44 protein-coding genes (1 of these 44 running past the window's edge) are annotated in these 57671 nt (G+C 60.5%); 26 read left to right on the top strand and 18 right to left on the bottom strand.

Annotated elements, in window-relative coordinates:
* Positions 1-85, top strand: partial view of a DUF1553 domain-containing protein gene (locus tag FJ404_04150; GenBank protein ID MBM3822078.1) — the final stretch only. It extends 2378 nt beyond the left edge of the window; the window shows 85 of its 2463 coding nt (coding positions 2379-2463); the start codon falls outside the window, past its left edge; its stop codon occupies positions 83-85.
* On the top strand, positions 75-1559 hold the full coding sequence (locus FJ404_04145; protein MBM3822077.1) for a DUF1501 domain-containing protein: 1485 nt from the start codon (positions 75-77) through the stop codon (positions 1557-1559). The genes FJ404_04150 and FJ404_04145 overlap by 11 nt, the downstream gene beginning before the upstream one ends.
* A 26-nt stretch (positions 1560-1585) precedes the next feature.
* Here FJ404_04145 and FJ404_04140 read toward each other — a convergent pair whose 3' ends face one another.
* Positions 1586-2383: a prepilin-type N-terminal cleavage/methylation domain-containing protein gene (locus FJ404_04140; GenBank protein MBM3822076.1), complete on the bottom strand. Its 798-nt coding sequence runs from the start codon at positions 2381-2383 to the stop codon at positions 1586-1588.
* 246 nt (positions 2384-2629) lie between these two features.
* On the opposite strand from FJ404_04140, the gene FJ404_04135 reads away from it, so the two are divergent.
* The 7 genes from FJ404_04135 to rpoD all read left to right on the top strand — a co-directional run bounded on the left by FJ404_04135 (position 2630) and on the right by rpoD (position 12456).
* Positions 2630-3514 (top strand): hypothetical protein, encoded by an 885-nt coding sequence (locus FJ404_04135; GenBank protein MBM3822075.1) that lies wholly within the window; start codon positions 2630-2632, stop codon positions 3512-3514.
* 347 nt (positions 3515-3861) lie between these two features.
* A complete protein-coding gene (locus FJ404_04130) occupies positions 3862-5211 on the top strand; it encodes a homoserine dehydrogenase (GenBank protein MBM3822074.1) in 1350 nt (449 codons plus the stop codon).
* On the top strand, positions 5208-6290 hold the full coding sequence (locus FJ404_04125; GenBank protein ID MBM3822073.1) for a threonine synthase: 1083 nt from the start codon (positions 5208-5210) through the stop codon (positions 6288-6290). The genes FJ404_04130 and FJ404_04125 overlap by 4 nt, the downstream gene beginning before the upstream one ends.
* A 20-nt stretch (positions 6291-6310) precedes the next feature.
* Positions 6311-7528, top strand: a complete 1218-nt coding sequence (locus FJ404_04120) for an aspartate kinase (protein MBM3822072.1) — start codon at positions 6311-6313, stop codon at positions 7526-7528.
* 173 nt (positions 7529-7701) lie between these two features.
* Positions 7702-8988 (top strand): glutamate-5-semialdehyde dehydrogenase, encoded by a 1287-nt coding sequence (locus FJ404_04115; GenBank protein MBM3822071.1) that lies wholly within the window; start codon positions 7702-7704, stop codon positions 8986-8988.
* Positions 8989-9018: 30 nt separating this feature from the next.
* The gene (locus FJ404_04110; protein ID MBM3822070.1) at positions 9019-10359 is read left to right on the top strand and encodes a hypothetical protein; all 1341 of its coding nucleotides are present in this window, start codon (positions 9019-9021) and stop codon (positions 10357-10359) included.
* Positions 10360-10569: 210 nt separating this feature from the next.
* Complete coding sequence (gene rpoD, locus FJ404_04105) at positions 10570-12456, top strand: RNA polymerase sigma factor RpoD (GenBank protein MBM3822069.1); 1887 nt, start codon at positions 10570-10572, stop codon at positions 12454-12456.
* A gap of 361 nt (positions 12457-12817) precedes the next feature.
* On the opposite strand, the gene FJ404_04100 is transcribed toward rpoD, so the two are convergent.
* Positions 12818-13684, bottom strand: a complete 867-nt coding sequence (locus FJ404_04100) for a sugar phosphate isomerase/epimerase (protein MBM3822068.1) — start codon at positions 13682-13684, stop codon at positions 12818-12820.
* A 130-nt stretch (positions 13685-13814) separates the two neighbouring features.
* On the opposite strand from FJ404_04100, the gene ppk1 reads away from it, so the two are divergent.
* Positions 13815-15992 (top strand): polyphosphate kinase 1, encoded by a 2178-nt coding sequence (gene ppk1 / locus FJ404_04095; GenBank protein MBM3822067.1) that lies wholly within the window; start codon positions 13815-13817, stop codon positions 15990-15992.
* Between the two features lie 9 nt (positions 15993-16001).
* Here the strand turns inward: ppk1 and FJ404_04090 are convergent, their stop codons facing one another.
* The 7 genes from FJ404_04090 to FJ404_04060 form a co-directional block, all read right to left on the bottom strand.
* On the bottom strand, positions 16002-18533 hold the full coding sequence (locus FJ404_04090; GenBank protein ID MBM3822066.1) for a dehydrogenase: 2532 nt from the start codon (positions 18531-18533) through the stop codon (positions 16002-16004).
* A gap of 90 nt (positions 18534-18623) precedes the next feature.
* Complete coding sequence (locus FJ404_04085; protein MBM3822065.1) at positions 18624-19388, bottom strand: hypothetical protein; 765 nt, start codon at positions 19386-19388, stop codon at positions 18624-18626.
* 575 nt (positions 19389-19963) lie between these two features.
* On the bottom strand, positions 19964-21418 hold the full coding sequence (locus FJ404_04080; GenBank protein MBM3822064.1) for a DUF1501 domain-containing protein: 1455 nt from the start codon (positions 21416-21418) through the stop codon (positions 19964-19966).
* 1 nt (position 21419) lies between these two features.
* Entirely contained in the window at positions 21420-24095 is a 2676-nt protein-coding gene (locus tag FJ404_04075; GenBank protein MBM3822063.1) for a DUF1553 domain-containing protein, read from the bottom strand.
* A gap of 454 nt (positions 24096-24549) precedes the next feature.
* Entirely contained in the window at positions 24550-25473 is a 924-nt protein-coding gene (locus FJ404_04070) for a hypothetical protein (GenBank protein MBM3822062.1), read from the bottom strand.
* Between the two features lie 13 nt (positions 25474-25486).
* A complete protein-coding gene (locus tag FJ404_04065; GenBank protein ID MBM3822061.1) occupies positions 25487-26200 on the bottom strand; it encodes a DUF1080 domain-containing protein in 714 nt (237 codons plus the stop codon).
* 11 nt (positions 26201-26211) lie between these two features.
* Positions 26212-27054, bottom strand: a complete 843-nt coding sequence (locus tag FJ404_04060) for a sugar phosphate isomerase/epimerase (GenBank protein MBM3822060.1) — start codon at positions 27052-27054, stop codon at positions 26212-26214.
* Positions 27055-27205: 151 nt separating this feature from the next.
* Here FJ404_04060 and FJ404_04055 point away from each other — a divergent pair, with 151 nt between their 5' ends.
* A complete protein-coding gene (locus FJ404_04055; GenBank protein ID MBM3822059.1) occupies positions 27206-27469 on the top strand; it encodes a 30S ribosomal protein S20 in 264 nt (87 codons plus the stop codon).
* A gap of 64 nt (positions 27470-27533) precedes the next feature.
* Here FJ404_04055 and FJ404_04050 read toward each other — a convergent pair whose 3' ends face one another.
* The 6 genes from FJ404_04050 to rplM form a co-directional block, all read right to left on the bottom strand.
* Entirely contained in the window at positions 27534-28163 is a 630-nt protein-coding gene (locus FJ404_04050; GenBank protein ID MBM3822058.1) for a methyltransferase, read from the bottom strand.
* Between the two features lie 13 nt (positions 28164-28176).
* The gene (locus FJ404_04045) at positions 28177-28389 is read right to left on the bottom strand and encodes a hypothetical protein (GenBank protein ID MBM3822057.1); all 213 of its coding nucleotides are present in this window, start codon (positions 28387-28389) and stop codon (positions 28177-28179) included.
* 609 nt (positions 28390-28998) lie between these two features.
* Positions 28999-31044, bottom strand: coding sequence for a tetratricopeptide repeat protein (locus FJ404_04040; protein MBM3822056.1), 2046 nt, complete (start codon positions 31042-31044; stop codon positions 28999-29001).
* Between the two features lie 448 nt (positions 31045-31492).
* The gene (locus FJ404_04035) at positions 31493-32569 is read right to left on the bottom strand and encodes an N-acetyl-gamma-glutamyl-phosphate reductase (protein MBM3822055.1); all 1077 of its coding nucleotides are present in this window, start codon (positions 32567-32569) and stop codon (positions 31493-31495) included.
* Positions 32570-32701: 132 nt separating this feature from the next.
* Positions 32702-33103: a 30S ribosomal protein S9 gene (gene rpsI, locus FJ404_04030; GenBank protein ID MBM3822054.1), complete on the bottom strand. Its 402-nt coding sequence runs from the start codon at positions 33101-33103 to the stop codon at positions 32702-32704.
* Between the two features lie 27 nt (positions 33104-33130).
* Positions 33131-33565, bottom strand: coding sequence for a 50S ribosomal protein L13 (gene rplM / locus FJ404_04025; GenBank protein MBM3822053.1), 435 nt, complete (start codon positions 33563-33565; stop codon positions 33131-33133).
* A gap of 96 nt (positions 33566-33661) precedes the next feature.
* On the opposite strand from rplM, the gene FJ404_04020 reads away from it, so the two are divergent.
* The 6 genes from FJ404_04020 (at position 33662) to FJ404_03995 (ending at position 39906) form a co-directional block, all read left to right on the top strand.
* Positions 33662-34948: a competence/damage-inducible protein A gene (locus FJ404_04020; protein ID MBM3822052.1), complete on the top strand. Its 1287-nt coding sequence runs from the start codon at positions 33662-33664 to the stop codon at positions 34946-34948.
* Between the two features lie 93 nt (positions 34949-35041).
* Entirely contained in the window at positions 35042-35899 is an 858-nt protein-coding gene (locus FJ404_04015) for a fumarylacetoacetate hydrolase (GenBank protein ID MBM3822051.1), read from the top strand.
* Between the two features lie 12 nt (positions 35900-35911).
* Entirely contained in the window at positions 35912-36607 is a 696-nt protein-coding gene (locus tag FJ404_04010; protein MBM3822050.1) for a class I SAM-dependent methyltransferase, read from the top strand.
* Positions 36608-37099: 492 nt separating this feature from the next.
* Positions 37100-37966 (top strand): S-methyl-5'-thioadenosine phosphorylase, encoded by an 867-nt coding sequence (mtnP, locus tag FJ404_04005; protein MBM3822049.1) that lies wholly within the window; start codon positions 37100-37102, stop codon positions 37964-37966.
* Positions 37967-37969: 3 nt separating this feature from the next.
* Positions 37970-39148, top strand: coding sequence for a hypothetical protein (locus FJ404_04000; GenBank protein ID MBM3822048.1), 1179 nt, complete (start codon positions 37970-37972; stop codon positions 39146-39148).
* Entirely contained in the window at positions 39145-39906 is a 762-nt protein-coding gene (locus tag FJ404_03995; GenBank protein ID MBM3822047.1) for a response regulator transcription factor, read from the top strand. Before FJ404_04000 ends, FJ404_03995 begins: the two co-directional genes overlap by 4 nt.
* On the opposite strand, the gene FJ404_03990 is transcribed toward FJ404_03995, so the two are convergent.
* From FJ404_03990 to FJ404_03980, 3 genes are all read right to left on the bottom strand, one after another.
* A complete protein-coding gene (locus FJ404_03990) occupies positions 39901-41445 on the bottom strand; it encodes a B12-binding domain-containing radical SAM protein (protein MBM3822046.1) in 1545 nt (514 codons plus the stop codon). The two genes, FJ404_03995 and FJ404_03990, sit on opposite strands and share 6 nt — an antisense overlap.
* Positions 41446-41456: 11 nt before the next feature.
* Positions 41457-42629 (bottom strand): hypothetical protein, encoded by a 1173-nt coding sequence (locus tag FJ404_03985; GenBank protein MBM3822045.1) that lies wholly within the window; start codon positions 42627-42629, stop codon positions 41457-41459.
* Between the two features lie 398 nt (positions 42630-43027).
* Positions 43028-44671 carry a DNRLRE domain-containing protein gene (locus FJ404_03980; GenBank protein MBM3822044.1) on the bottom strand — a complete coding sequence of 548 codons (1644 nt, stop codon included), beginning with the start codon at positions 44669-44671 and terminating at the stop codon, positions 43028-43030.
* 568 nt (positions 44672-45239) lie between these two features.
* Here FJ404_03980 and FJ404_03975 point away from each other — a divergent pair.
* From FJ404_03975 to FJ404_03935, 9 genes are all read left to right on the top strand, one after another.
* The gene (locus FJ404_03975) at positions 45240-46118 is read left to right on the top strand and encodes a peptidylprolyl isomerase (protein ID MBM3822043.1); all 879 of its coding nucleotides are present in this window, start codon (positions 45240-45242) and stop codon (positions 46116-46118) included.
* A gap of 167 nt (positions 46119-46285) precedes the next feature.
* Positions 46286-48028, top strand: coding sequence for an arylsulfatase (locus FJ404_03970; protein ID MBM3822042.1), 1743 nt, complete (start codon positions 46286-46288; stop codon positions 48026-48028).
* Positions 48025-49461, top strand: a complete 1437-nt coding sequence (locus tag FJ404_03965; GenBank protein ID MBM3822041.1) for a sulfatase — start codon at positions 48025-48027, stop codon at positions 49459-49461. Before FJ404_03970 ends, FJ404_03965 begins: the two co-directional genes overlap by 4 nt.
* 323 nt (positions 49462-49784) lie before the next feature.
* The gene (locus FJ404_03960; GenBank protein MBM3822040.1) at positions 49785-51017 is read left to right on the top strand and encodes an ABC transporter substrate-binding protein; all 1233 of its coding nucleotides are present in this window, start codon (positions 49785-49787) and stop codon (positions 51015-51017) included.
* Between the two features lie 72 nt (positions 51018-51089).
* Positions 51090-51989, top strand: coding sequence for a branched-chain amino acid ABC transporter permease (locus FJ404_03955; protein ID MBM3822039.1), 900 nt, complete (start codon positions 51090-51092; stop codon positions 51987-51989).
* Positions 51990-52027: 38 nt separating this feature from the next.
* Positions 52028-52972 carry a branched-chain amino acid ABC transporter permease gene (locus tag FJ404_03950; protein ID MBM3822038.1) on the top strand — a complete coding sequence of 315 codons (945 nt, stop codon included), beginning with the start codon at positions 52028-52030 and terminating at the stop codon, positions 52970-52972.
* A gap of 23 nt (positions 52973-52995) precedes the next feature.
* Entirely contained in the window at positions 52996-53796 is an 801-nt protein-coding gene (locus FJ404_03945; GenBank protein MBM3822037.1) for an ABC transporter ATP-binding protein, read from the top strand.
* Positions 53797-53812: 16 nt separating this feature from the next.
* The gene (locus FJ404_03940; GenBank protein MBM3822036.1) at positions 53813-54523 is read left to right on the top strand and encodes an ABC transporter ATP-binding protein; all 711 of its coding nucleotides are present in this window, start codon (positions 53813-53815) and stop codon (positions 54521-54523) included.
* 125 nt (positions 54524-54648) lie between these two features.
* Positions 54649-57180 carry a DUF3516 domain-containing protein gene (locus tag FJ404_03935; protein MBM3822035.1) on the top strand — a complete coding sequence of 844 codons (2532 nt, stop codon included), beginning with the start codon at positions 54649-54651 and terminating at the stop codon, positions 57178-57180.
* The last annotated feature ends 491 nt before the right edge of the window (positions 57181-57671 follow it).

The following is a 57671-nucleotide window of genomic DNA, read 5'->3' as shown; positions in this document are numbered from 1 at the left end:
ACACCCGGCGGAAGCCGAAGCCATGGCCTGGCAGGCGTTCTGCGTGGCTTTGTTCAATTTGAATGAGTTCGTTTATGTCGACTAGATTTCGTCCAGGATGCTTCGGTACTCGACGGCAGTTCCTGTGGGAAGCCGGAGCGGGATTTACCGGGCTTGCGCTTTCCAGTCTGTTGAGTGAGGACGGGTTCTTTTCGCGTCTTCAGGCGTCCGGGAGCCCAGCCCCTTCCTGGCCGCTGCCTCAACTTCCGTTCAAGGCAAAGTCCTGCATTTTTTTGTTCATGTTTGGAGGGCCGTCTCAGGTCGATTTGTTCGATTACAAACCGGAGTTGCAGCGCCGGGACGGCCAGACGATTGACAACGAGTTTCGTCGCCGGACCAAGACGAAGGCCGTCTTGCAAGCCAGCCGTCGAGTGTTCCGCCAGCATGGCCAATCCGGTCTTTGGTGTTCGGACGCTTTTCCCCACCTTTCCCGCCACATGGACAAGCTGGCCTTGGTAAAATCGTTGCAAAGCGACTCCTTCGCCCATGGTTCGGCGGTGCTGCAGATGAACACCGGGCGCATCATTCAGGGTCATCCTTCGATTGGGGCTTGGATGACGTATGGGTTGGGCGCCCTGAACTCCAATCTGCCCGCCCATGTCGTGATGTTGGATCCGCGCGGAGGACCGACCACGGGGGCTCCGAACTGGTCGAGCGGTTACATGCCCGCCGCCTTTCAAGGCTCCGTGCTTCGAAACGGCGGATCTCCGATCTTAAACCTCAATCCACCCGAGGGGGTCAGCCGTTCCATGCAACGACACCAGATCGGCTGGATCAATCAACAAAACCAAGCCCACTCGCTGACGCGGCCTGGACAATCCGAGCTGGAGGCCCGGATCGCCAGCTACGAACTCGCGTTTCAACTCCAGACTTCAGCACCGGAAGCGATGGACATCGCATCGGAGTCGGAGGCGACTCGCGGCCTTTATGGCATCCACGATCCCAAGGGGGCGCATCCGTTGACGGTGGGATCGGCGACGTTCGGGACGCAATGTCTGATCGCGCGCAGGCTGGTGGAACGTGGTGTGCGTTTTGTGCAGATTTATTCGGGCGGCGGCCCCGCGGGCGGGCAAAACACCTGGGATGGACACCACGGGATCGAGGAGAACCTTCAGATTCACGCGCCGGAGGTGGACAAGCCCATGGCGGGGCTGCTGGCGGACTTGGAACGTCGAGGGTTGTTGGAGGAAACGCTGGTGGTTTGGGGGGGCGAGTTTGGACGGATGCCGGTCAGCGAGACGTTCAACACGGGTGGGAAGACGGGAGGGCGGGATCACAATCCCAAAGGATTCACCTATTGGCTCGCGGGTGGGGGTGTGCGAGCCGGCACCAGCTTTGGGGAGACGGACGAACTCGGGCAGGAAGCCGCATTGAACAAGGTTCATTTGCGCGACTTGCATGCCACGATTCTCCATCTGATGGGGTTGGACCACCGTAAACTGACTTATTTTTACGGAGGTCTTGAGAATCGACTTACGGGCGTGGTGGAAGCCGAGGTGATTCGCGATATCCTGGCTTGAGAGCGGATGGGTAACGGGGCGGTCGCTTAATTGCCGCCGCCGATTTCGGGTTTGAGCCACGGCGTGTCGGACCAGAACCAGGTTTGGGCTTTGATGGTTTCCACGTGGGAATCGGCCATGAGCACGTTGCTTCGTTGATTGTGCCGCTGGTGGGGTCCGCCCCAATTCGGATCGTCCGACGTCACACAGCCATCGCAGGGGGCACTGTTGGCCGGATCGTGGAGAACCCAGGCGCCGGGTTTTTCCGTGGATTTGGGGGTGATCGCTTTTAAGGGTTCCTTGGAGTTGGTGGGTTTCACGCCGCCGTCGGTGAGGTGCACGGTTTTGGCGGGGCTGACCACGGTGCCGATCTTCTTCGCCGGCCATTGTTTGACGTCCCAGACCCCTTCCCAGTCGCAACCGCCCAATCGGAAGTTCATCTGATAATTGGAGATGGCCTTGTCTTGTTGATCGCTGGGGTAGAGGGCGACGACTTCCTTGAATTTCTTGGACTTATTGGGGCAGAGCAGAAGGTTCGTGGTGCCCTGGTAGGGTTGGAGCGCGTTGAACCAGCCTTTGCGCAGCGCATTATTGCCGCGCACGAAGAAGGTGTAGCAAAACCGGTCGTCAAAATCGCCAGAGTAAACGGCTTGGGCGATGCCGAACTGCCGTAAATTATTGATGCAGCTGGTGGTTTTCGCCTTCTCCTTTGCTTTCGAGAGGGCGGGGAGCAGCATGCCGGCCAGGATGGCGATGATGGCGATCACGACGAGCAACTCGATCAACGTGAAGCCGCGACGGGTGTGGCGTTGGGAAGACCGGAATTTTGAGGGAGATGAGTGCATGGGATGTGGCTTGAATGGACCAGTTGGGGCAGTTCGCGTCAAGGTTGTGATACCCGGAAACTTTCCAGGTCTTCTCATTTTGACTGATCAAGGTAGGGCGCGCACTCCGCTACGCGCCGAAACCGGGTGTTTCCAAAGGCGGCGCGCACGGAGTGACGCGCCCTACCCACCCAAATTCGAACTGCTGGAAACTTTCGGGTTCGGCTGGTGTTTTCCTCTCCTGGTGCTACAAGTTACGATGTGTTTATGAGATCGGCCTGGACGAACGCCCGAAATTTTCGCGGGGTTATTGGCTCGCTGGCCTTGGGTTTGACGGGTTGGGCGGCTGCAGGCGAGCGCAACTATCAAGCCATCGTCGATCGCAATCCCTTCGCGTTGAAGCCGCCCGTGGTTGTTCCGCCGCCGGACCCTCAGGCCAACAACAAGCCGAATCCGGCCTCCAACATCAACCTGACAGGCATTACCACGGATCTTGAATCGAAGAAGGTTTGGCTGCGTGCCACCGTGAATGGGAAGACGCCCCCGACGGTTTTCTACAGTCTCGCCGAAGGCGAAAAGCAGGACGATATCGAAGTCATTTCCATCGACGAGATTTCCGACACCGTCAAAATCCTGAACGCAGGCGCGCCGGTGACCTTGACCTATGCGACGCATGGCGTGAAGGACAAGGGCGCTGCCGCCCCGATCAATACGGCTTCGGTGCCTCCTGTCCCCGCTGGAATGCCCTCCGCGATGCCGGTTCCGGGAGCTGCGGGCGGAGGTGGCGGCCCCGTGGTGATTGGCCGGGGAGGGGTGTTGGTCGATAACAATCCCAATCCGACGGGAGCCTCGACCTTCATCATGAATCCCCCCGGCGGAGTTAATAACAACTCCGCGGCGGGTGTCACGACGGGTGCCGCGCGGATCATCCCTTCGAGAGCTTTGCGCACTCAGGCCCAGAGTGATTATGTGCAGCCTGTGGGCGGTGAGCCTTCCATGCCGGTCGAACAGCAAGTCTTGAACATGGTGGCGCAGAAGTTGGATGCCAACAATCGCGGCGTAAAACTTCCTCCTCTGCCTCCCATCCCTGGCATCGAACCGATCCCTGGTGTGGTCGATGGTTTGCCGTCCCGGAATAATCCGAATCCCTGAGGGGGCGACGTCCCTCTCCTCCTTCGAACCGACCCGGAGCCCAGTCCGGCCTCGCGCAGGCTGATCTTCTTCATTCCACGACCGGGAGTGCCCCGGTGCATCCGCAAGTTGTGGGGGCGCGCCGTTCACGGCGCTTCCGCTCGCGCCAACCTGCCGCGGCGATCTCCTCCCGCTCCATGGCCCGCCGTGGGTGAATGCCTTCGCCCTGGCAGCACCCTTGCCCGTTGAATCTGTCATGCCCCTTTGAAGACACGCCCTGAAGCGGCGTGAACGCCCCGGCGCTGCCGCGCGCATCCCCGAAAACCTCTGGATGCACCGGGGCGTGAACCCAAAAAATGGGATTGTCCATGCCTGGGCTTGTCGGCAATCTGGCCGGCCTTATGCAGGTGGCTTTGGGATTGTTGGGCGTTGGCACGGTGGGCGGAGGGTTAATCCTCGGCCTGCGCCGGAATGGTCCCTTGCTGACCTCGCGTCTAGGCGTCGCGTTCAAAATTCAGTCGATGGCGGTCCGCAATCCGCGAAAGCGCCGGAAAGTCCCCCTCCCTGGAGGCACGGTAACCCGTGATTGGAGGAAGGTGGTTGATGACCCTCGCTGTCCAATCATTGTGGAGCTGATGGGAGGAACGCAGACGGCGCGGTTGGCCGTGCTCGCGGCGCTGCGGTCTGGCAAATCCGTCGTGACGGCCAACAAGGCCCTTCTTTCCGCCCATGGAGAGGAGCTTTTTGAAGCCTGCCGCAAGTATGACGCGAACCTTTACTACGAGGCCAGCGTGGCGGGTGGGATTCCGATCATCAAGGTCTTGCGCGAAAGCCTGGTCGGCAATCGGGTCACCCGTTTGCATGGCATTGTCAACGGCACCTGCAATTACATTTTGACCCGGATGAAGCTTGAGGGCGCCGATTTTGCCGCGGTGTTGGCTGACGCGCAGCGGCTCGGTTACGCGGAGGCTGAACCTTCGCTGGACATCGATGGTCACGATGCGGCCCACAAGACCGGGATCCTTGCCTCCCTGGCGCACGGATTTTGGGTGAGGCCCGGCGAGATTCATGTCGAGGGAATCCGCAGTGTCAGCGCCCTGGACATTCAGTATGCCCAGCAGCTTGGTTACACCATCAAGTTGCTCGGCGTGGTCAAGACGACGGGAAGTGGCCGCTCCTCGGGAACGGAAGACATCGAGGTTTCAGTGGGGCCCGTCCTCGTTCCCAACACTCATGTGCTTGCGAGTGTGAATCACGTCTACAACGCGATTTGCGTTCGCGGTGACGTGGTGGGCGATACCCTTTATTATGGGCGCGGGGCGGGACAGGATGCCACGGCCAGTTCGGTGTTGAGCGATCTGGCGGATGCCGCCCTGGATCTCAAGCACGGTTCTCAGCGCCGTGTGCCGCCTTTTGTGTGCCATGCCCGGGGTGGACGCGTGGTTCCCTACGAGGAAATCGTATCCCGTTTTTACCTTCGCCTGAGCGTCATTGACCGTCCTGGCACGCTGGCTAAGATCGCCACGCTGCTCGGGCGAGCCCGCATCGGGATTTCCTCGGTCATCCAGCCGGAAGGGCACGAAGGTGAAAGTGTTCCCTTGATCTTCATGATTCACGACGCCCCGGTGAAGGCCATGCGCCGAGCTTTGAAAGGCATTGCGGGACTTTCCGTTGTCAAAGGAGAGCCCGTGGTGTTCCGTGTGGAAGATTTTTCATGAACGCCGCTCCTCACAACCCCGCGCTTTGGAAGGGGGTCATTGACTGTTACGCTCGTTTTCTCCCCGTCGATGCCGGCATGCCCGTGGTGTCGCTCTCCGAAGGCAACACGCCGCTGGTCAAAGCGGATAACTTTGTGGCGGATCTGGGGGGATCCTTTTCCCTTTATCTTAAGTACGAGGGGCTTAATCCCACGTGTTCGTTCAAAGATCGCGGCATGACGATGGCCGTTTCCAAGGCCAAGCACCGAGGGGCGCAGGTGGTGATTTGCGCCAGCACGGGGAACACCTCGGCCTCGGCTGCAGCCTATGCCGCGAGGGCCAAGATGAAATGTGTGGTGGTGCTTCCCAAGGGCAAGATTGCCCAGGGCAAGCTGGCGCAAGCCTTGATGTACGGGGCCACCACGGTCGCGATTGAGGGCAATTTCGACGATGCGTTGCGGATGGTTCGTGAACTCGGTGAAACGGGGAAGGTTGAGGTGGTGAACAGCATCAACCCGGTTCGCATTGAGGGGCAAAAGACTGCTTCGTTCGAGATTTGCGATGCGCTTGGGCGGGCTCCTGATTTTCATGTGTTGCCGGTGGGGAATGCCGGGAACATCACGGCCTACTGGAAAGGCTTCAAGGAATACCACGACGCGGGCAAAATCGCCAGCCTCCCTCGAATGCTTGGCTTTCAGGCCGCCGGGGCTGCGCCCATCGTCCGGGGAACGCCCGTGACCGACCCCGAGACCCTGGCCAGTGCCATTCGGATTGGCAACCCTGCCAGTTGGGAGGGAGCGAAAAACGCATGGGCCGAATCCTCAGGGTTGATCGATTCCGTGACGGACGAGGAAATCCTGGAGGCATATCGCCGGATCGCGCGCACGGATGGCATTTTTGTCGAGCCGGCCTCGGCGGCGTGCCTGGCCGGCATTGTCAAAGCCCATCAACAGGGCCGCATCCCCCCGGGGAGCGTGCTGACCGCGGTGATGACCGGCCATGGGCTCAAAGATCCGGAAACGGCCATCGCCTCCGCGGGTTTTTCGCCGGTGGAAGTCCCCGCCGAGCTTTCCGCGGTGATGCGCGTCATCGGACTTTAAATCCGACTTCTGTCAACCCCATGGCCCTTATTGTTCAAAAGTACGGCGGCACCTCCGTCGGCAACACGGAGCGGATCAAGAACGTGGCGAACCGCGTGGCGAAGTATCGGCAACGCGGGGATCAGGTCGTTGTGGTGGTCTCCGCGATGAGCGGTGTGACCGACAATTTGATCAAGCTGTCCAAGGAAATCATGCCCCTTCCGAGCGAGCGTGAAATGGACGTGCTCCTGGCGACGGGCGAGCAGACGACCATTGCCCTGATGGCGATGGCGCTGCATGCGCTGAATGTACCGGCTGCGTCGTTGACGGGCGCCCAGGCTGGCATTGTGACGGATGGAGTGCACACCAAGGCCAAGATCAAGAATATTAGCCCGCGGATGGTCCACGCGTTGCTTGACGCGGGGCAGGTGGTGATTGTGGCGGGTTTTCAGGGCGAAACGTCGGAGGGCCAGATCACCACGCTGGGCCGGGGAGGATCCGACTTGACCGCCATCGCGCTGGCCGCGGCTTTGAAGGCCGATCTTTGTCAGATTTATACGGATGTGGACGGGGTTTATACTGCTGATCCCCGCGTGGTTTCCGGTGCGCGCAAACTTCAGGAGATCTCCTACGACGAGATGCTGGAGATTGCCAGTTTGGGGGCGAAAGTCATGCAGTCGAGGTCGGTTGAATTTGCCAAGAAATTCGGTGTGGTTTTTGAAGTGCGCTCGAGTTTGAACGACAACCCAGGAACGATTGTGAAAGAGGAAACCAAGAGCATGGAGGACGTCGTCATTCGCGGCGTGGCTTTCGACAAGAATCAAGCCAAAGTGACCCTGGCCGGAGTGCCGGACCAGCCCGGCATGGCATCCAAGGTATTCAAGGCCTTGGGTGAGGCTGCCATCAACGTGGACATGATCGTCCAGAACGCGAGCCATGGCTCCGGCAAGCCCTTGACGGACTTGTCGTTTACGGTCGAGAAGGCCGAACTCTTGAAGGCGAGTAAAGTGATCGACGGGTTGAAGAGCGAGATTGGCGTGCGAGAGGTTTTCGCCAGCGAACAAATCGGAAAACTCTCCATTGTTGGAGTGGGCATGAAAAGCCATTCCGGAGTGGCGGCGCGGATGTTTGAGGCGCTGGCCAAGGAAGGCATCAACATCGACATGATTTCGACCAGTGAAATCAAGATTTCCGTGATCGTGGATCTGGCCAAAGGCGATCTGGCGACCAAGGTCATCCACAAGGCTTTTCTTGGGTGACCTTCAAAAGGGGAAAAGAAAAGGCCCGGTGGCCCCAAAAAAGCAGTACCACCGGGCAGGAGGAACCGAGACTGTTAACCCCATTGACGTTATCATTCTATGCCCTCTGACAGCCATCGTCAAATCGAATCAAAGGCTTTCCTTCCGCCCCGGGGAATTAGGATGATGGAGCCATGAGTTTGATCGAGCAAATGACGAACCTGGCTCAGCGGGCGAAGGCTGCGGCACGCGCGCTGGCCCGGCTTACTCCGGCGGAGAAGAATCGATGCCTTCTCGCGATGGCGGACCGGCTTGAAAAGTCCGTTGATGCCTTGGTCCTCGCGAATGCCGAGGATTTGCGGGACGGGCAAGCGGTCGGGCTTTCGCAGGCCATGCTGGACCGTCTTCAATTAACTCCGGCCCGCATCTCGGCCATGGCCAAGGGTTTGCGGGAAGTTGCGGCTTTGCCCGATCCCACCGGGAGGGTTTTGGAGGAAAGAATTCGACCCAACGGCCTGCGGTTGCGCAAGGTTTCCACGCCCATTGGGGTGATCGCCATCATTTACGAATCGAGGCCCAATGTCACGGCGGATGCCGCCGCGCTTTGTTTTAAGTCCGGGAACGCCACGGTGTTGCGGGGGGGCAAGGAAGCGATTCGCTCGAATCAGTGCATCGCGAGATGTTTGATCGAAGCGGGCCGCGAAGCTTCCCCGGCGTTTCCTGAGGACGCCATTCAAGTCGTTTCCACCCCGGACCGGGAGGCGATTAAGGCGTTATTGAGTCTCACCGGGTTGGTGGATCTGTGCATGCCTCGAGGGGGTGAGGGTTTGATCCGGGCGGTGGCGGAATGCAGCCGCGTTCCGGTGATCAAGCACTTCAAGGGAGTTTGCCATGTTTTTGTGGATCGTGAGGCGGATTTGCCCATGGCCCTGCGGATCGTCGTGAACGCGAAAACGCATCGTCCCGCGGTGTGCAATGCGATGGAGACCTTACTGGTTCATCAGTCGGTTGCTGCCGAGTTCTTGCCTCAAGCCGCGAAAGCGTTGGCTGAGAAATCGGTCGAACTTCGCGCCGATTCCCATGCCTTGACCCTTCTCCAGGCCCAACCCAACGCCGCGACTTGGAAGCTGGCGGCTGCGTCGGAGCAGGACTTTCATACCGAGTACAACGATTACATCCTGAATGTTCGCGTGGTCGAGAACTGCTCCGCCGCGATCGACCATATTGGGCGCTACGGTTCCAGTCATTCGGACACGATTGTGACCGCCAACCGCGAAACCGCCGAGCGGTTTCTTGCCGAAGTCGATTCCGCCGCGGTTTATTGGAACGCCTCCACCCGTTTCACGGATGGGGGCGAGTACGGCATGGGCGCGGAGATCGGCATCAGCACGGATAAGATTGGCGCTCGAGGCCCGATGGGATTGGAGGAACTCACCACGTACAAATGGCTCGGGTACGGAACTGGTCAAGTTCGTGTCTAACCGCCGCGCTCCCCGCGCGCATTAGCAGTCATGCACGGTGATGTCGATCGAGCACGGGAAGCCCTTCGTCGGCTTCCTCCCGAGGGCTTGTTTGCGGGGTTGGGATGGCGGGTGGCGGGACGTCCTTTTCCAATTGGGCGGGCGCTTGCAGATCAATTCGAAAAACTCGGAAGGGTTTTGCTTAAATTCTATCAGGCGGCGGGTCTGCTTTATCGCCACAGTTGTGAAGGACGACAACCGGCCTGGGTGGCGCAGTGGCTGGAACGTGGCAAACCCAAGGCTTTGATCGAACTTCAGCGTGCGGCCGCCTTCAAACATGAGACGCCCCGTGTCATTCGTCCCGACATCCTGTTGACCGAAAAACATTGGGTTATCACCGAGCTTGACAGCGTGCCGGGAGGGATCGGCTTGACCGCGTGGCTCAATCAAACGTATGCGGCAATGCCTTGGTCTGGCGTGGAGTCGGAGCAGCAGTCGCCGCTGGGGGGCGCCTCCGGCATGGTCGAGGGCTTCCAGTCCATTTTCGGACCGCGTTCAAACGTCCATATCGTGATTTCGGATGAGTCGTCCACGTATCGACCTGAAATGGAATGGCTTTGCAGACAATTGCCGCCGGACCGGTTCCGGGTGACTTCGCCAGGGAGCCGCGACCTGGCTGGGGGGGACGCTGTTTACCGCTTTTTTGAACTCTTTGATTTGGACCACGTGCCTGGGGCGAAGGACTTGCTGGAGAGGGCGGCGTCCGGGTCGATTTTTCTGACCCCTCCGCCTTGCTCCTTGTTTGAGGAAAAGTTGCTTTTCGCCTTGTTGTGGAATCGCAAATTGAGGGCCTTTTGGCATCGGGAACTTGGGGAAGGGTTTCTTTCGACCCTCATGGCGGTGGTGCCTTACACTTGGTTGGTGGATCCGGAGCCGCTTCCACCGCAAGGGGCGATTCCAAGATTAAATGTGACGGATTGGAATCAGTTGGGGGCCCTTTCGCGGCGAGAACGCCAGTTAATTCTCAAGATCTCGGGGTTTTCTCCCATGGCATGGGGGGCGCGTGGAGTCTCCTTGGGAAGCGACCTCTCTTCGTCCGATTGGTCTGCGGCAGTTCGAAAGGCGATCCAGCAGGCGGGCGATCACCCCTATATTCTGCAAGAGTATCACAAACCTCGGCGGGTTGCGACGGCTTGGTATGACCCCGATGCCGGGTCCATGGTTCCCATGGAAGGCCGGACTCGCCTGTGTCCTTATTATTTTGTGGCCGGGGAGGGGGATGATCGTCGGGCGCGATTGGGGGGCGTGCTGGCCACCACTTGTCCGGGAGACAAGAAGATCATCCATGGCATGGGTGACGCGATCCTGGCGCCTGCCAGTGTTGGAGCATGAGGGTTGGAACCGCCACCCCGCCAATCCACGGTGACATTTGGCCGCTTGACTCGAACTTGATGATACACAATATTGACCGGCTATTTCGCGGCCGGGCGGCACAACGATCTTCTCTAGATCTATTCGAGTTCTGGAGTTTTGCTCCTTTGCCACTCTTGCCAGAATTGGAATAGACGAAAAATATGGCCAGAATTGGAATAGACGAAAAATATGGTCAAGTCGCCGAAGCCCAAGAAACACGCAACGAAAGTCGTCTCTCGAAAAAACATCAAACCGGCTGCCAAGCCGGAGGAGAAGACGGTAAAAGCGGTCGCAAAGGACAAGCAAAAGTCCCGTCCCGCGCCTGGCCCGAGGGCTTCCAAGCACCTCTCTGCTGTTTCGGCCCATTCTTCCTCCACCCCTGCTTCTGAATCCCACCCCCCTGCGGACGGCGTGGCGGGTGCGGTGATTCCTCCTATCAAGACCCAGTCGGGCCTGGATTTGACGGAAAAGATCAAGGAACTCGTCCGGCTGGCGCAGGAACAGGGCTACCTGACTTACGGGGATATCAACGACGCTTTGCCGGACAACATCGTCACGCCGGAGGAGCTTGATGAGATCTACATCAAGCTGCGCAATCTCGAGGTGGAGATTGTCGATCAGGCGGAGGTGGATCGCGTCAAGCAGCCTGAGCCTGAGGATGAGGAGGACAAGACGCGCCTCGACATTCTCGATGATCCGGTGCGCATGTATCTGAAGCAGATGGGCCAGGTCCCTTTGCTGACGCGCGAGCAGGAGGTGGAGATTTCGAAACGCATCGAGGATGCGGAGACCGAAGTGAAGCGGATCATATACGGATTCGGATTCGCGGGGAAGGAGCACATCGCGCTTGCGGAGAAGTTGATTTCGGAGCCGCCCAAGGAGCGATTCGACCGCGTCATCGTGGACAAGAAGATTGAGGGCCGGGAGAACCATCTCAAGGCCTTGCGCAAGCTCGTGAAGGAGGTGCGCACGATTGATCAAAACGTGGACGACAAGTACGCCGAGACGCACCACGTGCCGAACAAGGCCAAGCGTGACAAGGTTGCGGCGGAGTTCAAGAAGCTGGACGACAAGCTGCAGCGCACCTTCGCCAAGTTCTTCTACAAGCAGAAGGTCATCGAGGAGATGGCGCTGGTGGCGGACAACATTTACGAGAAGATTCAGGCCAGCTTGCGGGTGATTCACGAGATGGAGCACCAGCGCAAGTCGCCCCAATCGCAGGCCATCATTCAATCCGAGCAGCGCAAGATCAAAGCCCTCGAGGAATTCGTGCGGATGATGGCCACCGACTACCTGGCAGCCTACGAGCGGCTCCAGCATTTTTCGCGAAAGGCCCTCCAGGCCAAGACCGAGATGGTCGAGGCGAACCTCCGTCTGGTGATTTCGATTGCCAAAAAGTACACCAATCGCGGGCTCTCCTTTCTGGATCTGATTCAGGAGGGGAACATGGGGCTGATGAAGGCGGTCGAGAAGTTTGAGTACCGCCGTGGCTACAAGTTCTCCACCTACGCCACGTGGTGGATCCGCCAGGCCATTACTCGATCCATCGCCGACCAAGCCCGGACCATTCGCATTCCGGTCCACATGATCGAAACCATCAACAAGCTGATGCGGGTGCAGAAGCAGCTTGTGCAGGATTTCGGACGCGAAGCGACGCCGGAGGAGATCGCGGACGAAATGCAGATGCCCGTGGAGCGGGTGCGCGCCGTCCTCAAAATGGCGCAGCAGCCCATTTCCATGCAGTCCCCGGTCGGCGACAGTGAGGACACGAATTTCGGAGATTTTATCGAGGACAAGTCCGCGGAGAATCCGTCGGACATGACGAGCTACAGCCTGCTCAAGGACAAGTTGCAGGATGTGCTCGAGACGTTGACGGAACGGGAGCGAAAAGTCCTGGAGCTCAGGTTCGGCCTGGGGGATGGCTATTCACGAACGCTGGAGGAAGTGGGCAAGCAGTTCAAGGTGACGCGCGAACGCATCCGGCAGATCGAAGCGAAGGCGCTCCGCAAGATGCGCCATCCGACGCGCATTCGCCAGTTGCAGGGATTCCTCGAGGGCGAAGGAGTCGAAGCCTAGGCCTTCAAGCAAGGCGGAAGCCGCTCCGTGGCGGGAACCCGGTGCATCCGCAAGTTGTCGGGGCGCGCTGTTCACGGTGCTTCCGCTCGCGCTCATCGGCCGCGGCGATCTCCTCCCGCTTTATGGCCCGCCCTGGGTGGATGCCTTCGCCCCGGCAGCACCCTTGCCTGTTGAGCCTGACATGCCCTTGAAGACACGCCCTGCAGCGGCGTAAACGCCGCTGCCTCGGCGGTGCCGCGCGCATCACCGATACCTGTGGATGCACTGGCGGGAACCCCAAATTCAGCGCGCTTCCCGGGACGGGGAACGCGCGGATTCTTGCCTCATTTCTACCGGTGGGCGGAGCCGGGCAAGCCGAGCGCTATTTCCATCGGGCGGTGTGGCCTCGAATGAACCCGACGCACTGGGCAATGTCAGGGACGGAATGGTCCCAATTGAATTCATACTCGATGGAAATATTGCCCTGAAATCCCTGGGCTCGGAATTCATCCAGGACTTCGGCCACCCGCCCGATGCCGGTGCCGTAAGGCACATCGTGATGTCCCTGGCGGCCTTTCACATTGCGGTCCTTGAGGTGGCTGCTGATGACCCTTCCTTTCAGGATTCGCAGCGCTTCAACGGGGTCGAGTTCGGAGGCCAGCCAATGCCCCGTGTCCGCACACGCGCCGATGCGCGGATCGCGATCCTTGACCAAGTCCGCCACAAAGCGGGGATCCCAGACGCGATAGTTGGGGTTGTTGGGCTGTCGTGGATGATTGTGGAATGCGACCTTGATGTCGTATTCCTTCACCATCTTTTCGATGATGTCGATCGAGTCCACCGACTCGGTCGTCACGGCCACGAAGCCCATTTTCCTGGCGAAATCGAAAATTTTCCGGGCGCTGGCCTCCTCTTTGGGAATGCTCACCACCCCATAATTGACGGCCAGCAGTCCGAATTTGGACAACTGTTCCTTGACCTTGGCGATGACTTCGTCCGAGGCGTCATGGCTCCACTTGACGCCGGGTTCTTCGGGGCTGAGTTTCTGGCCGGGATAAAACTCGATCACTTTTCCGCCTGCGGCGGCGGTTTTATGAATGGCTTCAAAGACCGAAAAACGATTGAAGGTGTAGGCTTGAGTCCCCACGGCCAGTCCGCCGATCCGGTGGGAATCGGGAATGGCGGGGGCGGCCAGGGCCGGCAAGGTGCAAAGAAAAAGGAAGAGAGCGGAGAATCGAAGGGAGTTCATGTCCGGCAGGCTAACTTCCTCGAATTGGCAAAGGCAAGCGCCGGCCCGAGGGGAGCGTTGAACCTGATGGCTGTCACACAATTGTCGCTGGCCTGAACAGAGGGCCGGACCTTAGGCTGAGGGTTTGGGCATGAGGATAAGCAAGAAACTTGGCCGTGTCTCGCCGCCGTCCCTCTCGGGGGGGCGATATTTGCAGCGTGAGCTGAGCTGGTTGGAATTCAACCAGCGCGTGCTTGATGAGGCGCTGGATCCCTCGACTCCCCTTCTGGAGCGGTTGAAGTTTTTTTGCATCACGAGCACGAATCTCGACGAGTTTTTCGAGATTCGCGTGGCCGGATTAAAACAGCGGATTGAGAGCGGCGGGGGGGGCGCCGAGGAGGGGGAAATGGCGCCGTCCAGACTCCTGGCGGCGATCGAGAAGCGCATTCGAAGGCTCGTGCGCGTGCAGTATCAATGTTGGAAGAGACAATTGTTGCCGGGGCTGGCCAAGGCGGGCGTGGCCTTCATCCCGGTGGCGAACATGCCGGGAAGGGACTTGGCCTGGCTGGAGCAGTTTTATCGGGCGGAAATCCGCCAACTCTTGACTCCCATCGCCATTGATCCGGCTCATCCTTTTCCCCTGCTCATCAATAAATCGCTCAATTTGATCGTGCAACTGGCGAGGACAAACGCTCTGGGCGAGGGACGTCACAACGCCATCGTGCCGGTGCCGCGTCGTCTGCCCCGGCTGGTCCAGTTGCCTCGCGGCGACGGTTCCCGAGCCTACGTTTTTTTGGGGGAATTGATCCGGCACTTCCTGCCCGATTTGTTTCCGGGGATGGCCATCCAGGGCAGCTGGCTTTTTCGCGTGACCCGTAACAGCGAACTCTACATCGACGAGGAGGAAGCGGCCAACTTGCTGAAGGCGGTCGAGAACGAACTGCACAACCGGCGCCGGGGCGACGCGGTTCGTCTCGAGGTGGCTCACGATTGTCCGCCTTCCGTGGCGGGTTTCTTGCTGGAGCATCTCCGGCTTCGGCGGGAGGATCTCTATGTCATCGACGGCCCGATGCATCCTGCGAGATTGATGATGTTGTGTGATCGGGACGACGTTCCGGAATTGAAGGATCCTCCCTTTTCGCCGCAGCTTTCGCCGGTTGTGCGTGGAAAGACGGATCTGTTCGAGGTGATTCGCGAGGGTGACGTGCTCCTGCATCATCCGTACGAGAGCTTCTCGACCGTGCTCGAGCTCTTGACCCAGGCCGCCAGCGATCCGCGGGTGCTGGCGATCAAACAGACCCTTTATCGCACCGGCGGGGATGACCGGATCGTGGGGGCACTGATGCGGGCGGTGCATCACGGCAAGCAGGTGTCCGTGGTGGTGGAATTGCGCGCACGTTTCGACGAGGCCAACAATGTCGAATGGGCCAAGCGGCTGGAAGAGGCCGGGGTGCATGTGGTGTACGGTTTGGTGGGATTCAAGATTCACGCCAAGGCGTTGTTGATTGTGCGCCGGGACGACGACGGCCTGCGCCGATACCTGCACCTGGGAACGGGAAACTATAATCCGAACACCGCCCGGCTTTACACGGACATCAGCTTGCTGACCTGTGACGAAGATTTCGGGGAGGACGCCACCCGGTTATTCAATCTGTTGACTGGAATCTGCCAGTATCAACCGATGCGCCGGTTGGTGGTGGCGCCGTTTGAGCTCCATGCGAAAATACTGTCCTTGATCGAGAGGGAGGCCGAGCACGCTCGACGAGGATTGCCGACGAGGATTGTGGCCAAGATGAACGCCTTGGTGGACACGAAGGTGATTGACGCGCTTTATGCCGCGTCCGGGGCCGGGGTAAACATCCAGTTGATCGTTCGCGGGACTTGTTGTCTGCGTCCCGGTGTTCCCGGCCTGAGCGACCGGATCGAGGTGCGCAGCATCGTGGACCGTTTCCTGGAACACAGCCGGATTTACTATTTCGAAAACGCGTGCCGGCCCGAAGTTTTTGTGGGGAGCGCCGATTGGATGCCGCGCAATTTCTTTCGCCGCGTGGAGGTGGTGTTTCCGATCGTGGATGGACGTTTGCGGGATCGTTTGGTGGAGGAGGTGCTGGGACTTTCGTTGCGGGATCGTGTGAAGGCACGCATGCTCAAAGCGGATGGAAAGTCTGTGCTTTCCACTTCAGGTCACGGGAAAGCCCGCTTGCGCAGCCAGGTCGAATTCATCCGCCGCAGCCTGGGCGAGGAGGCGAAGGGGAATTCGAGCATGCATGGCCCGGCGGGACTCGCGGTGTCGCCGCCGCGGGTGCGGTTGGCGAAGCGGCCGTTTTGAGCGGACGGGTCAGGGAAGCTTGAGCAGTTCGGGTTCGGTCCACGCTTCGGCACGAGACTCGGTCTGCTGGCGGATGGTTTGAATCGTGGCGGGGGAGATGGGCGATGCGTTGTGGCCCCATTCGCGGCGCATGTAGGTGAGGATGGCAGCCACCTGCCGGTCGTCCAGAATGCTGAGCGGAGGCATCTCGAGGTTGTAGCTGACGCCTTTGACCGTGAGTTTGCCGCGCACCCCGTGGAGCACGATTCGAATCAGGCGATCGGGCGAGCCCAGCACCCATTCAGAATCGAGCACGGGCGGCGCCAAACCGTCCTGCCCGAGACCGGTGGGTTGGTGGCAGGCGCCGCAGATGGCTTGGTAGAGGGGTTTCCCCTCGTCAAAGAGGGCTTGATCCTCGGCGTTCAAGGGAATGACTTTCGGCTCCACGTATCCGGGTTTGCCCGGCCAGACGAGAACCGAGAGGAGGCTTTCCGCGGTTTTGGCCAGTTCCGAATTCGGTGAAGCCTTGAGCGAAACCAGTTCGGAGGGTTCACGATCGAGTTTCACCGGTCGCGGCGGTGCTGCGTTTTTCGTATTCGGCTTGGGGGCGGCGGCGTTCAGGCCTTGAAGGACGGCGAGGTATGGAGAGGAATCAGTGCCGCTGGCAGCGATGCGCTGCAGGATACGGCTCACCTTGGCGCCCTGACCCTCGTTCCAAACGCAACGCGCCAGGAGGCCCAAGGTCGGAAGGAGCGATGACTTCTGATCTGTCGGCATGGATAGGATGGCCTCGAGGAAATGCGCTTCTCGTCCCACCCAGCCGGAAACGACAGCTTCGCGGAGCAAAGTGTCCGTGGGCGCATGGACGATCATTTTGACCAAGGCGGTGTCGACGTCTTCTCGCGGGTAGCGGGCGAGGGAAAACGCCAATTGCAAGCGGATGGCGTGGCGTGGATCGGTGGAAAAACCGATCAGTTTCGGGAAGAGATCCATTTCATCACGGGCCAGGAAAGGTTCCGACAAACGGATGGCGGCGGCGGCCACGCGTTCGTGGGAATCGCCCAAAGCGGCCATCAGTGTGGGGCGATCCAACAGGGCGAGGCCTTCCAGGGTCCAGAGTGCGTGCAGTCGCGCCTTCGGATTGGCATGAGAGCGAGCGATTTGACGCAGGGGGGCGGCGGCGGAGCTTTCACTGCTTTCCACCAACAGTCGTTGCGCGGTGTCCCGATGCCAGCCATTGGGATGCGAGAGGTATTCGGCGAGTTGCGCCGGCGTCGCGGATCCGAGGCCGGGCCGGGTTTTCGGAGTGGGCGGGGCAGAGGTGCGCACCACGCGATAGATGCGACCGTGTTCCAGCCCTTTTTCGAGGCCTCGCGAAAGGGCTTGTTTGCGCAGGTAGCTGGTCAGGTAGATGCGGTGTTGGATGATGCCGCGATACATGTCCACGACATACAGGGCACCGTCGGGGCCGTTGGCCAGGCTCACCGGGCGGAAGCGTTCGTCGGTGGAGGTCAGGAATTCTGTGCGAGCGTGAGCGTTTTCGGCCGTGATGATGCCGGCTTGCTCCTTGAGCAGGCTGCGGCGGACGAAGTTGCCGGTCGGTTCACAAACGAAGGCATTGCCTTGATGCGATTCTGGAAATTGGTCTCCCCGGTAGATAAGCGGGGCGCAGGCACCGGTGAAGGTAGCCAGAGTGCCGTCTGCGCGGAGTTGTTGAGGCTGGTATCCCCGGTTCACTCCGGGGTTCATGCGTCCCGGCCAGACGGATTGATCTTTGGCGACGGCGAAGTTGAGTCCGGTGACACCGCGGAGGTGGCTGTTTCTGTGAAAATAGTGGGAAGGCACCAAGTCGGCCCTGAGATGATCGCTATTGGAATTGAAGAAGAGTCGGCCAAAGTCGTCCTGGCTGATGCCCCACTGGCCGCGGAACACGGTGGGTTCTTTTTTCCATTCCGCGTCCTGGAAACGGTACCGCGTCGTGTGATTGGCGCTATAGATCCAATTGTCGAGACCCACGATCAATCCGTTCGAGGTATGCTCCGGATTCTCGCGTCCGCCGTAATCCGTGGCGACTTCAATAAAATCGTCGGCCTTGAGGTCTCCGTCCGTGTCGCGCAAGAACCACAGTTTCGGGGGTTCGCCGACCAGAGCTCCGCCGCGGGTGAGGACCAAGGCGCGAGGCAGGACGAGGTTGTCCTGGAACGTGGTCCGCTTGTCCATGCGCCCGTCCTGATCCGTGTCTTCAAGAATGCTGACGCGTCCTGTTTTTGCGTCCTCTCCTTTCCCTTCGGGGTTGGGCATGTAGCCGCGCATTTCGAGGACCCAGAGCCGTCCGTCCGGATCGAACTGCATGAGCACGGGGGCTTCGACGAGCGGTTCGGCGGCGACGATTTCCACTTTGAATCCTTCCGGCACTTTGAAGGACTTGAGGGCTTCCTCGGGCGGGAGGACGGGAGCGGGTGGAATTTTGTCGGCGGGAATGCGTTCGGCCTGAGTTTCGCCGGGTCGATCGCCATTCTGGGCGAGCAGATTCGAGACAGCGAACCAGCCGGCGAGGAGCATGGAGCGGGATGGGGGAAGAATCATGGAGAATAACACTTGAGTAAGAGCTCCCCGAGAGGGCATCGCGGAAACTCGAAACCGGCCTTGGACTTAAGGCTGGCTTTTTCTTTGCAGCCGTCTTTTGCCAACGATGCCCTGAGCACCTTTCGGGAGGCTGCGGGTCAAGCGCCCGGGGTCCAGCCCCCATTTGGAGGCGAGTTGATGCACACGGTCCACGTTGTATCGGGCCATGGCATTGCGTCGTAAATCTTCGGGCGATTCCTCGCCGTATCCAGGGCATTCCACGCCGAGGGATTTCTCGGCCGGAGTGAGGTCCCCCTGATTCCAGACGGTGGAGCCTGACCAGGCGAACGCGCGTTTAACCCGGCCTTGCTCGATCCAAATCCAGGCGTGTTCGCCCACCACGGGGTCTGCGCAAAAATACTGAACCGTGCCCAGTTCGTGGCTGAGATCCGAGAGGAAGCGAAAAAGATGGTCGGGATCCGATCCAGGATCGGGCAATTCGCGACCGAAAACCACGACCCAGTCCTTGACATGCTGGCTGATGAAGTAGCGGTCTTCCGAGGCCAATTGGAGTCCTTCGGCGAGGGAGCACCATTGGACTCCGCAAAGATCAAGGGCATTGCGAACGGCCACAGGCTTGGCCCCCGATACGGCGATCCATCGGGAAGGCCACTGAAGCCAGGCTTGTTCTTCCGCCGGTTCCGGGTCGTTGCTGGGGTCCAGAGCATCCAAGGCCTCTTTGAGCCGGGATCTTTGCCGCTTGGGAATCTCGCGGCTTGCCATGCGGACGAAGAGAAAACCCACTGCCACGACGACCCCGAAGGGCAGTAGCATGAGCAGTGAGGGCGTCATGGAGTGCCTCTATAGCTGGTTCAGGGGGGGCGAGACAATCGGAAATTCCGAAAAGATTCGGTTCATTTGTGCGCTGAGCCGGTTTGGCGATGCGAAGATGATCCATCCTGGTGAACACTTGGCGATCCGCTTCAAAGCGAGCGCGCAGGGCAGGGTGTTCCGCGGTTTTTTGAACTTCGAGCATAAGCAACGCGGGTTCGTATTCCTGGGGCGTGAGCCTGAAGGATGGGTGCGTCTGATTCTCGATGCGCCTTCCCCGTTCGAAATGAGTGTCTTGAAATTCCCGACTAACTTGAGGCTGAATTGACTCACCCTTCCACATCCTGGCCCGTCGGAGTTTATTTGCTGACAACGGCCATTGCCCTTCATGAAACTTCGCAAAGTACAGGCGATAAAGCCTTTCCGAATCATTCACCAGATCCATCGGATATGCTCCTTCCTCGCGCCTTGCCTGCAACGAAATATCCTGCGCGACTTAAGCTCATCTTGAAAGCGCATTGGAATAAACTCCGCCGGGCCAGGATGTGGAAGGGTGAGTCAATTCAGCATCAAGTTAGTCGGGAAGGTTATCGAATTCATCCCAGAATCGGGCGGATGACTTCGCCGTGGTCGAGTTCCAGGCGTTTGCGGCCGGGGAGCTCGAGATGGCGGGAATCGAGGCCGAGTTGATGGAGCACGGTGGCGTGGATGTCGGTGACGTAATGGCGGTCCTCGACCGCGTGGAAACCCAATTCGTCCGTAACGCCATGTTGAACTCCGCCCTTGACGCCGCCCCCGGCCAGCCAGGCGCAAAAGCCTTGAGGATGATGATCGCGTCCGCTGCCTTCCGCTCCCGGTGAGCGGCCAAATTCGGTGCCGAACACCACCAGCGTGTCGTCGAGCAATCCGCGCTGTTTCAGGTCCTTGAGCAGACCCGCCACCGGCTTGTCCACTTCGGTGGAAAGTTTGGTGTGATTGGATTTGATTTCCGAGTGGGCGTCCCACGCGCCTCCACCCCCGCCACCGTGGAAGATTTGAATGAAGCGGACGCCGCGTTCGACGAGTCGGCGGGCCACGAGGCAAAGTTCTCCGAAAGATCGCGTTTCTGACTGGTCCATGCCGTAGAGGCGGCGAATGAGCTCCGATTCTTTCGGCAGCTCCAGCGTTTCCGGAACGCTGGACTGCATTTGGAAAGCGAGTTCGTAGGATTTGATGCGAGCGAGCAGATGGGGGTCGTCGGGATAATCGATGCCAGACAGTTGATTGAGGCGTCCAAGCAGGGAGAGGTTTTCGAACTGTTCCTCGCGCGAAAGGGATCCTGGGGGCGGCGCGAGAAAGGGCAGTGGATTCTTGGGGTCCGTGCCGAGTCGGACGCCGCCGTGCTGGGGGCCGAGGTAAGAAGCGCCGTAGGTGAACGCGCCGCCACAGCAATCGCCGGTGGGCGTGCCGAGCACCACGTATTCAGGCAGGTTTTGGTTGAGCGAACCCAGGCCGTAGGCGACCCAGGATCCGAGCGTCGGATGTTCGAGCTCGCGGGGGTGGCGCCCGGTCTGCCAGGTCAGTTGGGCTCCGTGATCGTTGTGGATGGTCCACAGCGAGCGGACGATGGCGAGATCGTCGGCGCATTCGCCGATGTTTTTGAACCAATCACCCACTTCGAGACCGCATTGGCCATAGGCGCGGTAACCTGTTTGCAACGGCATGATCGTCTTCCGATTGCCGTGGCTCGGGTTGCCTCCGATGATGTCTTTCCCCTCCGTCTGGAGGACCTTGGCGTAAGGCGTTTCGGCGATGGACTTGCCGGAGTAGGTGTTGAGCGCCGGTTTGATGTCGAAACTTTCGAGGTGGCTGACGCCTCCACAGAGAAAGATCCAGATCACCGACTTGGCTCGCGGGATCGGCGGTGGAGAGGCCGCCGGTGAGGCCGTGAGAAAACCGTGCCGGTGGAGCATGGCTCCGAGAGCGAGACCGGTGAAACCCATGCCCGTGTCGGAGAGGAACGAACGGCGGGAGACGCCGGGACAGTGAAGGGGGGCGGGGCGGGATTTCATGTTAACGGACGGTGACCGCCTCGTGATGATTGAAGAGGACGAGCACCAGATTTTCGCGGGGCCGGGCCGGGTTGCCGGCTTGGGTTTGAGGAGGCCGGTCGAGGAATTCGCGGCACAAGCGGAGTTCTTCGGGTCCAGGTGGACGTCCGAGGATCCGGGCATAGGCTTGTTGGACGAAGGATTCGTCGCCGCGGTGCTCGCGCGACAGGCGGGTGGCGAGCAGCCTGGCTTGCTCGATGGCCATGGAGCTATTGCCCAGGGCGAGCGCTTGCTGAGGCATGATGCTGGGCCGCCGTTCGTAGCATTCGGTCACCGAGGGACCATCGAAGAGTTTGAGGAACTCCACTTCTTTTTCGGGAGCGATGCGGAGATAGACGCTGCGTCGCGTGGATTTCAAACCGAGTTGGTGATCGATTTCGGGTCCGCCCATGGTTTGTTGAATCGAGCCCGACGCGTGCAGAAGGCTGTCGCGCACAGCCTCCGCCTCGAGGCGCCGCGGCATCATGCGCCAGTAGAAGCGATTGTCCGGATCAATGGCCAGGTTGGGTTCGTCCGGCGTGGAATTCAGTCGATAGGTTTCGCTGGTGACGAGAAGCCGGTGCAGCCATTTCAAGCTCCATTCACGGGCGACGAATTCTGCCGCCAGCCAGTCGAACAATTCCGGATGATCGGGGGTGCCGCCGAGGCGGCCGAAGTTAGCCGGGTTGGGGGCGAGGCCGCGCCCGAAATGGCGGAGCCAGACATGATTGACGGCGACCCGGGCGGTGAGAGGATTCTTGGGATCCGCGATCCATTCGGCGAGACGCAGCCGGCGGCCCGAACTGGACGCCGGGAAGGTTTCTGCGGCGCGGGGTTTGAACTCGGTGGACAAGGGCTTCTCCATCTCGCGCTTCGCGGCAAGCAATTGTTTTTCGGCCTCTTCAAGGTTCTTGCGCGCGGTGGCCAGGGTGTTGGAGGTTTTGGCGTCGAGCGGGTTGGCCGCTTCGAATTTGGTTTTGGCTTCGGAAACGGAGTCCAATTTGCGCCGTTGGTCCCATTGGGCTTCGAGCAGGGCGGATTGCCGCTGGCTGGCGACGGTTTGGCGGGCCAGGGATTCCCAAAGCCCGCTGTTTCTCCCGTTCTTCTCCTCGAACCTTTCCAAGGCCAACAAGTCTGACAAGGCTGCCTGGCGGGATTGTTCCAGGAGCACTTCGAGTTCGAGCCCTTGAAGGCGGCCTGGGTTCGCGGTGGGTTTGGCGGCCTCGAGCGCTTTTCGCTTTTGCAGCGTGGCGGCGGCGGCGGCGGTAAGGAGATCGCGGCGGACGGACTCGCGATGGTGCGGTTTGGCGGCTTCGGAGGGGAGCGGCAGATCGCTGGTGTGGAAGCGGCCTTCGCGAGGGGCCAGCGAAGTCGATCCGGTGAGGGCGGCGGGAACTCCTGGCTCGGCAACCCGATTGGTTTCGGGATGCCGTTCGTCGCCCCGTTTGAGGACGTAGGTCACCCGGTTGGTATTGAGGTCGTAGGCACGGACCAGTCCGTCTTTGGCGGGATCGGCTTGGCCGGGGAGGGCGTCCGTGCGAACATGGTGCGGGTCAAAGATGGAGCGCACGCGGTAGTAATCCAACTGGGAGATGGGATCGGTCATGTGATCGTGGCATTTGGCGCATCCCACAGTAACGCCGAGAAAAGCTTGGAAGGTGTGTTTGACGGTGTCCTCCATCCACTGCTCGCGGCTAAGCATCTTGTAATTCCGAACGAGGAAGCCCGTGGCGCGGAGCGTGTTCGAATCGAGGGGCGCGATCTCGTCGCCGGCCAGCATTTCGGCAAGCATGCGATGGTAGCCTTTGTCCTGATTGAGGGATTCGATGATCCAATCGCGCCAGCGCCAAATATGAGGTTTGCTGTCACGGACCTGGTTGCCGTCCGCCCAGCCTGCCCAATCGCTGTAGCGCCACACGTCCATCCAATGGCGTCCCCAGCGTTCGCCGTGTCGGGGGTCTGCGAGCAGGCGGTCCACGACTTTCTCGTAAGCATCGATCGAAGAGTCATCGAGGAACGCCTGCTGTTCTGATGGAGTGGGATTGAGACCGATGAGGTCCTGGTAAAGCCGACGCAGGAGGATGAGCTTTGGCGCGGTTTTTTGGACGCTGAGTTTTTGCTCGCTGCGGGCGCGGCTGAGGAACGCGTCCACGGGGTGGGGGGCGGTGGCGGGAATTTTGGGCTGGGTGATGCTTTCGAAAGGCCGCCAACGGTAGGAAGAAAGGAACTGGCGGAATTCGGATTCACGTCTGGACGCGGAAGCGAGTTCCTGGTGGTTGGGTTTGTCGAGAGGATCCCCGGGGTTGTGTCCGAGAAGAATTTCGGCTTGGTTGGCCGTGCCGTCTCCATCGCTATCTTCCGTGCCCACGAGGATCAACCGGGCGGCCAGCGCTTTGGGTTTGCCGGCCTGGGAGAGCTCGGCGGCGGCGCGTTTGAGCCGGTCACCGAAGGCATTATGGGGGAATTCAGACAGGCTTTGGGGTTCCTTGAGCGGGGATGGTCGATGGCACGTCGTGCAATGATTCAGAGAGGGGGTGAGGAAACGGTCGTAGTGTTGGTCGAGCGCGGCTTTATGGGCTGGAGTGGCGTTTGCGCGAGTGAACAGGCAGACGAGGATGAAGAAGAGAGCGAGGGTGGTGGTATTGACGGTGCATCCCAAAGTTGGTGGCAGGGTAATGCAGGCGGCTGAGCCCGCGGTTTCGCCGACTGCCCGTCGGCGGGGCGGGCGACAACCTGGGCGGCGGTCTTCACCCAAAGCGCCTCGTTCCCGTCTCCCCTTCGCAGGTTGGGCAACCTGCGCCACGGCAGACGGGGCTGTCTGAGTTCCCAGGGCAAGCCGGTCGCGGATACTTTCGGGATGCACTGGTGTGTTTGTGGAGGGCTGAGGCGCCCAGGACAGGTGAAGTCTTTCTGGGCTGTGCCATCGGCTACGCTTGGCCTTCGGCACAGGCCCGCTCCGGGTAATGGACTGAAATCGTTTGGGGTGTTCCTGAACTCCGATTCGTGAGCACGGCTCTGCTGAACCCGCGAGGCGGGAGAACCGCTGCGGACGGAAAACGTCTAACGCACGGAGAGATGAGCCAGGCCGCGCGGGCAGATGGATGGGGACTCCATCAACGTCGCGGTGGTTTGGGATCAAGGTTGGCTTGGAGATCCTCGGGCGTGACGACGGAGTGGACTCCTTGCCGAGGCACTTTCAGCTTGGCGATCCAGAGGATGGCGTTGAGCACCGTTTTGCGCTGATCGTCTTTGCCCCATCCGCGATGGAAATGGCCGCCCGTGAAGCCGAAGCCACGTCCGCCTCCGTTCCGTTCGGCGGCCCACATGACGTGCACCGGTTCGCGGCGGGAGACCGTGGCCCGGACGAAAGGGTTGCCGCTGTGGGGTCCATCCGGACGGTTCATCGTGGTTTGGGGAGGGATCGCGGTGAGGATTCCCTGTACGTTTTTCATGCCTTCCCGGAAGCGCATGTTGAAATACCACTCATCCTGGGTTTGGAACGGCTGCACCCCTTGGGTCACGGGGTGTTTGGGCAGGGACTTGAACTCGGCGGTCCAGTGGGGGTTGACCGAGTAATGAATCTCGAAGCAGCCGCCGATCCATTCCAGGAATTCGCGCTGGCCCTTGTCCTTGGTGGGTTCGACGGCATAGTGGATACAGCCGAGCCCGACGCCTTTTTTCATGAGGCGATCGAGTGTTTGCAGGCGCTGGGCTTGCAAGGCCGGGTGACCGCCGCCGCCGTCGCTGTAGATGACGATGGCATCGGCGGAGTCGAGGACGCGTTCATCGGCCGGCCATCCGTTGGTGTAGACCTCGGTGACGAGGCCGGGAACGCCTGCGAGGCATTTTTGGAGAAGCAGGCAACCCGCTCGATGTTCGTGTTCGCCCGCGCCATGGCTGATGCGCCCCGCGATAAAGATCACCTTCTTGCTGGCGGATTTGGAAGTGCCGAGAGGGGTGCAAGCGGTGAAGAGGACGGCAAAAAGGACGGCGAAGAAAACGAAAGAGCGCGCAGCGAGACAGCGGGTGAATTTCATGAGTGGCGGGAGCTTACCACTGTTTGATGCGGAGATTCTTGAATTGGACGGTCATGGGGGGGCCGGTGTGGATTTGGAGGGCGAGCACGCCGGACTTGGCCGCCTTGGCGGCCTGTTCATCCACGACATCGACGGTTTGAACGCCATTGATGAAGTGGCGCAGGTGGTTGCCATCGGCGATGACGACGTATTCGTTCCATTCCTCGTGCTTGATTTTGGCCTGGATTTCGTCCGATTTGCCGACTTGGCCGGTGACTTCGACCTTGGTTTTGCCGTCCACTTCCTTGATGGCGGTTTTTTGTCCGCGTTGCGCGAGGATGCCGCGGCCGCGTTCCTCGTAGAGGATGCCGGAGTAAGTCTTGCCGGCCTCGAAGTCGGCTTGGTAGCCGGAGACAATCGGGCCAAACTTGCCTTGTTCGACGACCTTGCTGCGGTATTGGATGCCGGAGTTGCCATTGACGATCCGGTAGGAAAGGCGCAATTCGAAATTGCCCACTTCGCCGCCTGTATAGACGAGAAAGGTGTTATGGGTCAGTTTGGGGTCCGCTTTGGTGACGCCGGTGATGGCGCCGTCCTGGACGGACCAGAGATCCGTGCTGCCTTGCCAGCCGGTGAGATCTTTTCCGTTGAACAGTGATTTGAAGCCGGGTTCGACGGACGCGGCTTGAAGCGCGCCGGCGGCCGCCCAGGAGAGGGCCAGTGCGGCGAGGGAAACGAGAGTTTTCATGGAGGGAGGGTTTAGAGTGTTTTCTTGAGGAATTTGATTCCTTTGACGGCGATTTCGTCGCGGGTGGGTTCGATGCGGCGCCAGATGGCGGCGGCGCGGGCGATCACTTTGACGTCGGTGGTGAAGGATTCGATCACCACGTCGCCGTGGTAGCCGATGGACTTAAGGGCGGCGGCGATGGGTTTCCAGTCGATGTGATCGTTGCCCGGGGTGCCGCGATCGCTGCCGCAGGCGTGGAAGTGGCCGAGTTGTTTGCCGGCTTTCTTGATGGCGGCGGCCTGGTTCTTCTCTTCGATGTTCATGTGGAACGTGTCGAGGTGAAGCTTGAGGGCGGGATGCCCGACATCGGCCAGCATTTTGAGGCCTTGATCGCAGGTGTTGATGAAATCCGTTTCGAAGCGATTCAGGGGCTCGAGGCAGACTTGGCGGCCCTTTTTGCCGGCGTACTTGACCAGCGCTTTAAGGTGCTTCACGACCGTTTTCCATTGCTGTTTGTATTCCTTCTCGGGAACCGCGTCGGCGCGGCCCACGGCGGAATAAACGGGTCCGATCAGGGAGGGGCAATCCAGCACGACCATTTGGTCGATAAGCTTCATCATGTATTCGAGGCCGGTCTTCTGCTGTTCGGGCGTGCCTCGCAAGTCGCGGTCCTCACCCATGCACGCGCACACCGAGCCGCAGACGAGGCCGTGCTTGTCCAGTTCGGCTTTGACGTGGGCGGGATCGATATGGCTCGGATCCTCGACCGGAATTTCGACGGTATCGAAGCCCCACTTTTTGAATTGGGGGAACAGCTTGGTGCTTTCGTTGGTGAAAGGAGAGGTGAAGAGGAACGTATTGATGCCGAGTCTCATAATGGTCGAATCGATGCGTCGAAGAGGTTGATGAAATGAATCAGGGTTCCTTCAGCCTAGACTTCGTGGAGAGCCTCATTCAAGGCTAAACCGCGCGTTGACAAGCTGGAAACGAGCGTTACCATCCGCGACCTTATCGTTTAACCAATTTATGCCGAATACAAAGTCCGCCGAACGCCGCGTCCGCAACAGCGCCCGAAAACGGCTCCGCAACAGGAGTGTCAAGACCCGCTTGAAAACGCTCGAGAAGAAGTTTTTGGCCGCCGCCACCTCGGGCGACAAGGCGCAGGCAGGCGAAGCCTTCAAGAACGTGGCTTCGGCATTGGGCAAAGCCTCCAAGGGTGGAGTGATTCACCGTGGGACGGCGAGCCGCAAAGAGTCCAGGCTCGCGTCCAAGTTGGCGAAGTTGAAGTAGATTCGAGAGCTTGATCGGGGCTGTGTTTTCCCCGGCCGAGCTGCCGATGGGTCGCGGTCTTGGCTTAGCCTGCGGTCGGATCCGCAGGTGTTGCCGGGTCCGGCGATCCGGGTGGCGTCGGAGATTTGAAAAGGAAGAGCATGCGGTTGTCGCCATGCTCCAGGGACTTTTTGGCCTTCCAGCTTGGCGGAAGGGTCAATTGATCCCGTTTGGCGTGGCCAAGGACGAAGAGTCCGTTTTCCGCGAGGAGTTCCAGGAGGGCAGGTGCGTCCAGCAAGGCTTGGGCGAGGGAGCGCGAACGATGGCCCGAATTTTTTTCTCCATAGGGCGGGTCGGCGAGAATCAATTGGAACCGTTCGCCTTCGGCGAGGAGTTGAGAGAGGGCGGGGAAAACATCCTGGATGCGGAGCGAGAGCGCGGAGGTGTCGAGTTGGGCGGTCCGGGCATTTTCGCGGATGAACCGCGCCTGGCGGTCTGATTTCTCGACGGCAACCAGGCGGTGAGCGCCGCGGCTGAGGCATTCGAGGCCGAGGGCGCCGGTCCCGGCGAACAGCTCCAGCACGGAAGCGCCGGAGACAAAGTCGCCGAGGCTGTTGAAGACCGCTTGTTTGACGCGGTCCGGCGTGGGGCGTACGGCATAGCCCGAGGGAGCCTTGAGCAAACGCCGCGCGGCTGTTCCGCCGATGATTCTCACGATTCAGATCAGATCAGGTTTCCCGCTGAACGAGCGTCCAGAACTCGTCGAACTTCATGGCGATGAGAATCTGGTCCCCATGGACCAGTTGCACGAGGGTGCCGCGCGAGGGGCTCTGGATGTCGGGGTAAGCCAGCATGATATGGGCGGTGTTGAGGATCAGCTCCTCTTCTCGCTGGGGTTGGGCGGCGATATTGTGAAAACCGGAGACTCGGAGCAAGGCCATAGCAGGAGATTCAGGGTTAAGATTTCAGAGCTGATACTGGGGTGTGAAGGCTCGCAAAGGAAACCAAATGTCGCCGTGGCGATTCGAGGTGAATTCGTAGAGACCTCCCGACTAACTTGAGGGTGAAGTTACTCTCCGTTCCGCACCCCGGCCCGGCACTCGTGGAAAAACCTACTGCGTCTCCATGTTCGCAGGTTGCTGCGGCGGGTCTGCGATACAGCCGCGCCACGGCGTGCATGCGGATCTCCCGAGGTGTCCATGCAGCTCGGTTCCGGGAGGGCGGCGTTCCACCGCCGTCCCACCTTTTCCGAGGGTGATCAAGATGGGCTGCGGTGGAACGCAGCCCTCCCGGCGTGGATCCTCGACCCAAGGCGAGTCGAGGATGGGAGGTGACGATTCTTTTGCTTACAACGGCAGTTGCCCATCATGGGGATTCGCAAGGTCCAAGCGATAAAGCCTTTCCGAATCACTCACCCGATCCATCAAGGATTGGCCTTTGCAAAACTTCACCGTGGCGAACGGTCGTTTTAAGGAGGAAACGCCTGCTGCCTGGAGTGGTTCGCTGAGCCCGGAGAATTGTTGTCGCGGAAAAGGGAAGAGACTTCCGGGCTAGGGTGTTTTGGCGGTGGTGGCGGCGTTGTCGATCGCTTTTTCGAGATCGGGATTGCGGGGGTGTCCGGCACTGATGGATTTCTGGTAGTGCCAGCGGGCGAGTTCGATGAAGGGGGGTTTTTGCGTGGTGTAGATGATGGCGAGGTTATGGTGGGCGTTGCCATAACCGGGCTGGAGCTGGATGGCTTTGCGCAAGGCGGCCTCGGCTGGGATTCTTTGGCCCTTTTCGCTCAAGGTGATACCGAGATAGTTTTGGGTCTCGGCGTCATTGGGATTCAGTTTGGCGGACTTACTCAGGGATTCGAAGGCGTCATCGAAACGTTTCTGGCGAAAACGGAGAATCCCCATGAGCGAATGAGATCGGAAATCCTCGGGGAGCTCGGCGATCGCCTGAGACAAGTGTTTCTCGGCGTCGTCCAAGCGGTTCTGTTCCATTTCGACCACCGCGAGATTGGCAAGGGTATTGACGTTCTTGGCGTCGAGTTTGAGCAGGGCTTGATATTTTTGCTCGGCTTCGTTGAGTTGCCGGTTTTGGAAGGCGCGTTCGGCTTCCGCGACCAGGAGGGTGGCTTCGGCGGGCAGCGCCGGGGCTTTGCGGGGTGCGGGTGTTGATTTCGTTTCGGCGGTGGACGGCGTGACTTGCACAAGGGGTGCTTTGAAGAGGGCGAGTTCTTCGGGGGTGAAGGGCACCTTGCGCGCCTCAAGCACGTCGAGTTTGGCCTGGAGCTGGGCGGCTTCTGTCGCTCTGCCGCCCCGGCGAGAACGCTTGGAAGCCTCGATTTGGGCGAGCAAGTCGTCCCTTTCCTTTTCGAGTTTGCGGATGCGATCCGACTCTTTCCCGGCGGCCTTGGCCGTTTCCTTGCTGGCCTTGGCGAGTCGTGTTTCGAGGTCGGAATTGCTTTTGCGGAGGGCCTCGGCGGTGTTTTGGGATTGTTTCAATTCCTCGCGGGTGGCGGCGAGGTCCGATTGGAGTTTGGAGGATTCACGTTCGAGGGCGGCGAGGCGAGGATCCTCGGTGGAGCCTGGGGTGGCGCGCGGGAGGCGTTGGGCGCGGCGTTTGAGTGTATCTCGTTCCTTTTGGAGATCGGCGATCGATTCTTCGCGGGCCTTCAGTTGTTTCCGGTTTTCGGCGGATTCTTTTTCCGCCTGCCGCAGTTGGTCGCGCAAGTTCCCGCTACTGGATCGCTCGGCAGCCAGTTCATTTTGGGCGAGTTTGAGTTGCTGTTCGAGGTTGCCGATGCGCCGTGAGGAGGTGTCAGGGGCGGGAGTGCCAGGCCTGGAGGCGAGCTGTTGTTTGAGGATTTCGTTCTCCTTGCGGAGGGCCTCCAAACGGTCGCGGTCGGCATTGCTGATGGAAGCCGCGGGTTTTCTCGCCAGCAAGCGCTCTTGTTCGTCGATTTTCTTGCGGGCGTCCGCGAGATTGCGCCGAAGGGAATCATGCTCCGCCGGGTCCACGACTCGTTCGAGACGTTTCTTTTGGGACTCGAGGGTGACGCGCATCGTCTCGTTTTCTTTTTGAAGGAGGCGGACTTTTTCCTCGGCTTTGGCAACCTCGCGAGGATCCACCGCGGCCGGTTGGGCGAGGAGAGCTTCGCGGAGTTTCGATTCGAGGAGAGTTTTCTCGCTTTGCATTCGTTGAAGCTGTTGCCGGAGCTCGGCGGCTTCGGCTGCGGCTTGAGCGAGGTTGTTGATTTGGGAGGGGGACGGCGAGGCGGGGGTTGTGACCGGGGCGGGCTGGGTGTCGCGGACGTCGGCGGGAACCCGGGGGGCGAGCAGGGAAAGTTTGTCCGCGACGTAACCCAGGCGGTATTGGATAACTTTGGGATTCCAACTGGGTTGGGAGGCTTGGAGTTTGCGCAGTTCGTCCTGGGCTTCCCGGTATAATTTGTAGGCCTCGGACGACTGGCCGTTCTCCGAGAACTGGTCGGCCTGTTTGATGGCGCGGTAAATTTGAATGAAGCGGTCGTCGGCGGTTTGGGCCAAGCTGGCCTGGACGAGCAGGCACGCGAACGCGGCTACAGCCAGCAATCGGGCAAATTTCATGAAGTGAATCTAGAGTGGGGAATAGGCTAAATCAACGGGGTTTACGAGGGGGTGAGTCATTCCGCAGCCGTACGACGCTGCGATCCCTCCGGGATCGGCCTTGACTGCGAACCGTGATCCGGTGGTAGCGCTCGTTCCTCGCGCAACCACCGGCTAATCGCTGGCAAGCCTCCGGCTTGTTCATGGGTTCACTCCAACGAAATCAGCCAACAGCAGACAGGGTTGTCTGCGTGACCACGACCACCCGGTCACCGACAACCTTTGGATACACCGAACGCATTCCGGTGCATCCCGATGTTGTTGGTAGGGCGGGCCTGTCCCAGCCCGCCGCCCACTGGATGCAAAACATCATGCTCCGGCGGCGCGCCGGGACGGACGCGCCCTACCTGCATCACCGGCAACATCGGGATGCACGGAACGCATTCGTTCCCCAGGACCGGGCATTGAATTAACCGGCCAACAACCCCATGGTTTCCGGAAGTCCGCAAAGAATGTTCATGCTTTGCACGGCCTGGCCCCCGGCGCCTTTGACGATGTTGTCCTCGGCGCTGAAGATCAGCAGGCGTCCGGTCCGGGCGTCCAGTCGGCAGGCTATGTCGATGAGATTGCTGCCGACGACGTTCTTGGTATCGGGGAGATTCTTGCCGTCCAGCAATCGCACGAAGGGCTCGCTGGAGTAGGCTTGGCTCCAGGAAGCTTTCACGGCGGCCTCGAAATTTTCCCTCGCTTCCGGGCTGCGCAAATCGGGCACGGGGGCGGCGTAGATCGTGGTATGGATGCCGCGGTTGACCGGGATGAGGTGAGGAACGAATTGAATGGTGGTTTTCTCGCCGGCGGCCAGGCTGATTTCCTGCTCGATTTCGGAGAGGTGCCGGTGCTTCGGCACGCCGTAGGCGCGAACGCTTTCATTGCATTCGCAGAACAAATAATCCAACTCCGCTTTGCGCCCCGCTCCCGAGACGCCGCTCATCGAACTCGCAATCACGGACGACGGATGGATCAGCCGGTCGCGCACCAAGGGAAGGACCGGGAGCAGGATGCTGGTGGGATAACATCCCGGGGAGGCGATCAAGGAAGCCTCGCGAATCTGGTCACGATAGACCTCCGGCAGCCCGTAAACCGCTTTCTCCAGCCAGCCGGGGGCGGGATGTTCGTGTCCGTAGAATTCCTCGTACGTTTGAGCGTCGCGCAGCCTGAAATCCGCGCTGAGATCGATGACCCGGCAGCCGGCTTCGAGCAGGGGCAAGGCATATTCGGCGGCGACCCCGTGGGGCAGCGCGAGGAAGGCAAGGTCCGCCTCGCGTGCCACCTTCGCGGCGTCGGGCTCAACGAACTTCAGGCTGCGCGCCTTGGGATGGTGGGCGAACTTGGGATACACTTGGGCCACTGTTTGGCCCGCGTTCGGGCGCGAGGTGACGAGCGCCAAATCCACACCGGGATGATGGAGCAGAATGCGAACGAGTTCCTCACCCGAATAACCGGTGGCTCCGATAATGGCCACCCGTGATGGTTTTGAAGAGGTCATGAGAACGGGCTGGATTTCGACGGAACATCCCAGGAAACGCGCTTGCGGCGCACGCCTGGGTCCGGGGACAAGAAAGACGCCCCGCCAGTGTATCCACCAACGGGGCGTTCCATGGAAATGGGGAATCGAGAATTAGCGCTTGCTGAACTGGAATCGCTTGCGCGCGCCCGGCTGGCCGTACTTCTTGCGCTCCCGCATACGAGGATCGCGAGTGAGAAAGCCCTCAGCCTTCAGAACGGGGCGGAAGGTGGGGTCGGCCTTGAGCAAAGCCCGGGCGATGCCGTGACGGGTCGCGCCCGCTTGTCCATTGGGGCCGCCGCCTTGAACACTGACGCGCACGTCGAATTTGGCGGTGGTGCCGGTGGCGCTCAAGGGCTGGGTGACGGTCATGCGCTGGGATTCGAGGCAAAAATAGGCCTCGATGGCGCGTCCGTTGACCACAATTTTACCGCTGCCGGAAGCCAGTCGCACGCGGGCAACGGCCGTCTTGCGCCGTCCGGTTCCGAGAAATTCCTGAATTTTCGAGTCCGACATAGTCGTTCTGGGAAGGGTTGAGGGGGCTTACTTGCCGGCCGTCATTGCGGCGGGTTGCTGGGCTTGGTGCGGGTGAGTCGAGCCGCGATAGACTTTGAGCTTCGTCAAGAGGCGGTCGCCCAAACGGTTCTTGGGCAGCATGCCTTTGACGGCGTGCATGATCAATCGTTCCGGCTGGCGGGCGCGGACCTGAGCCACGGTCTTAAACTTCTCGCCGCCTTTCCAGCCCGAATAAGTCATGAACTCTTTCTGCGTTTCCTTCTTGCCGGTCACGCGGACCTTGTCCGCGTTGATCACGACAACGAAATCCCCGGCGTCGAGGTGCGGCGTGTAAACCGGCTTGTTTTTTCCACGCAGGACGTCGGCTACTTTGCTGGCCAATCGCCCGAGAATTGCGTTCTCGGCATCCACCACGTGCCAGCAACGCTGGTTCACATCAATTTTCGGCAAGTACGTTTTCATCAAGCCTTCAAAATAAAGAACGCAGAGGGTAGCAACGAGGTTTTTCAAGTCAATAGCCTATTTTGCTTCCCCTCCCGGGAGGACGATTGCAAGAGTTTGTCCACTTTGCAGGTTGAAATCGTCAATACTGGCAGTGAACTGATGCTGGGCCGGGTCCTCAACACCCACCAGCAATGGCTTTGCCGCCGCCTGGCCGACCTGGGGTTGCCCGTCCAACGCCAAGTGGCTGTCTCGGACACCGCCGACGATATCACGTCCGCCCTCCGAGAATCCTTCTCCCGGGCGGATTGGATTTTCTGCACAGGGGGGCTGGGGCCGACTTCGGACGATCTCACCCGGGACGCGCTCGCGGAGATGCTCGGACTCAAACTTCGAGAAGATCCAGTGACACTCGACCGTATTGCGGCGTTTTTTGCCGCCCGCAACCGGCCGATGCCTGATTCCACGCGCGTTCAGGCCCTGATTCCCGAGGGCGCCATCGTTTTGCCGAACCACCACGGCACGGCTCCCGGACTGGTCATCCGATCAGATCCTAATCCCTGGCGCACCGATCGCAAGGCCTCCTGGCTGGTCATGCTTCCGGGACCGCCTCGGGAACTGTATCCGATGTTCCAGGATCAGGTGATCCCGCTGATTCAACGGCATCGCGAACCGGGCGCGACCTTTGCCTGCAAGACGCTCAAGACGCATGGTCTGGGGGAATCTTGGGTTGAACAGCGGGTGGCAGCTCCGCTCCGACAGTGGGTCGAACGCGGATTAGGGATCGGTTATTGCGCCCGGGTTGGGGAAGTCGAGGTTCGACTTGCGGCGAGCGGGGCCAACGCGGTTGAACTTGTTTCGCAAGGCGAGGCGTTGGTGCGCTCGGTCCTTGGGAACTACATTTACGGCGAAGAGGACGATCAACTCCCGGGCGTCGTTGTGCGCGAATTGACCCGGGCCGGAAGAACGCTGGCCTTGGCGGAGTCTTGCACCGGGGGCGGGATATCGAATCGCATCACCAATGTGCCCGGCGCTTCAGCGGTGCTGATACAGTCCTGGGTCACCTACGCCAATGCCGCCAAGACCTCCCAGTTGGGTGTGCCCGCCGCCTTGATCGAATCCGAAGGGGCGGTCAGCGAGCCGGTAGCTCGCGCCATGGCCGAGGGCGCTCGGGCCAGGTCGGGAGCAGACTTCGCACTTTCCGTGACCGGCATTGCCGGACCCTCGGGAGGCACGCCGCAAAAGCCGGTGGGCACGGCCTACGTGGGGTTGGCCACACCGGAGCGCACGGTGGTGAAGCATTGTCTCAATCCCGTGGATCGCGAGACCTTCAAATATGTGACCTCCCAGCAAGCCTTGGAATTGTTGCGCCGAACCTTGCTCGGAGTTTCATCGGACGATTGAGTCTTGAACCGCACCGGACTCGGCTGACACATTCATTCCTACAATTCCCATGGCCAATCCCCTCGCTCTCCCCCGTTGCTCGACCTCCATTCCATGAAAATCTGCCGCTTCCGTGATCCCCTGGGCCGCGTGCGTGCCGGCGTTCTGACCGGCGAACAGACGGTGGTGGACCTCACACCCGCCGGTGTTCAGTCGCTGCGGGAAATCCTCGACGCTCCCGATCCTTCAGCTCGCGCTGCCGAGTGTGCGGAGCGATCCCACGTCCGCTATTTGGTTCCGCAGGTGGAATGCCTCGCGCCGGTGGAGAACCAGGAAGTTTGGGCGGCCGGGGTGACTTACCTGCGCAGCAAGAAAGCGCGCATGGAGGAATCCAATTTTAGCGCCACCGCTTACGACCGGGTTTACGAAGCGCCGCGCCCGGAGCTGTTTTTCAAGTCCATGCCGGAAAAGGTGGCCGGGCCGGGGGGCCGGGTGGGGATTCGTCAAGACGCGCGATGGAATGTGCCGGAGCCTGAGCTGGCGTTGGTGCATAACGCCCGCGGGCAGCTTGTGGGATTTACGATCGGCAATGACATGAGCTCGCGCGATATTGAGGGCGAAAACCTGCTCTATCTGCCGCAAGGAAAGATCTACAAGAACTCCTGCGCGCTCGGTCCGGTGATCACTCTCGGCGCGACGGAGGCCGAGGCCCGGACTTGGACGATCTCGCTGGTCATCGAACGCGGCAACGCCACGGTGTTTGCGGGTGAGACTGCGGTGAGCCAGATCAAACGGAGTTTCGAGGAACTCACGGGTTATTTGCACCGCAGCCAGGAGTTTCCCCATGGCGCAATTCTGTTGACGGGAACCGGCATCGTGCCCGCGGACGATTTCACGTTGCAGGCCGGCGATGTCGTGGCGATTCGCATTTCCGGCATCGGGGAATTGCGCAACACCGTCGCGGTGGTTTGACGGGATCCCGGCATGGAGCTCGAAGAGGTCCAACACCGGATCCGAAGCGTCAACGGATGGCTCAGTCCGATGGAGGTGCGGACGCTTTACCGGCTCGCGCGCGGCTGCACCGGGCGGGGCGTGATTGTGGAAATCGGGTCCTGGCAGGGAAAATCGACGCTTTGCCTGGCGGGTGGTTCACAAGCCGTCAACGGACCCAAAGTCTATGCGATCGATCCGCACGTGGGATCTCCGGAGCATCAGATGGAGGGCAAGATTTGGACCTTTGACGCGTTTCAGAAGAACATCGCGGACGCCGGATTGTCGGACCGGGTGGTGCCGATCGTGAAGATGTCGGGCGACGCCGTTCGTGACATGCGCGAGCCCATTGAACTCCTCTTTATCGACGGGGCGCATGAGTATGAGGCGGTGAAGGCGGATTTCGAGAATTACGAGCCTTGGTTGATGGAAGGCGGCGTGATCGCCTTTCACGACACGGTGGGATGGCCCGGGCCCGAACGGTTGGTCGCGGAGTCGATCTTCCGTTCCGACCGTTTCGCGGGCGCGACCTTCGCCAATTCGATTACCTACGCGCGCAAAGTCGCCCGGAACACCGCCTCAGAACGCCTGGCCAACCGGATGCGTTTGGCCGTGAAGAATCTTTACGCCGCCGTCTATGTCAGCCTGTTGCGGTTGAAGAAGAGGATCTCGGGACAATCCGCGCCGTGACGTGAAGCCGAGGCGGGATCCTCGGCTATCTCCGCTCGGCCCGGCATGAACACGGCGGCGCACGTATCCCGAAGTGGTCTGTCGTGTGGCGCAGGCGGCCCAGCCTGCCGTATCGCCGACGGCCCGGCGGGTGAAGAACCAGGCCCTTCCGTGATCTCCCCGAGCCGTGGTTCCCTTCGTCGCCCCGCAGGCTGGGCAACCTGCGCCACAGCAGACAGGGCTGTCTGCGTGACCACGACAACCCGGTCACCGACAACCTCTGGATACGCCGCACGGCGGCGGTGCATCCCGATGTTGCCGGTGATGCAGGTAGGGCGCGTCCGTCCCGGCGCGCCGCCGGAGCATGATGTTTTGCATCCCGTGGGCGGCGGGCTGGGACAGGCCCGCCCTACCAACAACATCGGGATGCACGGGCACGGCGGCACTCTTCCAGGAATGCCTTGAGATCGACGCGGTTCCGGAGTACTCAAGCCAAAAACAGATCCTCCCGGCATGAGTCACTCTCCCCGCATCGGCATCATCGGCGGCAGCGGCCTTTATCACCTGGAGTCATTGACCTGCCAGAAGTGGGTCAAGGTTCGCACGCCGTTCGGGCTTCCGTCGGACGACCTGCTGACCGGACAGTTGGCGGGCCGGGAGGTGGTTTTTCTGCCGAGGCATGGACGCGGCCACACGATCCTTCCCAGCGAACTCAATCATCGGGCCAACATTTGGGCTCTGCGCAGTCTTAACGTCCGCTGGATTCTCAGCTTGAGCGCGGTGGGATCGTTGCAAGCCAAGTATCGTCCGCGCGATTTTGTCTTCATCGATCAGTTCGTCGATCGCACCAAGAAATCCAGCGAGCACACTTTTTTCGGGCAGGGCTTGGTGGCGCACATCGCGTTCGCCCGCCCGATCTGCGAGGACCTTCGGCAAATCGCGCTGCGCGAGGCGCGCCGGATGGAGTTGCGCCCGCATGACGGCGGCACTTATCTCAATATGGAAGGCCCGGCGTTCAGCACCCGCGCGGAGTCGCTGCTCCATCACCGGCAAGGTTTTGATGTGGTGGGCATGACCAATCTGGGCGAGGCGCGTTGCGCGCGCGAGGCGGAGATTTCCTATGCCTCGGCGGCCATGGTCACGGATTACGATGGATGGAGGGCGGAGGAAGGCCATGTCACGCTGGAAATGATCCTTGAGAACTTGCGCCAGAACGCGGATCACGCGCGCGAGTTGGTGCAGCGGGTGGTTCCAAAAGTTCCCGAGCAAGCGAACTGGCCAAGCCATTCGGCGCTGAAGTGCGCCATCCTCACGGAACGCAGCCGATGGCCCAAATCGAGGGTGCGGGCATTGCGGTCCATCCTCGCTCCGTACCTCTGAGTCATGTCGAGGGCGATCCTCATGGCGGTGGGTGTGGCCCTTGGGGCCTGGGGGGTGTTGGTCTGCTTCACCGCGCTGCAGATCAGCCAGGGGGTATCCCTGGACTGGGCGGACGCCCTCCTCAACGGGTTGCATTTTTGGGTCACGTGGCCGCTGCTGTCGTTGCCTGCCATTCTCCTTTCCTTTTATTTTCCTGTGGAACGTCCGCGCTGGCCCTGGCACTTGGGGCTGCACGCGGTGGCGGCGGCTCTGCTTGTCTGGCTTTCCACCGAGGCTCGGGAGCATCATCTGCCTCCCGAGCGGTTGGCGGCGTTCTTGGGCATCGCTGATCCGCAGGGGCCGATGTTTCGCCAGGGTCCGGGGCCGCCCTGGGGCCGGGGACGTCCGCGGGGCTCGCCGCCACGGCCTCGAGGCCAGCCCTTCCGCATGTCCTTCGATTTTCTGCTGTATGCGGGGGTCGCCAGCGCCTGTCATGCGGCGACTTTTTTGCGGCGGTCCCGGCAACGGGAACGCCAAGCGCTCGCGTTGCAAGCAAGCCTGGCCCAGGCCAATCTGCAGGCGCTGCGCATGCAGTTGAATCCGCATTTTCTATTCAACACGTTGAACGCCATTTCCACGTTGATTCACAGCGATCCGGACGCGGCGGATCGCATGATCGGGCATTTGAGCGAGTTGCTGCGGGCGTCGTTGGACACCCGCGACGACCAGGAAATCCCGCTGCGCAAGGAATTGGATTTGCTCGAGCACTATCTGGCCATTGAAAAGCGGCGATTCGGGGACCGGCTCGCGGTTGAGGTGAACATCCCCGGTCCATTGCTGGACGGACTGGTGCCCACGCTGATGCTGCAGCCGCTGGTGGAGAACGCGGTCAAGCATGGCATCGAGTCCTCGCGGCGGCCGGGATTGATCTGCCTCTTGGCTTCGCGCGAGGGGAATCGATGGGTTCTCCACGTTCGCAATCGAGCGAGAGGCGGCGACGGAACCGTGGCTTCAACGGTTCCGTGCGAGTCTTCTTCGGAACGCCCCTCGCCCGGGCATGGCATTGGTTTGGCGAACGCCCGGGCGCGGCTGCGGCAGCTCCATGGTGACGGGGCTCGTTTGGAGGCAGGTCCGGATCAGGACGGGGGATTCTCGGTGCGCATTGAGCTTCCCTGGCGCGAGACGCAGGACTCAACGGCATGAACCTCCGGGCGGCCATCATCGATGACGAGCCTTTGGCGAGGGAACGGATTCGATTTCTGCTCAAGGATGAACCCGGGGTGGTGATTCTCGGCGAGTTCGGGAGTGGACCCGAAGCTTTGCCTGCGATCGAGAAGGAGCCGCCGGATCTTTTATTCCTCGACGTGCAGATGCCGGAGATGGACGGGTTCCAGATGTTGAAGGCATTGCGCCTCGAGCCGCTGCCCGCGGTCATCTTTACGACCGCCTACGATCGGCACGCTTTGAAAGCGTTCGAACACCATGCGCTCGACTACCTGTTGAAGCCGGTTCAGCCGGACCGGTTTCGATCGGCGCTCGCGCATGCGCGCAAGCAACTGGAGGATCGCGCGACGGGTCGAACGGCCAAGGGATTGTTGGAATTGCTCGGGCAGCGCGGTTCCGCCACGCCATCCTTAACCCGGATCTCGATCCGCAACGACGACCGCACTGTCTTTGTGAGAACGGCGGATATCGATTTCATCGAGTCGGCAGGAAACTACGTCGCGGTCCACGCGGGAAAAGAGAGTCATATCCTGCGCGAAACCATGGCCTCCCTCGAATCGCAGCTGGATCCGGAAAAATTTCTGCGCGTCAGCCGTTCGGCGATTGTGAATTTGGACCGGGTGAGAGAATTGCAGCCCATGTTCAAGGGTGAACACGTGTTGATTCTTGAAGGAGGAAAGCAGCTTCCGATGACGCGGGGTGTGCGTGAAGTGGAGAAGGCGTTGAAGTATTCATGAAACTTTCGCGCCGGCCGTGTGGCGGGCTTGTCGGCGAGGCAGGAGCCGGGTGGTGGCGGAGGTATGGCTTGGCGCGCTTTGCGGAAGCCAGGGGCGGAGGAATTCCGGCGGATCTTTGCGTCCGGGCCGGAGGTAGTCGCGCGCGAGGATTTCCCCGGCGGCGGCCGACTCGAATTGCCGAAAGTCGACGAGGAAGGTGTGGAGCGCCTCGAAAAGCGTGGCGAGGGCGATGCCGTGGCGGGCGCCGAGGCGTTGGTGCAGCCAGTTCGACCATTCCGTGAAACCGGCAAACGGAGAGAGGCCGCCTTTCCACAAGCACGGCAGCGCTTCCGCGAAGTTGCCGCTGTTGGCCATCAAATCCCAGTAGCGCGAGAAACGGCTGAGCTGCCTGACTTGCGCGAAGGTCAAGTCCCGCGTTCGCAGAATTTCATAAGGCGGAAGCGGGCTGTAGGCCATGGCGAACTCCTGGTCATGCCGGGAGATGGGAGTGCCCCGCAGACGTTTGAGAATGCCCACTTGAATTTCCTGCGGCCGGAGAGCGACCAGGCGGTTGAATCCCTCGGCGAAACTTTCCATGGTTTCGCCCGGCAATCCCGCGATCAGATCGGCATGGACATGCACGCCGGTTTCACGCCGCAGGAACTGGAGGTTGTCCTCAAGCTTGGAGAGGTTTTGTTTGCGCCGGATCCGCGTGGCGACTTCGGGATTGAACGTTTGCACCCCGACTTCGAACTGGAGGCTGCCCGGAGGGAACTTTCGAATGACGTCTCGAAGCGCGTCCGGCAGGCGGTCCGGGACCATTTCGAAATGGAGGAACAGGCCGGGCCGCTGGCGATCGAGAAAATATTCCAAGATGCGGCGGCTTGTGGGCAGATGAAGATTAAAAGTGCGATCGACGAATTTCAATTGCAACAAACCGCGCGCAAGCAGGCGGTCCATCTCGTCGAGAAAGGATTCCAAGGGAAAGGCCCGGACTGGCAAGTCGATGGAGGAAAGGCAGAACTCGCAGGTGAAGGGACATCCCCGGGAAGCTTCCACATAGACGACGCGGTGGGCGAGGTCCTCGTCCGAATAAAGCGTGTAGGGCAGGCGCAGCTTGGCGAGGTCGGGGAGCGGCGGTGACAGGATCTTCCCGGCGGGAGGACGGCGGTCCAGGACGTCGAGGCAAAGCTCTCCAAAGGCGACATCCGCCTCGCCGGTGATCACGAAGTCCGCCAGGGCCACCAGCGGCTGCGACTCCCATTCGTAGCTGACCTCGGGGCCGCCGAGGACGATGACGATTTCGGGTGCCGCCTTTCTGAGCAGGGCGACCACTTCATGGGTGGCGGTGGCATTCCAGATATAGACTCCAAATCCGATGATGCGTGGCTGCTCGGAGAGGAGGTTTTCGACGATGTCCATGGGCCGCTGTTGAACATCGAATTCGCGCACGCGGGCGCGGTTTTGCAGTGCTTCCGGGAGGTTCGCCTGGAGATAACGGAGTCCGAAGGCGGCGTGGATGTAACGCGCGTTGAGCGTGCTGAGGAGAATGTCGGCCATGTCGGCGAGGGCTAGCGGGATGGGGCGGGCGCGACCGGGCGGAGCGCAGCTTTGCGCCCGTCGACCTCGTCGAGCCTCCGGACGGTTTCCTGGGCCAGGACGACGAGGCTGGGCAGGCCCTGGCTTTTGGTGGCCGGGGCGTATCCTGCGCGTTGGCGGCGGGCCAGGTAAGTGTCAAGGGTTAGCCGGTAGTCTTCGACCACCGGGAGGATTTCCTCGGCGCAACGCGTTTTCAGCAGGTGGAGCTGGGAGATTTTCTTGCGGAACAGGAAGGTTTGCTGAGCCGGATCCCATTGGTTGATCATCGTTTGGAGGGAGACGGTGGAATGTTGGGCGGCGGCCCGCGGTTGGATGCTGATTTGAGCCGGAGTTTTGAGGATGTCGTCGAGTTGCTTCATGCTCTCCTGAAAACTCCACGAGCGCCGGGGATCGCGGCCGGTAAAATTCACCACCGTGATGGCCCACCATTTCTCGAAGTCGAGCATGGTGGGAAAGACATTTCGATAGCTTTCGAGAAAGGCACTTTGCCAGTTGAGATAATGGCCGGAGCGGCTCAGGTATTGCACCAGGGGGGCACGATTGGCGTGATAACGACTGAGCTCGAAATAGAGCAGGTGGGCCGACAGGGAGTAAGTCAAGCCGCCGCCCGCCACGAGCTCAACTTGCCCGGGCAGGCTGAGTTCGTTGATCGTCAGGGGACGATTGGTGGAGAAATAGGTGCGTACCATCTCGAGCGGATCCCCTTGGGCGATGCTGACGACGGAGCGGGTTTGAGGACGCAGCAGCAGATCCGTTTTGTAGCCGGCGAGAAGGTGGCGGCTGAGCCCTTCCGAGAGCCAGAATGGAATTTCGGCCTGGCGATCCCCGGAAGTTCGATTGGCGAACTCTTGCAGCAGCAATTCGGCGAGGTAACGGACCAGGACTTTTGAGGAAACTTTGGGGGGAAGGGCAGCCTGATATCGCCAGCCTCCCTGCGAACGGGCGCTTTCAAGGCGAATGGCCCGATCCTCGCCCCAGGAAGGCTCGATCTTGAGCGTGACGCGGCCGCGCCATTGGTCCGGCAATTGCAATTCACGAAGGAAAGCCCTCTTGACGCGTTCGCAAGCGATCGCGAGCAGATCCGTGTCGAGCTGGAGCAGGACATCGTCCGTCAATTGATCATTTCGCTCTGGGGTTCCCGGCACGGGGCGAGGCCCTTGGATCACGAACTGGCCGGACGCGCTCTGGATGATTTGGGGGAGCCGCGAAGCCGCGGCTCCAACGCCGGCGACATGCGCGAGTAAAAGTGCCGCGAGCACGGCCAGGCGCATCCACGCTCCTGCTGGACAGGGGTGGGAATCATAGGCGCGGAATTTTACCAATGCGGCCTGCACGGATCCAACGCTGCCACACCCCAGCGAAGGCGTCCACTTCGTTGCCCGCGGGCGGGACCGGGCGACGCGGAAGCGCCGTGAACGGCGCGGTCCGGTGGTGGGGCGCGCCGCTCACGGCGCATCCGCGCGCATCACCGACTCCTTGTGGGTGTACTGGGCGCCGGCTCCCGTCTTCCACAGGGCGTGTGACGAATCCCTTTGTTCAGGGATCAACGCTTTCGAGTGAAGGTGAAGCTGCCGAAAGGAACCACGTTTCCACCGACCAAGGCGGGGAAGCCGAGGATCTGGCGGATGGTCGATCGAGGTTGAGTATCGGCATCGAGCGAGTTGTAGTTGGCGCCGCTGTCGGTTCCCGCGTCGTAAAGGTTGAGGACCACGGTTTTTTTATCCACCCACTGGTCGTTTTCCCGCAGGAGGACACCATGCACCCCCGTGAACCAGTCCGGGCTGGGCGCGATCATGGTGACTGCGGTGACTCGGGGAAATTTCCTATGAACTGTGAATGTGACGCTGACGGTCCCGCTGGGAGGAATCGACCCCGGCCGCGTGAAGGTTTGGAATGCCTTGCCGACGGCAATCACCGCGTTGATCTCCTGACGCAAGTTCACCACGCTCCCGACCTCGGCCATATCCTCAATCCCACGGCTGGCGAGACCGCCTGCCTCCCAGAATACCACTTCCTCATTGTGCGTGCCTCCGATCAAGGGCGACCAATGGGCGCCGAGCGGATAACTTTGCGGATGCGTAGATGGAGTCCAGTCGCTTTGAAAGGAGAGTTCATACTCCACGGTTTCATTGGGGTCTGCGGGGGGTGGCGGCGGCGGGTTGTCGGGGTTTTGAGTGGTGGTGGCCAGTTGCAGTCGATAATAGCCGGGAGCGGAAGCCCGGGGGATCTCCACGTTCCGATTCGTGGTGGGTTTCCCGAGGTCCATCCAGGTCCCTGCTTCGAGTGACGGGCGGTGTTGCACTTGGAATGGGGGTGTTCCACCGGTCCAGGCCAGCAAGAGATGCGTTGCACTTGTGGTGGCGGGCGCGAATCGAAGCTCGGCGGGGCCGAGAGTGTATTCGAGGATCAACTTGGGAGCGTTGGCGGGATCTTCGCGGGAGGCGATGCGGCGAGCCGTTTCGCGCACGCTTTCGTCGCGCACCGCGAGCACCCATCCAAAATTAGCCGTGGGATCGGCGAGCCACGCTTGAACATCGGCCAACAAGGCACGGGTCGATAGAATTTCCAGGGTCCCTCGACCGATGATCGGCACCGAGGCGCTGGTGGTGCTGGAGAAATCGGATCCGAATCCGCCGCCTTTTTCCGCCCAAGGCAATCCGGGATGCATATTGAAGGACCAGGTGGTTTCGCCGGAGGTCGCCGGTTGTCCTGAAGGGCCGGGTTTGTTGCCCTCGGTCCAAGTGCGAAGCACGCGGCGGACTTCGAGGATGCCATCCGCACCCCCGCTGGACGGCTCGCGGGTGAATCGCAACACCAGCCGGGCGGAGAGGATGGTGGCGTTGGCAGGCACTTTTCCGGTGAGGTCGAATTTGACCAGCGCCCGCGTGCGCTGGCCGCTGGCCACGGTGCCCGCGGAAAAATCAAAATGGCCCCCGACATTGAAATCCGGCGACTTTTCATGAAGGGTCGTGTCCGCCGAGGGCGTCACGGTGACCATTTCGGCGTGAACGTTCGGAACCAGGTTGAAGCTCCATCCGACAAGGCACACGAACCAGCACAAGAGAACCAAAGATTTCATGGCGATGAGCATGTGGAAATCGACGAATGCGGAGGGGCGACGGCGGTCAGCCGAGGACTCACACCAACATAGCGGCTTTGGATGGGCATTGTCCAAACCATTGTCCATGCTTGGGAGAGCGGAACCGGAGCTCTTATTCCCGCATTTCTTCCGGGGCGCCGTGGCCGCGCAGTGCAGACGGGCGGCGGGGTGGGGATGGCTTATGGCCTGGTTGGGCCTGGGGGTCTTGGGCTGGACGTCGGACCGCCGGCCGGTCGAGCGTATTTCGGCCGAGCAGGCGAGGGCGGAAGGTCTTCATTCGTTCTATGCCAAGCGGGTGCGAGTTCACGGGTTCCCCATTGTGGGGTCGGAGCGCGTGTCCGATGCGGCGCTGCTTGAGGCGGCCTGGATACTGGAGCGGGTCACGGCGCACCGGCGGGAGATGTTGGGGGTGATGGCCACGAACAAGGTCAAGCTGGCCGTGATGGCGTGGAACGAATTCACGACGGATGTTCCCGAGCATGCCCACCTCAAGCCCCGCGTTTACTGGAACCGGCGGGCTCGGGGTTTGGGCGCCACCCCCGCGGTTCCCACGGTCAGTTGCGCCGAGGAGAACCTGCTGGCTTTCCCCGGGGACCCTTACTCGACCGAAAACATCTTGATTCACGAGTTTGCGCACGCCTTGCACGAGACGGCCATGAATGTCCTGGATCCGACCTTCGACACCCGGCTTAAGGCCGCGTATGAGGAGGCCCGGCAACGCGGCTTGTGGAAGGGGACCTATGCCGATTCGAATCGAAATGAATACTGGGCCGAGGGCGTGCAGAGTTGGTTTGACGACAATCGCGAAAACGACGCGCTCCATCATCATGTCAACACGCGGGTGGAGTTGAAGGCTCACGACCCCGCGCTGGCGGCGTTGTGCGCGGAAGTGTTGGGAGATCGGGATTGGCGCTATGTCAGACCGGCCCGGCGTCCCGCCCTCGAGCGCGCACACTTGGCCGATGTTGATTTCGAGCGGGCGCCTCGGTTCCAGTGGAAGGCGGAACCGGTCCCGGCCAGGCCGCGCGTGGAAATCCATACGGAGATGGGAACGGTCGAGCTGGAGTTGGATCGGGAACGCGCTCCTGGAACCGTCACCAATTTTCTTCGCTATGTGGAGGCGGGCCATTATCAGAACGGCCGTTGGTTTCGCGCGGTCCGGACTGACCATCAACAGGGGAACCCGGTCAAGATTCAGGTTCTGCAAGCCGCGATGAATCCGGAGAAGGAAAACGAGGCTTTTCCTCCTATCCCATTGGAACGGACTCGAGACACCGGGTTGAAGCACCTGGACGGAGTGATCTCCATGGCCCGAACCGGACCCGACTCCGCGCAGCATCATTTCTTCGTTTGTATTGGGGACCAGCCCGAGCTGGATTTTGGCGGGCGCCGCAATCCCGACGGTCAAGGGTTCGCGGCCTTTGGCAGGGTGGTGCGCGGCATGCAGGTCATCCATGCCATTCACGCGATGCCTGGGGACGGTGAAAGGTTGAAATCGCCGGTCAAGATTCAACGGGCGATTCGGCTGGAGTAAGGCGCACTTTCTCGCGTAGAACTCTCCGCGTTCCCCATCGAGCCGGTTCTCGTTGACGAGGAGCTGGGCTCACCCGGATTCATGCAGTTTACGGACCACGGCCGAGCATGGCTTGAGGCTATTTTATGAGACGGACTTCCAGGCTGGTGCCGATCCCATACCGTGCCTTGACCGTGGCGGTGTTGTTGTGGGTGGCTTTGACCGCCAGGGCGGCCGCGCCTCGGCCCAATGTCGTGATTTTTCTCGCCGACGACGCGGGGTGGGGCGACTACAGTGTGAATGGCAACACGACCGTTCGCACCCCCCATCTCGACTCGCTGGCGCGGCGCGGAGCTTCCTTCGATCGGTTTTTCGTCTGCCCGGTTTGCTCACCGACGCGAGCCGAGTTGCTGACTGGGCGTTATCATCCTCGCGGAGGCGTCCGAGGCGTCTCGACCGGTTTGGAGCGCTTGAATCTGGATGAGAAGACGCTGGCTGATTCTTTCAAGGCCGCGGGCTATGCCACGGGCGCCTTCGGCAAATGGCACAATGGCTCCCAGTGGCCGTATCATCCGGGCGCGCGTGGCTTCGACGAGTTTTATGGGTTCACGTCCGGTCACTGGGGCGAGTATTTCGATCCGCCCCTGGAGCACAACGGCCGCCCGGTGCGCGGTCGGGGTTTCATCGCGGATGATGTGACGACCCATGCCGTTGAGTTCCTGGAGCGGCATCGGAACCGGCCCTTCCTCTGCTTCGTGCCCTTCAACACGCCCCATTCGCCCTGGGCCGTGCCGGACGATTACTGGCGGCGCTTCAAGGATCAGCCGCTGGCGCAGCGTGCCACGGATGAAAGCCGGGAAAAGCTGGAACAGACCCGTTGCGCGCTGGCGATGATGCAGAATCTGGACGACAACGTGGGCCGCGTGCTGCAGAAGCTGGACCAGCTCCAAATCGCGGATCGCACGCTGGTGATCTATTTTTCGGACAACGGCCCCAACACCCATCGCTGGAACGGCGGCATGAAGAACATCAAGGGTTCTTTGGACGAAGGCGGGGTGCGGTCGCCGTTGTTCATCCGCTGGCCTGGCGGCGGCATTGAACCCGGGCGTGTGGTTCGCGAAATCGCGGGCGCGATCGACTTGCTGCCCACCCTTTGCGCACTGACCGGGGTCCGGCACCTGGGCGAAAAGTCCCTTGATGGACGCGACCTTTCGCCGCTGCTGCGGGGTCAATCCGTTGTCTGGCCCGAACGTTTGCTCTTCTCACACTGGAACGGCCAGGTGAGCGTCCGGTCCCAGCGATATCGATTGGACCCACGCGGTGCCTTGTTCGACATGGTGGCCGACCCGGGCCAAACCCGGGATCTTGCTGGAGAGCATCGGGAGGTTGCCGAACGTCTGGCCAAGGCCGTCGTCGATTGGCGGGAGGAGGTGTTGCCGAAGTCGAACGAAGGTCGACCCTTGCCCGTGGGTTACGCGGTGTTCCCGCGCACGCCGCTGCCCGCGCGGGACGGTGTCCCCCATGGCGGCGTGAAGCGGAGCGCGAGCGCCCCGAATTGCTCCTACTTCGTGAATTGGACAAGCCTCGACGACCGCATGACCTGGGATATCGAGGTCAACGAGGCCGGGAATTACGAGGTGGAGGTGCTTTACACTTGTCCGGTGCAAGACGCGGGCTCGACGATCGAATTGGAGTTCAAAGGGGAGCGGTTGGAGGGCTCGGTGGAGCCGGGCTGGGACCCGCCGCTGTATACGAACCAGGATACTCTTGCCCGTCCGGCGGCGGAATCGAGGATGAAGCCGTTTCGTCCCCTTCGCCTTGGCCGGATGCGGCTGGAGAAAGGGAGAGGATGGCTTGCGTTGAGAGCGACGCGCGTTCCCGGCCGCAGTGTGATGGATGTCCGGCAAATCAACCTGACCCTCTTGCCATGAACGGGACACTTTTGGGGGTGATGATCAGTCTCCTTTTCGCGGCCCTACCGCTCGCCGTCGCCAGGCCCAATGTGTTGTTTATCGCCGTGGACGACATGAACAACGACCTCGGCTGTTATGGGAACCGGCAAGTGAAGTCGCCGAACCTCGACCGGCTGGCCGCGCGCGGTGTGCGGTTCGACCGCGCCTACTGCCAGTTCCCGCTCTGCTCGCCGAGCCGCTCATCGCTCATGACGGGTCTGCGGCCGAGCCGCACGAGAGTGTACGATTTGCAATACCACTTTCGGCAGGGGTTGCCGGATGTCGTCACGCTCCCACAGCACTTCAGCCGGCATGGCTATTATTCCGCGCGAGTCGGGAAGATTTACCACTATGGCAATCCCGGTGGCATTGGCACGAGCGGGCTGGATGATGCCGCGTCGTGGAATGAGGTGTTCAATCCCGCCGGCCGGGACAAGGCGCTCGAACGCGAGCTCGTCAACCATACGCCGAAGCGAGGACTGGGCTCATCCTTGAGCTTGTTCGCGGACCCCGTTGGACGCGACGAGGAACACACGGATGGCATGGTGGCAACCCAGGCCGTCGAGTTGATGGAGAAACACCGCGACCGACCGTTCTTTCTTGCCGTCGGTTTTTACAAGCCGCATTGCCCGTATATCGCGCCCCAAAAGTACTTCGACCTGTATCCCCTGGAGGAAATCACCCTGCCCGATTTGAACACGAACCTGCCCTCGATCCTGCCGAAGCCCGCCCTTTCCTCGACGCAGCCGTGGCCTTATTTCGGGGTCACCGCCGGGCAGGCGCGCGAGAGCAAGCGCGCGTATTACGCCACCCTCTCGTTCGTCGATGCGCAGATCGGGCGCGTGCTGGATGCGCTCGACCGGCTCCGCCTGCGCGACAACACCATCGTGGTCTTCTGGAGCGACCATGGTTACCTGCTCGGCGAACATGGGCTGTGGATGAAGCAGAGCTGCTTTGAGGAATCTGCCCGCGTGCCGCTCATCATCGCTGCGCCGGGCCTGAAGGCTCGCGGGAAAGCTTCACCGCGCACCGTCGAACTGCTCGATCTCTATCCCACCCTCGTGGACCTGGCCGGACTGCCCGTCCCCAGCCCTTTGGACGGAGTGAGCCTGCGGCCTTTGCTGCACGATCCGAAAGCGAAGTGGACGCGCCCGGCTTTCACCCAGGTGCAGCGTGGCGGCTTCCCCGGCTACACGGTGCGAACAGAGCGATGGCGATACGTCGTCTGGGACGATGGCGACAAGGGCGCCGAGCTCTATGATCATCAACGGGACCTCCGGGAATTGAAGAATCTCGCGGGGCGGAGGGAATACGAGAAGATCGAGGCGGAAATGAGGTCTCAAGTGCGGAAGAATTGGCCGGAACGGGTTCCGGGCGGCCGAGTCCTGCCCAGCAAGGTCGCCGCGCCATGAGGATCCATGTCGGACCTGACGAGCCCGGTCCTTTGCGGAGAAGTCGGCAGCGCCACAGTGCATCCACAGGTTGTCGGTGCTGCGCGCGGAAGCGCCGTGAACGGCGCGCCCCGACAACGTGCGGATGCGCCGGCAGCGCCATTCCGGCCAGATTCAAGGTTGAAATGACCCCTTGGTTTCCCTAGCCTCGTTTCCAGATTGCCCCTGGAAACGCGACCATGGGTTGGCTGCGGGGGACGAAGGTCGCGGCGAGATTCCGTCCTGGACCGGGAGGAAAGTTGCTTTTCGGGGGCGAGGACGCTGCGGACGAAGCAGGTTTGAAGATGCCTTTGCGTCGGCCCGTCGAACTCTCGTTCAGTCAGAAACAGACTACGACCCTGCCGGGTCCGTTTTGCATGAAACAATTGATACATGGTGCTATCGGCGTGGAATGTCGGGCCTGGGCGCGGCGATTCGCGGCCTTATTGGCGCTGATTTGCGCTCCGGGGCTGCTTGCGGCGGAGTCGATCAAGATTGGCGAATTTGCCTCGCTGACCGGGAAGGAAGCCGCGTTCGGGCAATCCTCCCACAAGGGAACCGTCCTGGCGGTGGAGGAAATCAATGCCGGGGGGGGTGTCCTGGGGCGCCCGTTGCAGCTGGTGTGGGAGGATAATCGGTCGCAACAGGGCGAATCGGCGACCATTGTTCGGAAACTGATCACCCGCGACCGCGTGGTGGCCATCTTGGGAGAGGTGGCATCAGGTCGATCTCTGGAGGCGGCGCCGGTTTGCCAGCAGTTCAAAATTCCCATGATTTCCCCTTCCTCGACCAACCCCAAGGTGACCGAGAACCGCGACTACATTTTTCGAGTGTGCTTCATCGACCCTTTCCAGGGAACGGTGATGGCCAAATTTGCGTCGAGCACCCTGAAGGTGAAGAAGGTGGCGGTCTTGTTGGATGCCGCCGCGCCCTATTCGGTGGGCCTCGCCAGTTTCTTTACGGAGAAGTTCAAAGCCAGCCAGGGCGTGATCACCGCCGAACGAAAGTACAACAGCGGCGACAAAGATTTCAAAGCGCAGCTCACGGCGATTAAGGCCAGCGCTCCGGAGGCGGTGTTTGTGCCGGGCTATTACACCGAAGCGGGATTGATCGTCCGTCAGGCGCGCGAGTTGGGCATTCAGACCCCCATTTTCGGAGGCGACGGCTGGGAAGCCCCTCAGCTGCTCGAGATCGGGGGCAAGGCTCTGGAGGGCACTTTTTACTCGACCCATTATTCTTCCGAGGACAAGTCGGCAGCGGTGCAGGAATTCGTGAAGCGGTTTCGCGCCAAGTACGGCGAGGTCCCGGATGCCATGGCCGCGTTGGGGTACGATTCCGTCAAAGTCCTGGCCGACGCGATCAAGCGCGCGGGGAGCACGGAGGGGCCGAAGCTCCGGACGGCCCTGGCTGCGACGCGCGATCTGCCGGGGGTGACGGGGAACACGACCATTGACGCCCAGCGGAACGCGACCAAGCCGGCCGTGATTATTGCCGTCAAGGACGGGCGTTTCCAGTATGTGGAAACGATTTCACCTTGATGGCTTTTCGAGACAGGGCGGTTGCCGCAGAGAACCACGGGGCCGTGTGTTAGGAGCCTGGATGGCGTCCTCATGACCCAATCAGAATTTCTTCAGCAACTGATCAACGGTTTTTCCCTTGGATCGGTGTACGCCCTGATTGCCTTGGGTTACACCATGGTCTACGGGGTTCTCGGGTTCATCAACTTCGCGCATAGCGATGTGTTCATGATCGGGGCTTTCGCTGGGTATTACCTGGGCCGCCGATTGCCTCCGGAGACCGTCGGGGGAGGACTGCTGGTGATGGCGGGAGCCATGATCTGTTGCGCTTTGCTGGGCATGCTGGTCGAGAGGTTGGCTTACCGGCCCCTCAGGTCGAGATCCAAGCTCACCGTGTTGATCACGGCGATCGGGGTTTCTCTGCTGCTGCAGAATCTGGGCCAGCGCTATTTCGGCGCCGAGGTCAAAAGCTTCCCCCCCGTCTTCCCGGTCAAATCGCTGAGCCTGGGTTCGGACTTGGTCTTGAACAGCAACCAGCTCCTGGTGCCCTGCATCACGATGGTGCTGCTGGTGGCCTTGCAGTTCATCGTGATGAAGACGCGGGTCGGGACGGCGATGCGGGCGGTATCCTTCAACCCGACGGCGTCCTCCCTGGTGGGGATCAACAACGACGCCATCATTGCCTTCACCTTTGGATTGGGCTCCGCGCTGGCGGCGGCCGGGGGCATTCTTTACGCCATGAATTATCAGGCGATCGAGCCGCTGATGGGCACCTTGCCGGGATTGAAGGCTTTTGTCGCCGCCGTGCTCGGAGGCATCGGCAACATTCCGGGCGCAGCATTGGGAGGCCTTTTCCTTGGCGTCATTGAAACCTTCGTCAACTCGACCGTCGCTTCCAGTTGGACCGACGCCATTTCGTTCGCCTTGTTGATCCTCATTTTGCTCTTCAGGCCGGCCGGCCTGCTTGGGCGGGTGCGGGTGGAGAAAGTTTAAGCCCAGTCATGGATTCCGCGCCGCGCGCATTCCGCTGGATGAACCGGGCGAAGAGTCTTTTGGCCGCGTCCCTGGCCCTTTGCTTGCTGGTGTCCCGCTACTCGGACCAGATCAATCCCTATTTTTTTGATGTGATCATCACGATCGGCATCAATGTGATTCTGGCCGTGAGCTTGAATTTGATCAACGGTTACACCGGCCAGTTTTCTCTTGGCCACGCGGGGTTCATGGCTGTGGGGGCTTATGCCGCGGCGGCGTTGACGCTCTTTGCGGGTCCGAAAATCCTGCCTTCCGGCGAGACTGGGTTCGCGGTTTATGCCGGGCAAGTTTGGTTTGGTTTCGCTCTGGTGGCGGGGGGATTGGCCGCCGCGCTGGCGGGATTGTTCGTCGGCATGCCGTCTTTGCGGCTCAAGGGAGATTACCTGGCCATCGTCACGCTGGGCTTTGGCGAGATCATCCGCGTCGTGTTTCGAAACATGGAGTCCGTGGGCGGGGCGCTGGGCTTGAACGGGATTCCGGCTTACACCAATTTCTTTTGGACGTTTGGCTTTGCCGCGCTCACGGTTTATGTGGTCGCCTGTTCCGTGAATTCCACTTACGGGCGGGGGTTTCTCGCCGTGCATGACGACGAGATCGCGGCGGAAGCCATGGGCATCAACACCACCCGTTACAAGATCACGGCCTTCGTCATGGGCGCGTTCTTCGCGGGGGTGGCGGGGGGCTTGTACGGACATTATAAATTATCGATCGATCCCAAGGGGTTCGATTTTTTCCGTTCGATTGAAATCGTGGTCATGGTCATCCTGGGCGGCATGGGAAACACCGTGGGAGTCATTCTCGCGGCCGTGTTGCTGACTTTGCTGCCGGAATGGCTGCGTCAGTTTCAGGATTATCGCATGATCATTTACTCGGCGGCTTTGATTGCCTTGATGCTGCTGCGTCCGCAGGGGCTGTTCACCCTGCGCCGACCGGGTAAAGTTTGACCCGAAAGGCTCGCCTTCTGATCATGACTTCGCCCACTGACCGGGATGTCCGCGACCTCCTCAGGCTGGACCGTTGCACCATCCGTTTCGGGGGGCTCACGGCCGTCTCCGAGCTGACGGCGAGCGTGGGTTCGCGGGAGTTGGTGGGGTTGATCGGGCCCAATGGCGCGGGCAAAACCACCGTTTTCAATCTCATCACCGGCGTGTATCAACCCACGCAGGGCGGCGTTTTCTTCGACGGCGAGCCGCTGGCTGGGAGAAGGCCTTATCAGATCACCGAGCACGGGATCGCCCGCACCTTTCAGAACATCCGGCTTTTCCCTTCCTTGAGCGTCTTCGACAACGTGCGCGTCGCGTTCCATCTGCATATTTTCAGCGGTCTGCGCCATGCCCTGTGGCGAGGACGGGCTTTTCAAGATGAGGAGAAGGAAATCGAAGGAAAGGTGATGGAACTTCTGGAGATTTTTAAGCTCGGGCGTGCCCGCCACGCCCCGGCCCGCAGCCTTTCCTACGGCGATCAACGGAGGCTGGAAATCGTGCGCGCCTTGGCGACGCGTCCCCAATTGCTTCTGCTCGATGAACCGGCGGCGGGCATGAATCCCACCGAAAAGGCCGGGCTCATGGATCTCATTCGATTCGTCCAGGACCGTTTCAAGATTTCCGTCCTCCTGGTCGAGCATGACATGCGGGTCGTGATGGGCATTTGCTCCCGCATCATCGTGTTGGATTATGGGGTCAAGATCGCGGAAGGTTCACCGGAAGCCATCCGCAACGATCCGAAGGTCATCGAAGCCTACTTGGGTGAAGACCCGCCGAAAACCTAGCATGGAAACGGCGCCCATGATGGAAGTCCGTTCGCTCGAGGTTGCTTACGGCGGCATCGTCGCCCTGCACGGCATTTCACTGCGGGTCGATCCCGGTCGCATTGTGACGTTGATCGGCGCCAACGGCGCGGGGAAGACCACGACGTTGCGCGCTCTCTCCGGCCTGCAACGCGTCCGTTCGGGGGAGGTGCTTTTCGAGGGACGCCCCATCCACCTCCTTCCTCCCCATGAATTGGTTCGCCGGGGCCTCGCTCATGTGCCCGAAGGACGGCTGGTTTTCGCCAATCTCACCGTGCTGGAGAATCTGCGCATGGGCGCCTATTTGAGACGAGACAAGCGGGAGATGGGCGAAACTCTGGATTATGTGTTCAAAGTTTTCCCGCGGCTGAAAGAGCGCGAACGCCAGGTGGCCGGAACGCTCTCGGGCGGCGAACAACAGATGTTGGCCATCGGACGCGCCCTGATGGGGCGTCCGCGTTTTCTCATGCTGGACGAACCCTCCCTCGGAATCGCGCCGATTCTGGTGAAAACCATTTTCGAGAAGATCGCGGAGATCAATCGGGAGCAGGGCATGACGATCCTCCTGGTGGAACAGAATGCCAATCTCGCCCTGGAGATCAGTCATGAAGCCTATGTCCTCGAAACCGGGCGAATCCTCCTCCACGGCGAGTCTCAGTCCCTCCGGCAGAACTCCGAAGTGAGAAAGGCCTACCTTGGAGGACACTGAGCAAGACGGCATGGCGAAGCCATCCTCTCTTGAAGTTGGATGGCGCGGCGATGCCGACGACCTGGATCGATCCCGAAGGCTCCGTGTGAACGCTCAGCCCACGCCACCATGAAGGTCGTCGATCCATGCCCTTGAAAGACTACTTGCCGTCCGGTCCGGTCACCGCGGACATCCTGCTGGAGCACTTTTTGGAATACGCGGCCTCGAGGGAGTTGTCCCTTTACCCCGCCCAAGAATCGGCACTGCTCGAAATCTTCGACGGGAAAAACGTCATCCTGAACACCCCCACGGGCTCGGGAAAATCGCTCGTCGCCGCCGCCTTGCACTTCGAATCGCTCGCGAGGGGGAAACGATCGGTTTACACGTGCCCCATCAAAGCCCTGGTCAATGAGAAGTGGATGGCGCTCTGCCAGGAGTTTGGGGCCGAGCATGTCGGACTGAGCACCGGCGATGCCACGGTCCATCAGGACGCTCCCATCCTGTGCTGCACCGCCGAGATCCTGGCGAACATCGCGCTCCGGGAAGGCCGCGCTGCACCTTTTGCCGACGTGGTCATGGACGAGTTTCATTATTACTCGGATCGGGAGCGCGGGGTCGCGTGGCAGTCGGCAATGCTCTGCCTCCCCCAATCCCGGTTCCTGCTGATGTCCGCCACGCTGGGAGATACGATGTTCTTCGAGGAAGAATTGGCGCGAATCACGGGAAAGCCCGCGGTTACAATCCGTTCGGAGCATCGACCTGTTCCCCTGGAATTCGGCTACCAGGAGACCCCCTTGGCGCAAACCATCGAGCGACTGGTCCAGGAGCGCCGCACGCCGGTGTATGTCGTTCACTTCACCCAAATGGAGGCGGCGCAAAGCGCCCAGGATTTTACCAGCATCAACGTCTGTTCACGGGAAGAAAAAGCAACCCTTTCACGCGCGATCGACGCCTTCCGTTTCAGCAGCCCCTATGGAGCGGAAATCAAGCGATGGCTTCGCCACGGCATCGGACTGCATCATGCGGGACTCCTTCCCAAATACCGAGTTTTGGCGGAGCAATTGGCCCAGCGGGGCTTGCTCCAGGTCATCTGCGGGACCGACACTCTGGGGGTCGGCATCAACGTCCCGATTCGCACGGTGCTCTTCACCCGCTTGTGCAAGTTCGACGGGGAGAAGACGGCGATCCTGTCGGCCCGCGACTTTCACCAAATCGCGGGCCGGGCCGGACGCAAGGGGTTCGACTCGCTGGGTTGGGTGCTGGCTCAAGCCCCCGAGCATGTGATCGAGAATCTCAAGCTGGAGGAGAAAGCCGCGCGCGACGGGAAGAAAACCGTCAAAAGAAAGGCTCCGGAGAAGAATTTCGTCGCATGGGACCGACAGACCTTTCAACGGCTCCAACAATCCCCTCCTGAGAGGCTCGTCTCGCGCTTCCAAGTCTCGCACGGCATGTTGCTCAACGTGCTCTCGAGACCCGGAGACGGATGCTTCGAGATGCGCTCACTCATCCGGCAGTGTCACGATTCTCCGAAACAAAAGAAGGCTCACTTCCGGCGCGCCTGGCAGCTTTTTCGCTCCCTCGTGGAGCGAGGCATCGTGTCGCCGAGCCCTGAGGTGCAAGCCCGGTCCCAATGGAGAATCAGCGTGGAATTGCAGGACGATTTTTCGATGAATCAATCGCTCTCGCTTTATCTCTTCGAAACTCTGCCCAAGCTCGATGCTGCTTCGCCAAATCATACCTTCGATGTTTTGAGTCTGGTGGAGTCAATTCTGGAAGACCCCGAACCCATTCTTCGGAGGCAACTCGACAGGCTGAAGTCAGAGAAACTGGCCGAAATGAAGCGTGCGGGCGTGGACTATGATGAGCGCATGGAGGAGTTGGAGAAATTGGAGCATCCCAAGCCCAATCGGGAGTTCATCTATGCCACTTTCAACGAATTTGCGAAGCGGCATCCCTGGGTCGGCGAGGAAAACATCCGTCCGAAATCCATCGCGCGAGAAATGTTCGAGCAGTTCCGCTCCTTCGACGACTACGTCAAGGATTACGAATTGCAGCGGGTCGAAGGCTTGCTGCTGCGCCATTTAAGTTCGGTTCACAAGGTGCTCGCCCAAACCGTGCCGGATGTTTTGAAGACCGACTCTCTTCGTGAAGTGGAGATTTACCTGCTGGCGTTGATTCGCGGAGTCGATTCCAGCCTGCTGGAAGAGTGGGAGAAGATGCAGCGAGGCGCCTCCATGGCCCCTTCAACGCAGCCGCCGCCGGCGCTTCCGCCCCGTCCAGAATCCAACTCAAACAGGCTCCGTGCCGAGCTCCGCCAAATCGTGTTTCAGTTCCTTCGAGCCTTGTCCAACAGCGAATTCGTGCTCGCACTCGAGTTGACCCCCGCCGCCTCAGTTCCAGGTCAACCGGATTGGAACCCCGAATCTTTGCGAGTTGCTCTGGATCGTTACCGGCAAGTCCGTGGACGATTTCGACTCGACCCCGAGGCTCGTAATCTCAAGCACACCCATTTTCTTCAGGGAGACCAGAACTCGCGCCTCACGATCGAACAAGTCTTGATCGATCCGGATGAACACAACGACTGGATTGTGGCGTTTGAGGTGGAAATGGGTGGAATCCCACCCAAGGACAGCGCTTCGGTCCGGTTTCGAGACTTACGTCCTTTGCTCACCCCTTGAGACGCCACGAATCAGGTTGGACAAAAGTGTTTCATCCCTCCCTCCAGGCTCCATCAGCCTCCACGGCAAGGATTGTCGGTTCTTCTTACACCTCTAGTATTGGATATAAGTAATTCGTGATAAACGACTTAAGATGTTTAATGGGCTATTGATGCTTTGAAAGTGTCGGATTTTATTACAAACTCTTATCCTTGCTAAGGAGTAGATTCTCGATTCTCATAATTTGTAATATGTTTACAATTAACTAGTTGCATATATTTCCTAGTGAGTTGCGACTTTTGGCATGCTTCATGTTCAGTGTCGAATGCTCATGGTGCTGCTCCCATATGGATCTAGTTTCAATGGGGTTGGGATTCCATAAGCTGAAAAAACACATGAAAAACAAAACAACGTTCGGGCTCTTCTGGGTTGTAGCCGCTGTGCTGGCCTCGGTGACGGGGCAAGTGATGGCGACGCCTCCTCCTCCGGTCCCGGATGCGGGATCCAGCGCT

Source organism: Verrucomicrobiota bacterium (genome assembly GCA_016871495.1).
Lineage (GTDB): Bacteria > Verrucomicrobiota > Verrucomicrobiia > Limisphaerales > VHDF01 > VHDF01.
The sequence above is the reverse complement of the archived record's forward strand: the minus strand, read 5'-3'. Positions and strand labels throughout refer to the sequence as shown.

Coding starts and splice junctions, on each gene's coding strand:
- FJ404_04040 (MBM3822056.1), bottom strand. CDS start 31,044: ATGAAATTTGCCCGATTGCTGGCTGTAGCCGCGTTCGCGTGCCTGCTC.
- FJ404_04145 (MBM3822077.1), top strand. CDS start 75: ATGTCGACTAGATTTCGTCCAGGATGCTTCGGTACTCGACGGCAGTTC.
- FJ404_04055 (MBM3822059.1), top strand. CDS start 27,206: ATGCCGAATACAAAGTCCGCCGAACGCCGCGTCCGCAACAGCGCCCGA.
- FJ404_03940 (MBM3822036.1), top strand. CDS start 53,813: ATGATGGAAGTCCGTTCGCTCGAGGTTGCTTACGGCGGCATCGTCGCC.
- FJ404_04120 (MBM3822072.1), top strand. CDS start 6,311: ATGGCCCTTATTGTTCAAAAGTACGGCGGCACCTCCGTCGGCAACACG.
- FJ404_04115 (MBM3822071.1), top strand. CDS start 7,702: ATGAGTTTGATCGAGCAAATGACGAACCTGGCTCAGCGGGCGAAGGCT.
- FJ404_04065 (MBM3822061.1), bottom strand. CDS start 26,200: ATGAAAACTCTCGTTTCCCTCGCCGCACTGGCCCTCTCCTGGGCGGCC.
- FJ404_04035 (MBM3822055.1), bottom strand. CDS start 32,569: ATGACCTCTTCAAAACCATCACGGGTGGCCATTATCGGAGCCACCGGT.
- FJ404_03965 (MBM3822041.1), top strand. CDS start 48,025: ATGAACGGGACACTTTTGGGGGTGATGATCAGTCTCCTTTTCGCGGCC.
- mtnP (MBM3822049.1), top strand. CDS start 37,100: ATGAGTCACTCTCCCCGCATCGGCATCATCGGCGGCAGCGGCCTTTAT.
- FJ404_03945 (MBM3822037.1), top strand. CDS start 52,996: ATGACTTCGCCCACTGACCGGGATGTCCGCGACCTCCTCAGGCTGGAC.
- FJ404_03975 (MBM3822043.1), top strand. CDS start 45,240: ATGAATGTCCTGGATCCGACCTTCGACACCCGGCTTAAGGCCGCGTAT.
- rpoD (MBM3822069.1), top strand. CDS start 10,570: ATGGTCAAGTCGCCGAAGCCCAAGAAACACGCAACGAAAGTCGTCTCT.
- FJ404_04140 (MBM3822076.1), bottom strand. CDS start 2,383: ATGCACTCATCTCCCTCAAAATTCCGGTCTTCCCAACGCCACACCCGT.
- rpsI (MBM3822054.1), bottom strand. CDS start 33,103: ATGTCGGACTCGAAAATTCAGGAATTTCTCGGAACCGGACGGCGCAAG.
- FJ404_03990 (MBM3822046.1), bottom strand. CDS start 41,445: ATGGCCGACATTCTCCTCAGCACGCTCAACGCGCGTTACATCCACGCC.
- FJ404_04000 (MBM3822048.1), top strand. CDS start 37,970: ATGTCGAGGGCGATCCTCATGGCGGTGGGTGTGGCCCTTGGGGCCTGG.
- FJ404_04135 (MBM3822075.1), top strand. CDS start 2,630: ATGAGATCGGCCTGGACGAACGCCCGAAATTTTCGCGGGGTTATTGGC.
- FJ404_03950 (MBM3822038.1), top strand. CDS start 52,028: ATGAACCGGGCGAAGAGTCTTTTGGCCGCGTCCCTGGCCCTTTGCTTG.
- FJ404_04085 (MBM3822065.1), bottom strand. CDS start 19,388: ATGACGCCCTCACTGCTCATGCTACTGCCCTTCGGGGTCGTCGTGGCA.
- FJ404_04130 (MBM3822074.1), top strand. CDS start 3,862: ATGCCTGGGCTTGTCGGCAATCTGGCCGGCCTTATGCAGGTGGCTTTG.
- FJ404_04080 (MBM3822064.1), bottom strand. CDS start 21,418: ATGAAATCCCGCCCCGCCCCCCTTCACTGTCCCGGCGTCTCCCGCCGT.
- FJ404_04045 (MBM3822057.1), bottom strand. CDS start 28,389: ATGGCCTTGCTCCGAGTCTCCGGTTTTCACAATATCGCCGCCCAACCC.
- FJ404_04090 (MBM3822066.1), bottom strand. CDS start 18,533: ATGCTCCTCGCCGGCTGGTTCGCTGTCTCGAATCTGCTCGCCCAGAAT.
- FJ404_04125 (MBM3822073.1), top strand. CDS start 5,208: ATGAACGCCGCTCCTCACAACCCCGCGCTTTGGAAGGGGGTCATTGAC.
- FJ404_03935 (MBM3822035.1), top strand. CDS start 54,649: ATGCCCTTGAAAGACTACTTGCCGTCCGGTCCGGTCACCGCGGACATC.
- FJ404_04060 (MBM3822060.1), bottom strand. CDS start 27,054: ATGAGACTCGGCATCAATACGTTCCTCTTCACCTCTCCTTTCACCAAC.
- FJ404_04100 (MBM3822068.1), bottom strand. CDS start 13,684: ATGAACTCCCTTCGATTCTCCGCTCTCTTCCTTTTTCTTTGCACCTTG.
- FJ404_04070 (MBM3822062.1), bottom strand. CDS start 25,473: ATGAAATTCACCCGCTGTCTCGCTGCGCGCTCTTTCGTTTTCTTCGCC.
- FJ404_04015 (MBM3822051.1), top strand. CDS start 35,042: ATGAAAATCTGCCGCTTCCGTGATCCCCTGGGCCGCGTGCGTGCCGGC.
- FJ404_04010 (MBM3822050.1), top strand. CDS start 35,912: ATGGAGCTCGAAGAGGTCCAACACCGGATCCGAAGCGTCAACGGATGG.
- ppk1 (MBM3822067.1), top strand. CDS start 13,815: ATGAGGATAAGCAAGAAACTTGGCCGTGTCTCGCCGCCGTCCCTCTCG.
- FJ404_03955 (MBM3822039.1), top strand. CDS start 51,090: ATGACCCAATCAGAATTTCTTCAGCAACTGATCAACGGTTTTTCCCTT.
- FJ404_04110 (MBM3822070.1), top strand. CDS start 9,019: ATGCACGGTGATGTCGATCGAGCACGGGAAGCCCTTCGTCGGCTTCCT.
- rplM (MBM3822053.1), bottom strand. CDS start 33,565: ATGAAAACGTACTTGCCGAAAATTGATGTGAACCAGCGTTGCTGGCAC.
- FJ404_03995 (MBM3822047.1), top strand. CDS start 39,145: ATGAACCTCCGGGCGGCCATCATCGATGACGAGCCTTTGGCGAGGGAA.
- FJ404_03980 (MBM3822044.1), bottom strand. CDS start 44,671: ATGGACAATGGTTTGGACAATGCCCATCCAAAGCCGCTATGTTGGTGT.
- FJ404_03960 (MBM3822040.1), top strand. CDS start 49,785: ATGCCTTTGCGTCGGCCCGTCGAACTCTCGTTCAGTCAGAAACAGACT.